Origin of the sequence: uncultured Psychroserpens sp. (assembly GCF_947494225.1) — a bacterium.
Taxonomy (GTDB): Bacteria; Bacteroidota; Bacteroidia; order Flavobacteriales; family Flavobacteriaceae; genus Psychroserpens.
In genome coordinates this window covers 1-57,671 of the sequence record NZ_CANLUG010000001.1, presented here as the reverse complement: position 1 = coordinate 57,671, position 57,671 = coordinate 1, and the positions used below count along the sequence as shown (strand labels likewise).

Sequence of the window (57,671 nt, the reverse complement as noted above, 5' to 3'; positions counted from 1 at the left end):
TGGAGCAGTAGAAATTAATTTAATTGATAAAGCGCATTAATTGATAAAGATGAAAAGCTTATTTAAAATAGTAGTAGTACTCATGGTATTTGCAAGTGTTGTTGCCTGTAAAAAGGATACAAGACCTAATTACCAGTTTATGCCAAATATGTATGAGCCTGTAGGTTATGAAACTTACCAAGAGGCTAAAGTTATGGTTGATGGCAAAGAGATATTAAAGAATGATATGGAAGCGCTAATACCTGCTGAAGGTTCAATTCCAAGAGGAGGACATATGCCGTTTGAAATTGAAAACACCAACGAAGGTTATATCCTTGCAAAAGAAACATTGACGAGTCCTTTAGATTCTACTCAAATTGATAGCCCAAGAGCAGGAGAATTATATGATATCTACTGTGGAATTTGTCATGGTAAAAAAGGTAACGGACAAGGAAACTTAGTGAAGCGAGAAAAAATATTAGGGGTTCCTAGTTACGATGATGCAGGAAGAGCAATTACCGCTGGTAGTATTTACCATACTATTTATTATGGGAAAAATACAATGGGTTCGTATGCTAACCAATTAAATGAAGAGGAACGCTGGCAAGTTGTTGATTACGTATTGAAACTTAAAGCAGACTTAGAAAAATAAGATAGATAAAGATTATATATAGATATGTATACATTTTCAAGTAAATTAAAATCAGCTGCAATCGGCCTAATGATAATAGGTGCAATTGGCGTTGCTTATGGTTTTTTCACATCTAACAAAACTTTCGAACAAGTAGAAACTATGTTGGCTAATGAATCTCATCATGGCGGTGGTCATGGAGAAGATGCAGGTCACCATGAGGCAGCGGATAGCGATGCTCATGCTACAGAAGGATCACATGCTGTGTCTGAAGCAACAGAAGGAGGGCATGCTGAAGTTGACGAACACACAAAACATGTGAATCATGTGATGCACGGAATGCATAACAGACCTTGGTCTGCATTATATGTTGCTGCATTCTTTTTCTTTATGATTGCACTTGGTGTATTAGCATTTTATGCGGTTCAGTACGCAGCTCAAGCAGGTTGGTCTCCACTACTTTTAAGAGTCATGGAAGGCATAACTGCTTATATGTTACCAGGAGCATTAATTGTTTTATTGATTGCTTCTCTTTCTCATTTTATTGGACATGATGCTATATTTAACTGGATGAATCCTGATATGGTCGATCCTGATAGTGATAAATTTGATAAACTAGTTCATGGTAAGAAAGGATGGTTGAACTATTGGGGATTCCTAATTAGAGGTTTAATCTTTGTTGGTGGTTGGTACTTATATAGACATTTCTCTCGTAAATTTTCAATTGCTCAAGATAAAGCAGATGATAATAAAAACTTTAAGAAAACATTCCGTATCTCTGCTGCATTTTTAGTGTTCTTCCTATACACAGAATCTATGATGTCATGGGATTGGATAATGAGTGTAGATCCTCACTGGTTCTCAACATTATTTGGATGGTACGTACTTGCAGGAATGATGGTTTGTGGTATTACAGTAATCGCAATGATTACAATTTACTTGAAATCTAAAGGACTTTTACCAAAGGTTAATGATAGCCATATACATGATTTAGCTAAATTCATGTTTGCGTTTAGTATTTTCTGGACATATCTATGGTTCTCTCAGTTTATGCTTATCTGGTATTCAAATATTCCAGAAGAGGTAACTTATTTTGTGACGAGGTTCCAAGACTACCAATTACCATTTATAGGTATGGTAGCAATGAACTTTGTATTCCCATTACTTGTATTAATGAATAGTGATTACAAACGTATTCCATGGTTTGTTATTATGGCAGGGATTGTAATCTTAGTTGGTCACTATATAGATATATTTAACATGATTATGCCTGCTACAGTTGGAGATCAATGGTCTATCGGTATTCCAGAAATTAGTTCAATACTTCTTTTCGCTGGATTATTTATATTCATTGTGTTTACAGCATTGACCAAGGCGTCTTTAGAACCAAAACGAAATCCTTTCATTAAGGAAAGTGAACATTTCCATTATTAATAAAATTTATAAAGAACAGAAACGACAATGACTGCTTTTTTAACAATTATAATAGTACTTTTCATAGCTGTTGCCATTTGGCAAATGGTTAAGATATTTGATTTAGCTCAAGTAGGCACTTCAAATGATCAAGTAGCTACAGATAAAGACAATAGAATTAACGGGTATTTAATGATGGGATTTTTAATCTTCATCTATGCCATAACTATTGCTAGTTTTTGGTATTTGGGAGACCAACCTTTAATGTCTAATGCTGCGTCAGAGCATGGTGTTCAAATTGACAATTTGATGATCATATCAATGGTTATCATTTTTATTGTTCAAACTTTTACTCAGTTTTTACTGCATTATTTTGCTTTTAAATATAAAGGAGAAAAAGGGCGTAAAGCCTTATTCTATGCCGATAATAATACATTAGAGGCTATCTGGACATTTATTCCTGTTATTGTGTTAGCTGGTTTAATCATCTATGGTTTATTTACATGGACAAGCATTATGAATGTTGATGAAAGTGATGATCCATTAGTTGTTGAGTTGTATGCGCAGCAATTTAACTGGAAAGCGCGTTATGCAGGAGAAGATAATGTATTAGGAATGGCTAATGTAAGACTTATTGATAATAATCGTGCTAATATTTTAGGACTAGATGAGTCTGATCCAAATGGACAAGATGATGTGATTGTAACAGAATTACATTTACCTGTAGGACGACCTGTGTTATTTAAAATGCGTTCTCAGGATGTATTACACTCGGCTTATATGCCTCATTTTAGAGCCCAAATGAATTGCGTACCTGGTATGATTACACAATTTGGTTTTACACCAACAGTGACTACTGCAGAGATGCGTAAGAATCCTGATATCGTTGAAAAAGTTGAAAACATTAACGCGATTAGAGCAAAGAATAGAGCAGCTATTGAGGCTGTAGGAACGCAGGATGTTATATATGAGTTCGACTACTTATTGCTATGTAATAAGATTTGTGGAAAATCACATTACAATATGCAAATGAAAATTATTGTAGAAACTCAAGAAGAGTATGACGCTTGGATGAAAGAGCAAAAAACATTCAAAAATTCCTTAACTAACTAAAAAGATTTAAAAGAAAATAGATTATGTCAGCACACGCAGATACTCACGAACACGACGATCACGGACATCATCATAAAGAGACTTTTGTTACTAAATATATATTTAGTCAAGATCATAAAATGATTGCTAAGCAGTACCTTATTACAGGTACTATTATGGGAGTTATTGGAGTTTTGATGTCAATAATGTTCCGTATGCAAATTGCATGGCCAGAGCAACCTAATGTATTGTTTGAAGCATTACTAGGTAAATGGGCTCCTGGAGGTGTTATGGATGCAGATATTTATTTAGCATTAGTGACCATACATGGTACTATCATGGTATTCTTTGTATTAACTGCAGGGTTAAGTGGTACGTTTAGTAACCTCCTTATTCCATTGCAAATTGGAGCACGTGATATGGCTTCAGGATTCTTAAACATGATTTCATACTGGTTATTTTTCCTTTCTAGTGTGGTTATGGTTATCTCATTATTTGTAGAAGCAGGACCTGCAGCGGCTGGATGGACAATTTATCCTCCTCTAAGTGCATTACCAATGGCTCAAGGTGGATCTGGTGCAGGGATGACTTTATGGCTAGTTTCAATGGCAATATTTATTGCTTCGTCTTTGTTAGGATCGTTAAACTATATTGTAACGGTTATCAATTTACGTACTAAAGGTATGTCTATGACAAGACTACCGTTAACAATTTGGGCATTCTTTGTAACTGCTATTATTGGTGTAGTATCGTTCCCTGTTTTATTATCAGCGGCTTTATTATTAATTATGGATAGAAGTTTTGGAACATCATTCTTCTTATCTGATATATTTATTCAAGGTGAAGTTTTACATTACCAAGGTGGTTCTCCGGTATTGTTTGAACACTTATTTTGGTTCTTGGGTCACCCAGAAGTATACATTGTATTATTACCAGCCTTAGGAATCACTTCCGAAATTATAGCAACAAACTCACGTAAGCCAATCTTTGGTTATCGCGCCATGGTTATGTCCATATTAGCCATTGCCTTTTTATCAACGATTGTTTGGGGTCACCATATGTTTATTTCAGGAATGAATCCATTCTTAGGTTCAGTATTTACATTTACAACCTTGTTAATTGCAATTCCTTCCGCAGTAAAAGCATTTAATTATATTACCACGCTCTGGAAAGGTAACCTTCAAATGAATCCAGCTATGCTATTCTCTATCGGTTTAGTATCAACATTCATTACAGGTGGTCTTACTGGTATTATTTTAGGTGATAGTGCATTAGATATAAATGTACATGATACGTATTTTGTTGTGGCACACTTCCACTTAGTAATGGGTATCTCAGCACTTTATGGAATGTTTGCAGGAATCTATCATTGGTTCCCTAAAATGTTTGGTAGAATGCTAAACAAAAATCTTGGATATTTACATTTCTGGGTAACTGCAATCTGTGCTTATGGGGTATTTTTCCCAATGCACTTTATAGGAATGGCAGGTTTACCAAGACGTTATTATACGAATTCTAATTTCCCATTATTTGATGATACTGCAAATGCGAATGTTGTGATTACAATGTTTGCTATAGTAGGTGGAGTCTTCCAGTTAGTATTCTTATGGAATTTCTTCTACTCTATTTTCTACGGAAAGAAAGCAGTACAGAATCCATGGAGATCAAATACATTAGAATGGACAGCGCCAGTAGAGCATATGCACGGAAACTGGCCAGGTGAGATTCCTCATGTACATCGTTGGGCTTATGATTATAGTAAACCAGGTCACGATGATGATTTCGTACCTCAAAATGTACCATTGTATGATGGCGAAGAAGAATTACAACATTAATTAAAGACCTTTTAAGTAAGGTATATTATAAATAAACAAAGACCTTTAGTGTACATACATTAAAGGTCTTTTTCATTATATTTGAGTATGCCTAGGTTTAAATTTTGTGTTTTTCTTTTTGTATTCTGTTTATCATGTCAAAACAAGATTAAGCATAGCGAAGACAACAGAATCATTTATGAATTAAAAGAAGAGTATTCGGAATATTTTATTAATTATTTCGAAACCGCATACAAGAATACGAATGACGAAAGGTATAATCTTAAAAAGCAATTTGTTGAGATTAATGGAATAAAACAAGACTTTACCATTCACTTTGACATTTGCGATGAGTATAACAAATATGAACGCTATGTGCGATTAACGAATAGATTTCTAAAACTTTCGGATGATTATCTTATTCCAATAGTTCCTGGCGAGGATGATGCGTTCTCAATAAAAGAAAATAAAACTGAAAGCAATGTCATAAAATCAAGAGTTGGTTCGAGCGCTATATCTTTTATTGTAATTGAAGGGAGTTCAATTCAAAAACTATCCATAATGTAATTTGTTATTATTAAATTTGATTTGATAATCCTTAAAAGGGATGTCCTTACTAGCAAGCTGTAAACATGAATGAAAACTTAGATCCAACAAACGATAATTTTTCTCCAGAAGAACTAGATGTAGAAAAAAAATTAAGACCCTTATCATTTGATGATTTTACAGGTCAAGATCAGGTTTTAGAAAATCTTCAAATTTTTGTTCAAGCAGCTAATGGTCGAGACGAAGCCCTAGATCATACTTTGTTTCATGGCCCTCCTGGTCTTGGTAAAACAACTTTAGCACATATCTTGGCAAGCGAACTTAATGTTGGTATCAAAGTAACCTCTGGCCCTGTTTTAGATAAACCAGGAGACCTCGCAGGCTTACTTACTAACCTTGATGATCGCGATGTCTTGTTTATTGATGAAATACATCGTTTAAGCCCAATTGTTGAAGAGTATTTATATTCAGCAATGGAAGATTATAAAATTGATATTATGATCGAGTCTGGACCAAATGCTAGGACGGTTCAGATCAATTTAAATCCGTTTACTCTCGTTGGAGCTACAACGCGATCGGGACTATTAACGTCTCCAATGCGAGCACGTTTCGGAATTCAAAGTAGACTTCAATATTATAACACAGAATTATTGACAACAATTGTTCAGCGTAGTGCTTCTATTTTAAATGTGCCTATCTCAATGGAAGCTGCAGTTGAAATTGCTGGACGAAGCAGAGGAACGCCAAGAATTGCAAATGCTTTATTAAGAAGAGTACGCGACTTTGCCCAAATAAAAGGAAATGGAAGTATCGATATTAAAATTGCAAAATTTGCTCTAGAGGCACTTAATGTAGATGCACATGGTTTAGATGAAATGGACAATAAAATTTTGGAAACAATTATCGATAAGTTTAAAGGAGGTCCTGTGGGGATTACAACCTTAGCAACCGCTGTAAGTGAGAGCGCCGAAACTATTGAAGAGGTATATGAGCCTTTTTTAATTCAACAAGGGTTTATTATGCGAACACCTCGAGGACGAGAAGTAACCGAGCTTGCGTATAAGCATCTGGGTAAGATTAAAGGGCCAATTCAAGGAGGGTTATTCTAAATACCTTATAGTGGAGTAGTAAAGCATATTTTTAAATCTGTAAATTATGAGTAAAAAAATAGGATTAAAAGAAGCCATGTCTATCGGAATAGGTGGTATGGTTGGCGGTGGAATTTTTGCCGTGCTTGGCCTTGCTGCTGCACTCGCTAAAGGAGGAACTCCTGTCTCATTTTTAATTGCTGGTTTAATTGCGCTAATTACATCATATAGCTATGTGAAATTATCCTTGAAATACCCAGACAGGGGAGGTACAGTTAAATTTGTAAACCAAGGTTTTGGTATTGGGTTATTTAGTGGAGGGATTAATAATTTACTTTGGTTTAGCTACATTATTATGTTGGCATTATATGCTTCGGCCTTTGGGTCTTATGCTCCAAACTTATTACAACTTACGGGAGACAAGGTCGTTGATTCACACATATATGCTACGGCAATTGTACTCATAGCTGCATTTATCAACTATTACAGTATTGTTGTTGTTGGAAAAATAGAGTCTTATGCTGTTGTCATAAAATTAATTATTTTACTGTCTTTTGTTGGCTTTGGACTCTACGGCTTATTTGGAAACCCACATTTAGAACAATTGTCTCCAGAACATTGGGAATCACCTTTTAAATTACTCACAGCCGGAATGGTAATTTTTGTCGCTTATGAAGGTTTTGAATTAATTGCAAATGCTGCACCAGATATAGAAAACCCTAAAAAGAACATACCAAGAGCATATTTTTGGTCTGTTATTTTTGTAATATTCTTGTATATAATTATTGCAGCAATAACCGTTGGATCTTTAGCGTTTAGTGAAATTGCTACAGCACAAGATTACGTCTTGGCCGAAGCGGCAAAACCTATGCTAGGTAAAGTAGGTTTTACGATTATTACAATTGCAGCATTGATTTCTACATTTTCGGCAATCAACGCATCATTATATGGTGGAAGTAAGGTTAATTACGAAATTGCAGAAGATGACGAATTACCAAAACAGTTTACGTGCCAACTTTGGAATCAACCAATTGGATTATTAGTAACAACTATAGCTACAATAATTCTGGTAAATACCTTAAAACTTGAAAGTATTTCAACGGCTGGAAGCGTCGGGTTTCTGCTTATTTTCTCAATTGTGAATTTTACAGGATTTAAGTTATCAAAAGAAATAAATGGAAAAAAGAGCATTCCTATAATTGGTGCTGTCTTATGTTTTTTAGCTATGATAGCTTTATTAGTTCAGCACTATTCTGTAAGTAAAGTTGACGTTTTTATTGCTTTAGGAATAATCGCATTTAGTTTTTTAGTTGAATTTATTTATAAAAAGACAGAACGAAAGAAAGGATAGTGCATTATGGATGATATTAAAAATATTAATCAATTACTAGATAAATGGGGAGATTCGTTTGTAGGCTATTTACCTAAAGTTGCCTTGGCGATATTAATTGTTGTTGTTTTTTATTTTATCGCCAAAGGCTTTAAAATATTAGGATTGCGGTTTTATTCTAGAGTATTTAAAAAACAGTCGGATGTTGCGAAACTTATTTCTGTAATTATCTACTTTTTCTTTTTACTATCAGGGATGTTTATAGCACTCGAAGTCCTAGGTCTTGAAAGTGTTTTAACAAAATTATTGGCTGGTGCAGGTATTGTTGGTATCGTAGCAGGTTTTGCGTTTAAAGATATTGCGTCCAATGCATTTGCTGGGTTTTTACTTAACATGCAAAGACCATTTAAAAAAGGAGATTGGGTCGATATAGATGGCACTTTTGGTACGATAGAAGATATTGGTGGGATTACTACATCTATTAAAACCATTTCAGGTCAAGAAGTTTTTGTGCCTAATCAGCTCATTTATAATAATACATTTACAAACTACTCGACCTTTGGTAAGCGCCGGGTTATTTTTAAAAGTGGCGTCTCTTATGGTGATGATTTAGATTTAGTAAGGCGCGCTTCTTTGGAAGAAGTAGATAAGATTAATGCTGTTTTGAAAAATGAAGTGATCGATTTCTATTTCACTGAAATAGGAAGTTATTCTTATAATTTTGAGCTTCGTTTTTGGATTAAGTTTACCCATCAAAAAGATTATTTAAACGCCATGAATGAGATTGTTATGAGAATTAAAAAACGTTTCGAAGAAGAAGACATCTCGTTGGCTTATGCTGTAACAACCCTCGACTTTGGAGTAAAAGGAGGGGTTAATATCTTTGATAAACCGATTCACTTTGAAGCTAATAAAAATAACGTCTAAATGATAAAGTTTCTAAAAGAGGTTTTTAATCATTTCTTTAATAGTAATACGTTTCAAAAAGGTGCGGCTTTAGCCTACTATGCCGTGTTTTCAATATTTCCAATAATCATAATTGTTGTATCAATAATGGGTATTGTATTTGGAAAGCAGGCTGTGTCTGGAGAAGTATTTACCCAACTCAAAGATACATTAGGGAGTACAGCAGCATTACAAATTCAAGATATAATAAAGCATCAACATATTAATAATAACTCTATTCTAACGAGTATTTTAGGTGTTGTAACCCTAGTTTTAAGTGCTTCAGGAATATTTAGTCAAATTCATAATGCGTTTAATAATATCTGGAATATTAAGGCTAAGCCTAAAAATAGTATTCTCAGATATTTCACGAAGCACATGTATTCGTTTATACTCTTAATGGTTTTGTTTTTTATTTTGATTGTAAGCACATTTGCCAATGCTTACTTAGTAAAATACATGTCGTTTTTAAGTAAAGAGTATAAGTTGTATATCTTCTATGAACATGTATCGTCGTTTCTAATTATTTCGATACTTTTTGCCATTATGTTTAAGTTTTTAGGTGATGCAAAAGTCCATTGGAAACCAGCCCTTATTAGTGGCGTTTTTACTGGACTTCTATTTGTCCTTGGGAAGTTGGGAATTACGGCATATCTAGGCAAAAGCCATTTGTCTTCTACATTTGGCTCGGCAAGTATATTGGCCTTAATTATGCTTTGGGTCTATTATACGTCACAAATTATTTTTTTAGGAGCCTCATTTTTAAAAATATTGAGTCAAAAGTTACATTTAGATATAAAACCTAACGCCAATGCAGTAGCTTTTGTTAGGCAAGAAATTGAAAACGAAAAATAGCGATTAATAATAAGCCAATTTTATTTTGGTCAATCTTTTATGATGTCAGATAAACGAGAAATACTAACAGTACCTTTAATACGATTCTTAAAGCATTCGTTTGATATTTTAAAAAACCCTCTACCGTTTCATCATCATAACTTTGTCAGCTTAGGAGATGTATTTCGCTTAAAAATAGGACTTAATACGAGTGTTTATTTTTGTAGAGATGCAGGTCTTGCCGAGTACGTGCTTCAAAAGAATCAACGTAACTACGTTAAGTCTAAAATCCAAACTGAAGATTTAGTCAAATACGTTGGCAAAGGCCTATTAACCTCTGAAGGAGATCATTGGCGCAAGCAAAGAAAACTTATTCAACCTGCCTTTCATAAAAAGCAGTTAGAGAATTTATTACAGTCTATACACAGTGCCATTTTATTAGAATATAGGCGTATTGAAGCGAACAGTACGATTGATATATTTCCTGTTTTAAATGATTTAGCTTTCCAAACGGTTGTCAAATCTCTATTTAGTAGCGCTGTGAGTCAAGAGGACATCAATCGCCTGCAGTACATTACGGAGACGGCTCAAAGAATGCTGGTAAAAGAATTAAGACAACCCTATTTAGGTTGGTGGTTTAAAACCAGTGGTGAAATTAAAAAGCACATTAATTTAACGCGCGAAGCTCGTGATATTTTGAAACGTATTGTTAATGAAAGACGTTTATCTGATACTAAAGAAAATGATCTGCTAGACATGCTTCTTGATGCTAAATATGAAGATGGAGCATCTATGAGTGAAGAGCAACTTATTGATGAGATTTTAATTTTATTTACGGCAGGACACGAAACGACATCTAACGCACTTACCTTCACATGTCAGCTTTTAGCATTGCATCCAGAATGGCAAGACAGGATTTTTAATGAACTTGTTGAAATACAAGAAGAATCCAGTGATTTAATGACTATCATTAGTAAGTCCAAACAATGCCAACAGGTTTTAGAGGAAGCCATGAGATTATATCCTCCTGCCTATTTTATTGATCGCGTAAACATTGCGAAAGACGAATACAACGGAATGCACTTTAAAGCGGGATCGAGTTTGCTGTTCTCGGTTTACGAAATACATCGTCATCCTAAATTATGGGAACAACCAAATGAGTTCTTGCCAGAAAGATTTGCCGAAGGAGGACGAAAATTCTCATCGCAATACTTCCCTTTTGGAGCAGGACCAAGAAAATGTATTGGTAACAATTTTGCCATGTTTGAAATGATTATGGCAATTTCAGAATTAGTAAAAACGTTTAAAATATACCCAGATTTTGACACTATAGATATAACACCATTAATTACGCTAAAACCTAAAAATGCTATTTTGCGTTTTGAAAAGCGAGCTTAATGACGTCTAATGCATCCACATATAGCCAATTTATAAAGGCAGAAGCTAAACGCTTAGGGTTTTTATCTTGCGGGATAAGTAAAGCAGGGTTTTTAGAAGCAGAAGGACCTCGTTTAGAGAAATGGCTTAAGTCTAACGCTCATGGTGAAATGCATTATATGGAAAACCACTTTGATAAACGTCTTGACCCTACGAAATTGGTAGAAGGATCAAAAAGTGTGGTCTCTTTATTACTAAATTATTTTCCTTCGGAAACGCAAACCTCAGAAAGTTATAAGTTATCTAAGTACGCTTATGGAACCGATTATCATTTTGTAATTAAAGCGAAATTAAAAGAACTATTACAGTCTATCCAGGATGAAATAGGACAAGTTCATGGTCGGGCTTTTGTAGACTCGGCACCTGTGTTAGATAAGGCATGGGCGGCAAAATCGGGTTTGGGATGGATTGGAAAGCATAGTAATTTATTAACCCAACAAGTAGGGTCGTTCTATTTTATTGCGGAGCTGATAATTGACTTAGAATTAGAGTACGATTCTATTGTTTCAGATCATTGTGGTACATGTACCGCATGTATAGATGCATGTCCAACACAAGCCATCACAGAGCCATATGTAGTAGATGGGAGCAAATGTATTTCCTATTTCACGATCGAATTAAAGGATAATATACCTTCAGAATTTAAAGGACAATTTGATGATTGGATGTTTGGTTGCGATGTTTGTCAAGATGTTTGTCCGTGGAATCGTTTTTCAAAAGCACACGACGAACCATTGTTTAATCCTCATCCCGAATTATTAACAATGACTAAAAAAGATTGGGAAGAAATTACTAAGGACACGTTTAATAAAGTCTTCAAAAAATCTGCCGTAAAACGAACTAAATTTGATGGATTACAAAGGAATATTAGCTTTATAAGAAAGTAATTTGTTTGTTTAAATAGTGGTATCTTAAACATCTTAAAAAGGGAAAAATGCTAAAACAATTTTATGTCATTCTTATCTTGTTATTGGTTGGTTGCGGCAAAGAAAACACACAGGAACAACTTAAAGCTGATATTACTAAAATAAACAGGCTGCATAAGCTATCGGCCGAAGAAACTAGCGATTCTACACTTTTATACTTAAAAGAAGCAGAACAGATTATTAGTAATACTACTGAAATTCCAGACACAATTCGTATTGAGAACAGCTTTTTAAAAGGGTATTATTATAAACGCATAAATACTATAGATTCGGCATCTTATTATTTTCACAGAACTATTGATTTGATTAAAGGTCCAAACACAAGAGACAGGAATTTAGTATACTTTAGGGTGGCATGGGAAACAGATGAAAATAGTAATAAAATGGCCAATGCTGTAAGCATAGCACATAAATTTATAGAAATTTCAGATGAAGATGAGCATTCAAAAGGCTTGACATATGCCTATAATTTTCTAGAGCGTATTAATTTTGATCTTGGCAATCACGAAAAATCATTGTTTTATAATGCCAAAACATTGGAAGCTGCTAAAAAATCTTCCGACACGTCAATGTTTGTTATAACTCTAAATTCTAGGGCAGAAAAACTGTATGGATTAGGCAAGAAAGAAGAGGCTTATAAACTTCAAGACAGTGCAGATCAATTTAAAAACGTTCCTAAAGATGTTAGGAGACAAGTATATCGAAATTACGGCGTACTGTATTTTTATGATAAAGACTACAAAAAGGCTATAGAAAAATATTTACCTGCCTTAGCACTTTCAAAAGAAATAGAAGGGAATAAAAATTATAACTTAATAGAGTCCTACAATAATATTTCTGAGGCATATATTAAACTTGGAGAATTTAATTTAGCTAAGGCTTATTTAGATTCTACGCAGCACATAATTCGCCCCGATTCATTTCAGGAGTATGTGAATTTCTATAAGGAATTAAGATTTTTGTTGAATTTTAAAACGAGTAAGAATATAGAAGAGATTAGTCTTGAGTATAATAAATTGGTCGATGATTATGAAAGACAACATGAAGAAAAAATAAATGAAGAACTTGTAGCGTTAAAATTAGCTAATGAAAAAGAACAGGAAGCATTAACGCAAAAGAAAGAGGCAGAGATTACTAACGTTAAACTAATGTCTTTGTTAGGGTTTTCTGTACTAGTATTAATTATAGGATACTTGTATTATAGACAGCGACGATTTAAATTTGAAAAACAAGATATGCAAATGCAACAGCGTTTGTTACGATCTCAAATGAGCCCTCATTTTATGTTTAATACCTTGTCTGCAATTCAAAATCAAATTAGAGATAATCAAAAAGATGCAACGGATTATCTAATTAAGTTTTCGAGGTTATTGAGGTTAATATTAGAAAATTCAATAAATAACTATGTCGAAGTAGATAGTGAATTAGAGTCACTTCGGAAATATATAGATTTACAACTGTTACGATTTCCTAACCAGTTTGAATATACAATTACGCTAGAGAATTTTGAGGAAGATGAAGGGGTTTGTATTCCTCCTATGTTGCTTCAGCCTTTTGTTGAAAATAGTATAGAGCATGGCTTTTTAGGAATTGATTACAAAGGGCAAATAGATATTACATTGGCATTACAAGACAAATACATAGCTTGTACAATAGAGGATAACGGAATTGGGTTAAAAACATTAAACAAGGATTATCAAAAATCTGTTTCGACACAATTAATTTCAAAATTCGTTTATAAAGTAACAAAACAAAGCGTAATTACTTTAGATAAAAAAACAAAGGATTTATCCAATTCAGGGGTTATAGTTAAATTTTTAATTCCATATAAATTTTCAGAACATGATTAAAGCAATATTAGTAGATGATGAGGCTTATATTAGACAAAATGTTAGTAGCAAACTAGAGGCATACTTTAATAATGACATAGAAGTTGTAGGCGAGGCCGAAAGCGTAAAAGAAGCTGTGGCGTTAATTAAAGAAAAAAAACCTAATCTGCTTTTTTTGGATGTTCAGTTAAAAGACGGAACCAGTTTCGATATTCTTAACAAAATTGAAGATAAAAATTTTGATATCATATTTATAACTGGCTTTGATAATCATGCTATAAAAGCCATAAAGGTTGGTGCCCTAGACTATATTTTGAAACCTATAGATGATGAAGAATTTAAAGCAGCCGTACTTAAGGCGATTCAAAATGTTAAGGAAGAAAATGATATCGATAAATTAGTTGAAATATCTAGTGAATATTTTCTTGGCGTTAAGAAAAAAAGAATCATTTTAAAAACGATGGAAAACGTTTATGCGGTCTATGAAGACGATATTTTATACTGCAAATCTGAAGGAAATTATACAACATTTTACACCAAACAATCTGAACGAATATTAGTATCTAAGTCGATAAAAAAGGTAGTAGAATTATTATCTGAAGACGTTTTTATTAGATGTCATCAATCGTATTTGGTTAATAAAAAACATGTTGTTAGGTACAATAAACAAGGTGTGTTGGTCATCATAAATGAAGTTAAAGTACCTGTTTCAAGCAGAAGAAAAGACTATGTTATAGAGAAGATATTTTGATTTACGAATTTGAAATTTAAACCAACGCATTTGAATTTATGACGCACGAATATGAAACCCCCAATTTTAAAAACGATTATTCATTAAATTGGGTAAAAAAATCAGTTGTCTTATGAAAAATTTCCATAAACTAGCTTTTGTATTGCTAGTAATAATCAATGCTCAGTCTTGTGAAAAAGAAAATGTAAGTGACGAAACGAACGGTCAAAACATACAAGAGACAGAAATGTATGCTAGAGGCAAAGCACAATCTCAGGCTCAAATTAGCGCTGCCGAAGCACTAGAAAACAATATGCAATGGGTTGCCTTTATGACTGCTCAAATATTAATTAAGGAAGTCGATGGTGCAAATCAATTTGTGAATCTATATAATTCAGGTATGCTTAACAATGACCACGCAATTGTTAAGTTATCAGATTTATTAAACATTCAGCAAACAAACCAATCGTTTCGGGATGCCTTTGAACATGAGTTCAATATTTTTAATGGTTATGCGCATAATCCATGTGAGAATCAAGGAAAACCAAAATTGCGGCCAACGCCTCCGCCTTGCGATCCAATGCCATGCGCTTTGCCAAATCAAACATTTGATGCTTACGTAGATTATCTAATAGAGGAGCATTGCTTAGAGATATATGTAACGGCAGGTCTCGACTTATCTCAAAATATCTTGTCTTCTGCTCATCCAATGAATACGACGCATATGAATATAGGATTTGAGCATTTTGATTCTAATGAATGTAATGTCAATCAAATTTCAATACATGGTAGTGCGATAGGTAATATTTATGACAATTTAATTGTTGTAAGACCTTATAGAGCGGCAGATGAATGTGATTATGATGAATTTTCTGAAATTGTAGACTTTACACTGTTTCCTATATAATTTTAAAATACCTCTTGATACAAACCTCTTAATTTAAGAGGTTTTTTTAGTTCATATTGGCGTTGTATTACGAATATGAAATAATTACTAGCGCTTTTGAATTAGCTATAGTAAACTAATTTTTTTTTGATGAATTTCAGCATAACAAATGAAAAACCGCTCGTATTGTTATGCAAAATCACTTATATGAAATTCTGAAAAAACTCCTTGTAAACAATAATATTAAAATCAATAATGAGGAGCTAAAACTGCAATTGTCAAGTCATCCGTCTTATCCAAGTTTACATGCACTCACAGGCGTTTTAGATCATTTTAATATACCAAATTTAGCATTACAGCTAGCTGTCAACAATGACATATTCGAACAACTGCCAATAAGTTTTATTGCTAATGTTTCTATAGACAAAGGAGATCACCTAGCTTTAATCGAGAAGAAGAAAAATAGGATTAAAATTTTAACTGACACCAATAAAAATAGATTCGTTACAAAAGAAGAATTTTTGGAGCAATGGAATGGAATAATAGTAGCTATCGAGAAAGATGAAACTGTAAAGGAAGCTATTAACAATCCAATAACAAAAGTCACTAAACAGATATTGATAGTTTTAGGAATTCTTTTCACAGGATATTTAATGTATTCATACAATATCCTTTTTGCTCAAGTGCATTTTCTTTTAAGTGGTCTTGGTCTTATGGTAAGTGTATTTGTGTTAAGACACGAGTTAGGCACGCAATCAAGTACAGCAAACAGTTTTTGCAACTTATCTCAAAAAACAAGTTGTGACGCCGTATTAAATTCGAAAGGAGCTACTATTTTGGGAGCAATCAAATTAAATGACATTAGCATCGTGGTGTTTTCGTGTTATAGTTTATGTTGGTTTTTACTATTTGTTAGTAAAAACCCTAATTTCTCAATAATGTCAATAGTTACGCTATTGGCATTTCCTTTTGTATTATACTCGATATACTATCAATATAACGTTGTTAAGAAATGGTGCCCGTTGTGTCTTGTAATTGCATCTGTATTCATGTTTCAAATAGGGGCGTTATTTTTTACCAAAGCCTATGTAGAGTTAATAGCATTTGACGTCCAGAGTACAGTGTTGTTTTTTATAGCATTAATTACAGTAATTGGCTTTTGGAGCTTTTTCAAACCTTTATTAAAGAAAAAGACATCTTTAGAGAAAACAGAAATCGAGCATCATAAATTCAAGCGTAATTTTTCTTTATTTAATGTACTTCTTAATGAAGGAGATACTTTGGGAAATTTTACGCCAATAGAAGGAGAGCTGTCCTTTGGAAACCCAAAGGCCTCAATACATTTAGTATTAGTTACAAGCCCATTATGTTATTACTGTAAAAAAGCTCATAACGATATTGAACAGTTAATACATAAAGTTGGAAATAAAATAAATCTAACAATACGGTTTAATTCAGATGTCACTAATCAAAACAGTCAACTATATAAGATTGCGTCAAGACTCCTTGAAGTGTATAATTCAAAAGGAGAAACAGAAACTTTAAAGGTTTTGGCAGACGTCTATAGTGATGATGTTAACCTTGAAAATTGGTTATGGAATCAACCTCAAAACGTGTCGACAGGTTATGATTCTATTTTAGAAAAACAAAGTAATTGGTGTGAAGCTAATGCTGTCAATTTTACTCCTGCTTTATATATAAATAACAAGCTATTCCCTTATGAGTACGACAGATTAGACCTTGTCTATTTTATAGATGATTTAATACAATTTCAAAACGCATCTTCAATACTATCAAATACTAAGGCAATAGCGTCTTAAAAATATTCTCTCGCGAAGAATAGACTCAAGCAGTGAGTGTCTTTAAATGTTTACTGTAATTATAATCTTTAAAATTTTAATTATGAAAAAATTATTAAATCTTGAAGGAGCTCATCAATTAGATAAAAATGAGCAATTGCAAATTAAGGGTGGTTACGATTACATTCCTTGTTCAGGAACGACTTGTAGCGGCTGTCCAACAGAACGGTTCTGTAATGGAAACCATTGTGTGCCATGTAAGTATGACACCAAGAACAGACCTTGTTGTAATCCTTAATTAGAGCAAGCCATTATCCTCAAATAGAATTAATTTTTATTTGGGGATAATGTGTTAACTCATGAAGTAGACATAATCAGTGAGTGTCTTTAAATGTTTCACTATAATTCTTAAATATTTAATTATGAAAAATTTATTAAACATAGATGGTGCTCAAAAATTGAGCAAAACAGAACAAGAATCAATAAACGGTGGAGGATTTGATATTATTTACCAAAGATGTGGTCCATTTGGAGAATGTCCAGGAGACTACTTTTGCAAAAATGGACTTTGTGTAGATTATCATATCTTATAAGATTCATCATTGGTCAGGATTATTGTTAAGTAATCCTGGCCTTTTTTTAGTCTTTATTATTCGCTTTTAATTGAATTATAAATCTAGTACCAATAGAATAAATTTGAAAAAGTTCCCAACATATAGACAAACAGAAGCTAAAGATTGTGGTCCAACATGTATTAAAATAATTGCTAAACATTATGGTAAAACAATCAATACACAACAATTAAGACAGCTAAGTGAAACTACCAGAGAAGGAAGTAGTTTGTTAGGCTTAAGTGAAGCTGCCGAATCTATTGGTTTTCGTTCATTGGGAGTTAAATTGTCATTTAATAAATTAAAGGAAGCACCACTACCTTGTATTGTGCATTGGAATAAAAAACATTATGTTGTTATATATCGAGTAAAAAAAGACAAAATTCATATCTCCGATCCGGCTCAAGGCTTACTAACCTACACAAAAAAAGAGTTTATTAAATTTTGGATTGGTAACAATGCCAACGATATAACAGAAGAAGGCATAGCCTTAATGCTTGACCCAACACCTCAGTTTTATAAATCTGAATTTGATGATGATGAAAAATTTGGCTTTAACTTCATTTTTAAGTACCTCTTTCGGTACAAAAAGTTCATTATTCAATTAATTATTGGGCTATTGGCTGGGAGCTTATTACAATTAATTCTTCCGTTTTTAACCCAAAGTATTGTAGATATAGGCATTAATAATCGAGATTTAAATTTCATCTATCTCATACTTTTTGCCCAAATAGCACTCTTTATTGGTAAAGCTAGTTTAGAAATTATAAGAAGTTGGATTCTACTTCATCTAAGTACACGTATTAATATTTCATTGATTTCAGACTTTTTTATCAAGCTTATGAAGTTACCTATTTCATATTTTGATGTACGAATGACTGGAGATTTGCTACAAAGAATAAATGATCACAAACGTATTGAACGTATACTTACCACCTCCTCTTTAACCATGCTTTTTTCATTTTTTAATCTCATAATATTTGGTCTTGTTTTAGGCTATTACAGCCTTCAAATATTTGCTGTATTTATTATCGGAAGTGTGTTTTACTTCGGATGGGTTTTGTTCTTTTTTAAAAAGAGAGCGGTTTTAGATTATAAGAGATTTTCAGAAATAAGTGATGAGCAAAGTAAAGTGATTGAGTTAATTGGCGGAATGCAAGAAATTAAATTGCATAACGCCGAAAGACGTATGCGATGGAATTGGGAATATGTCCAAGCCCGTTTATTTAAAATCGCTTCAAAGAGTTTAGCCCTAGAACAAACACAGAGTGTGGGCTCAAACTTTATCAATGAAATTAAAAACATGTCTATTACTGTACTGTCTGCAAAACTAGTTATCGATGGAGATATTACCTTAGGTATGATGTTAGCAATTAGTTATATCGTAGGTCAGTTAAATGGGCCTATTGCTCAACTCATTGATTTCATGAGAGATATTCAGGATGCAAAAATATCTATTGATCGATTAGGAGAAATACACAATATGGAAGAAGAGGAAAACGATGAAGAAAAGATAAATTCAATTCCTGTAAATGCAACTATAGCATTACATGAAATTTCATTTAGATACACAGGAGCCTTAGAACCTGTACTAAAAAATTTATCGCTTACAATACCTGCTAATAAAACAACAGCTATTGTTGGGGTAAGTGGTTCTGGAAAAACAACACTTATGAAAATGTTGTTGCGTTTTTACCAACCAGATCAAGGAGAAATCAACGTTGATAAATTTAACTTAAATACAGTATCTCAACAAACTTGGAGAGCGCATTGTGGAGTAGTAATGCAAGAAGGCTATGTGTTTAATGATACGATTGCTAATAACATTGCTGTAGGGCAAGATCATATTGATAAAGACAAGTTAGCACACGCTATTGATGTTGCTAACATCTCAGATTATATAGACAGCTTGCCTTTAGGTTACAATACTAAAATTGGAGCAGAAGGATCTGGTCTTAGCACAGGACAAAAACAACGGTTGTTTATTGCTCGGGCGGTTTATAAAGACCCAAAGTTCTTGTTTTTTGATGAAGCCACTTCGGCCTTAGACGCTAATAATGAAAAAGTAATCATGAAAAAATTAGACACATTTTTTAAAGATAAAACGGCTGTGGTTATTGCGCATAGATTGAGTACTGTGAAAAATGCACATCAAATTGTCGTACTAAATAATGGTAACATTTCAGAAATAGGAACCCATAAAGAATTAATCGCCTTAAAAGGAGGGTATTACAATTTGGTGAAAAACCAATTAGAACTAGGGCAGTAAAGATATTTTAGCGAGAGATAGACATAAACTGTAAATGTCTTAAAATGGTTACAGACAATTAATATTAAAATTTTTTAATTATGAAAAATCTTTTAAAACTGGGAACAGTTATAACAAAAATAGAGCAAATGCAAATTCATGGAGGCGGGTTAGGTTTCTGCTGTGAATGGTGCTCTGACGGATCATGTAATGGATGGGTTGGAGACCCAAGAACACCATGCCCATTTGCTGCATCATGTAGCTAAATTATAACAAACATAAGGGCATTTGCATTAATGCTCTTATGTTTTAAATCATATACGTATGCCAGACAATAATATAGAACTTCGCAGCGAACAAGTTCAAGACATTCTAGATGCCATACCTAATTGGATGATTCTTTGGGGAAACACATTAATCATGTTACTTATAATTATGCTTTTGTGTATATCTTGGTTCGTGAAATACCCTGATATCATAAATGCAAAAGCAGTAGTTACCACAGAAATCCCATCTCAAAAAATATATGGAAAGGTAACAGGAAAACTAAATGCATTATTGGTTTCTGATAATCAAGAGGTTGGAAAATCTCAACCTTTAGCTATTATAGAAAACTCGGCAAATTATCAAGACGTATTCATGCTTAAAGAAGTTTTAGATACAATAACTATCAATAAAAAAACGGTCAACTTTCCTATTGATAGCATGCCAATATTGTTTTTAGGTGACATTGATACCCAATATGCACTGTTTGAAAATAGTTATATTCAATATAAACTGAATAAGGAGTTACAGCCGTTTTCAAATGAAGCACTTGCCAATCAATATTCGATTTCAGAATTAAACCAAAGATTTCAAAGTTTAAATGCTCAAAAACGCATTAATAAAAAGGAACTTGAATTTAAAAATAAAGAGTTACAACGTCATAAGTCGTTGTTTGATAAAGGTGTTATTTCTGCACAAAGCTATGAAAGTAAGCAGCTTGAGTATGCGCAAACAGAACGAAACTATAAAAATTTTGAAACTTCAATTTCTCAAATAAAAGAGAGAATTAGTAATGCTCACAAAACATCTAAAGGTTCCAAAATTAATCAGATTAAGGAAGAAATGGGACTGCTAAAAAACGTCATTCAATCATTTAATCAGTTAAAAAATGCAATTAAAGCCTGGGAGCAAATGTATGTACTTCAATCTGCCATTAATGGACAAGTATCATTTTTAAATTATTATAATACAAACCAAACAGTGAATCAAGGTGATTTGGTGTTTACAATTATCCCCAATGAAAGTTCAACATTCATAGCTAAATTAAAAACACCTGCTCAAAATTCGGGTAAGATAAAAATAGATCAAACAGTAAACGTCAAAGTGGATAACTTTCCAAAATCGGAGTTTGGAGTTTTAAATGGTAAGGTCATGTACATTTCGGCAATTCCTGATAAAGATGGATTGTATCTAGTCAATGTAAAATTGCCTAAAGAACTTGTAACATCTTACAATAAAAAAATAGAATTTAAACAAGAGATGTTGGGTTCTGCTGAAATTATAACAGAAGACCTGCGTTTAATTGAACGGTTCTTTTATCAACTAAGAGAAGTTTTAGGTAGTTAGTGCACGAAAGTGTCTTTATATCTCTCTTGCTTTTATATTTCATTTCTCATAAAACACTTACATTTGTAATTCGGTTTGTCCGAAGCGATAATTATTGATTAATTCACATAACATATATGAGCAAGCAAAGTAAACGTAGAGAAGCCTTAGTTTATCATGCAAAACCAACCCCTGGAAAGATTCAGGTTGTTCCAACCAAAAAATACGCCACTCAAAGAGATTTATCTTTGGCTTATTCTCCTGGAGTTGCAGAGCCTTGTCTAGAAATAGAAAAAGATAAAAATAATGCCTATAAATATACTGCCAAAGGAAATTTGGTTGCCGTAATTTCTAACGGAACTGCAGTTTTAGGCTTAGGGAATATTGGTCCGGAAGCATCTAAACCCGTTATGGAAGGTAAAGGTTTACTCTTTAAAATCTTTGCAGATATTGATGTGTTTGACATCGAAGTTGACACTGAAAATATTGACGAATTCGTAGAAACGGTAAAACATATTGCACCAACATTTGGGGGAATTAACCTTGAGGACATTAAAGCACCAGAAGCCTTTGAAATAGAACGTAGGTTAAAAGAAGAACTGGATATTCCAGTAATGCATGACGATCAACATGGAACAGCTATTATTTCTGCGGCAGCTTTACTAAACGCTTTAGAATTAGCGGAAAAAAGTATTCAAGATGTGAAAATTGTTATAAGTGGCGCTGGAGCGGCTGCTATTTCGTGTTCTAGATTATATCAAGCCTGTGGAGCAAAGCGCGAAAACATGGTGATGTTAGATAGTAAAGGCGTGATTAGAGATGATCGAGAAAACCTTACAAAGGAAAAAGCCGAATTTGCTACACATCGGAAAATAGATACACTAGACGAGGCTATGAAAGATGCCGATGTTTTTATAGGCTTATCAAAAGCTGATATAGTATCGCAAGACATGTTGAAAATGATGGCTCAAAACCCTGTGGTTTTTGCCATGGCTAATCCAGATCCCGAAATAAAGTATCAATTAGCAATAGATACTCGCGACGACATTATTATGGCTACAGGTAGAAGTGATCATCCAAATCAAGTAAATAATGTACTTGGGTTTCCTTTTATTTTTAGAGGCGCATTAGATGTGCGTGCTACCAAAATTAATGAAGCAATGAAAATGGCAGCAGTATATGCCTTAGCTAAACTGGCTAAAGAGCCTGTGCCAGAACAAGTAAATATTGCCTACGGTGAAACCCGTTTAACTTTTGGAAAAGATTATATCATTCCTAAGCCTTTCGACCCAAGATTAATTGCTGAAGTACCGCCTGCTGTTGCAAAAGCAGCGATGGAAAGCGGAGTGGCCCAAGAGCCAATTGAAGATTGGGAAAAATATAAGGATGAACTTTTAGAACGATTAGGTTCAGATAATAAAATTGTTAGGCTCCTATTAAATAGAGCAAAACTAAACCCTAAGCGTGTTGTTTTTGCCGAAGCAGATCAGTTAGATGTATTGAAAGCGGCTCAAATTGTTTATGATGAAGGTATTGCCATACCAATATTATTGGGAAGAAGGGATAAGATTCTTATGCTCATGGAAGAGATTGAATTTGAAGGCGATTTAGAGATTATTGATCCAAAATCTGATGAAGAAGAAGCACGCAAAAATGAATATGCTAAAGTATATTGGGAGCAACGTAAACGTAAAGGTGTGACCTTGTTTTCTGCTGAAAAATTAATGCGTGAGCGTAATTATTTTGCAGCAATGATGGTTAACGAAGGTGATGCCGATGCTTTAATATCAGGTTACTCTAGAAGTTATCCATCTGTTGTAAAGCCTATGTTAGAGCTTATTGGTTTGGCATCTGGATCTACCAGAATAGCAACTACTAACGTGATGATGACTCAACGTGGCCCGATGTTTTTAAGTGATACATCCATTAACATCAACCCATCAGCGAATGACCTTACAAGAATTGCTCAAATGACAGCTGGTGTTGTTAAAATGTTTGGTATGGAGCCCGTAATGGCAATGATTTCATATTCAAACTTTGGTTCTTCTAAAAACCAAACAGCTACTAAGGTTAGGGAAGCCGTAGAATATCTGCATAAGAGACATCCAAACTTGGTTGTAGATGGTGAATTACAAACTGATTTTGCACTTAATAAAGAAATGCTTCAAGATATATTTCCGTTTTCAAAGCTAGCTGGGAAAAAAGTAAATACACTTATTTTTCCAAATTTAGAGTCGGCAAATATTACCTATAAATTACTTAAAGAACTCAATAAAGCAGACTCTATCGGTCCAATTATGATGGGCATGAAAAAACCAGCCCATATCCTACAATTGGATGCTAGTGTAGACGAAATAGTCAATATGACTGCTATTGCTGTTATTGATGCACAACAAAAAAGTAAAAAAAGAAGCTAATAATCATAGCGTTTTAGCCAAATAATCACCTTTGAAATGTAAATAATTTTATTACATTTGAGTTTTTAACGAAAGCGAGTAAATGATAACACACATTCAAGGTAAATTGGTGGAGAAAAATCCAACAGATGTCGTTATAGATTGCAATGGTGTTGGTTACCTTTTAAATATATCATTACACACGTTTTCTCAAATTCCAGATAGGGAAGCGCTTAAACTATATGCACATTTAATTGTTAGAGAAGATTCTCATACGTTATATGGTTTTTCTTCTGTTGCAGAGCGCGAAATTTTCAAGCTTTTAATTTCGGTAAGCGGTATTGGAGCCAACACAGCTAGAACTATGTTGTCGTCATTATCCCCGCAACAGGTAAAAGAAGGTATTGCTCATGGTGACGTGGCCCTAATACAATCTATTAAAGGTATAGGTGCCAAGACAGCAGCCCGTGTAATACTAGATTTAAAGGATAAAGTGCTAAAAGTTTACGATATTGACGAAGTTTCTGTTAATAAAAACAATACCAACAAAGATGAAGCGTTATCAGCTTTAGAAGTTTTAGGATTTGCTAAAAAGCAGTCCGAACGTGTCGTGGATAAAATTGTGTCTCTTCAACCAGATGCAAGTGTTGAAACTATTATTAAAGAAGCTTTAAAAAATTTATAAAATTTGATTACAACTAACTTTACTATATCAAAATCATCGCGTTACCTTTTGTTTGCTCTAGCATGTATGTTGGTTAGCAATTTTGGCTATTCACAGACAACACCAGCAACTCAAGATTCGACAAAAACAGGTTTCTCTCTTGGCGTTTTAAAATTTCCTAATCCACAAAGTATTGTTTCTAAATACACTTATGACCCAATAACAGATAGGTACATTTATACTGAAAAAGTTGGAAGTTTTAATATTAATTATCCAATCATTCTTACACCAGCCGAGTTTCAAAAACTGGTGTTAATGGAACAACAACGGTTATACTATAAACAAAAAATTGACGCTAAGGAAGGAAAGAAAGAAGGAGCCGAAGATCAACAAAAAAACTTAATACCAGAATTATACGTTAACTCAAGTTTCTTTGAATCTATTTTTGGAGGAAATACTATAGAAGTAATTCCACAAGGTTCTGCCGAGGTTGATTTAGGTGTGTTATTTACAAAACAAGATAATCCAACATTCTCACCAAGAAATAGAAGTAATTTTACCTTTGATTTTGATCAACGTATTAGCTTAAGTTTATTAGGAAAAGTAGGTACACGTTTACAAGTAACTGTAAATTACGACACAGAGTCTACTTTTGATTTTCAGCAACTTACTAAGTTAGAATATACACCTACAGAAGACGATATTGTTAGAAAGATAGAAGTTGGTAATGTGAGCATGCCAATTAATAGCTCATTAATTACAGGTGCTCAAAGTTTATTTGGAGTAAAAACCGAATTACAATTTGGAAAAACGAGAGTGACAGCTATTTTTTCTGAACAAAAATCGCAATCGCAATCGGTTGTTGCTCAAGGAGGAGGGACAGTAGAAGAGTTTGAGTTTTTTGCTAGAGATTATGACGAAAACAGGCACTATTTCTTAGCACAATACTTTAGAAATTCTTATGACGATGCTATTCGTCGCTACCCGTTTATCAATAATAATATTCAAATTACCAGAATTGAGGTTTGGGTAACGAATAGAAGTAACCAAACAGAAAACGTAAGAAATATTGTAGCGCTACAAGATATTGGTGAATTTGAAACCATAGGACTTAACGGAGGAGTGCCTCCTGGTGGTTTTTTGAACCCTGGAGGTTCGCAATTTCCAGATAACGGAAACAATGCCTTCGATCCAACTAATATTGGTGGAGCTGGTTCGTTCTTATCGCCAAGTGTTAGAGATATCACTACTGCAGAGCAAGGGATTTTAACACCAGCCAATGAAGGGTTTGATTTTGGTAAATTAGAAAATGCAAGAAAATTAGAGCAAGGGAGAGACTATACACTTAACACACAATTGGGATATATTTCATTAAATCAGAGATTATTAAATGATGAAATTGTAGCAGTAGCATTCCAATATACTATTGGAGGTGAAGTGTTTCAAGTTGGTGAATTTGCCAACGATGGTGTGAATTCTACAGCAACTGCCGACGATCAAGATGGTGATGGCATTCCTAATGTTGCCGATGTTGATCAAGATGGTGATGGTACGGCCGATAATGGTGTAGATACCGATGGCGATGGTATTAACGATGCAACAGATTCTGATGTCGATGGTGATGGGCTTATAGATAATGGACCAGATACCAATGCAGATGGAATTAATGATAGTTTTGTAATTGCGGTTGGATCTACGCAAAGTTTAATTGTTAAAATGCTTAAGAGTCCAATCACAGATGTGAATCAACCTATATGGGATTTAATGATGAAGAACATCTATGATACTGGTGCATTTCAGCTAGATCAAGAAGATTTTAGATTAAATATATTCTATACAGAAGCATCACCACTTAATTATATTGCTCCTGTTGAAGGGACGTCATTCCCTATTTTTGATAACAACACACCATTTGATAATACTGATGATGGTGAAATAATTGACACACCTTTAATTAGATTATTTCATTTAGACCAATTAAATTTCAACAGAGATCCGCAAATAAATGGTGATGGATTTTTTGACTTTGTTCCAGGACTTACCGTGTTAACCGAAAACGGCAAAATTATCTTTACCAAAGTAGAGCCTTTTGGTCGCTACCTTTTTGATATTCTTGATGATGATGGTAACCCCAATAACAATGAGGTGGATTATGAACAAGACACGTATGCCAATCTCAATCAAGAAAAGTATGTTTATGATATTCTATATAAACAAACAAAAACAGCGGCTTTAGATGAAGCTGAAAAAAATAAGTTCCAAATTAAAGGTCGTTTTAAATCTTCTGGAGGCGATGGGATTCCTTTAGGTGCTTTCAATGTGCCAAGAGGATCTGTTATTGTTACCGCTGGAGGTAGAACGCTTGTTGAAGGACAAGACTATACTGTAAACTATCAAATAGGTCGTGTTTACATCATTGATGAAGCCTTAAAATCGTCTAATATTCCTATTAATGTTTCCGTAGAAAATAACGCTGTATTTGGACAGCAAACAAGACGTTTTACAGGGGTTAACGTAGAGCATCAATTTAATGAAAGTTTTGTGCTAGGTGCAACCTTATTAAACCTTAATGAACGTCCTATCACACAGAAAGCAAATTATAACACAGAGCCAATTAACAACACTATTTTTGGATTCAACGGAAACTACTCTACAGAAGTACCGTTCTTTACAAGATTGGTGAACAAGTTGCCTAATATTGATACAGATGCGCCTTCAAATCTTTCGGTAAGAGGTGAATTTGCCTATTTGGCGCCAGGCGCTCCAAAAGGCACCGATTTTAATAGTGAAGCTACGGCGTATGTAGATGATTTTGAAGGAACACAAGGCGCTATCGATTTATTATCACCACAATCTTGGTTCTTATCTAGTAGACCTCGTACAGTTAACGGTGTGCCAGAAAATGACGCGATAAATAACCCAGGAATTGAAAATGGATATGGAAGAGCATTCTTAAACTGGTATACAATCGACCCAATTTTCTATAGCAACCAAAGACCGGATGATATTAGTGACGATGATGTTTCTGATTTATATACAAGGCGTGTTTTTATAGATGAAGTTTTTCCTGAAATTGATATTGCTCAAGGGCAAAGTACTGTGATTAACACCTTAGATTTGGTGTATTACCCAACAGAAAGAGGGCCATATAACTTTGATCCAGGTGCTGTAAATGACAATTTAGATCCTGCAACTAGTTGGGCAGGGATTACAAGACAGATAACCTCTACAGATTTTGAACAAGCCAACGTTGAGTATATAGAATTTTGGTTACAAGACCCTTTCCTTAATGCACCACCAGCGAGTGGTTTGTCAGGAAAGTTATTTGTCAATCTTGGTAATATTTCAGAAGATATATTAAAAGATGGGAAAAAGCAATATGAAAACGGATTGCCAGAAAATGGAGATATAACACCATTATTACCTCAAACCGCATATGAAAGCGTAGTACCACGAAACCAATCTTTAATTTATACATTTTCTACAGGTGGAGAACAACGTACTAATCAAGATGTAGGTTATGATGGTTATGACGATACAGAAGAAGCATTACAATTTACTAATGGTGCATTGTTTGGACCGGATCCGGCAAAAGATAACTATACATATTATCTAAATACTACAGGAAATATCTTTGAACGTTACAAGCAATATAACGGTCAGCAAGGGAACTCCCCAGATGTGTTTACAGATACAAATAGAGGGTCAACGCCTCAACCAGATGTTGAAGATATCAATAGGGATAATACAATGAATACAATTGATAGTTACTATCAATATGAAATTGAGATTAATCAAAATACACTCGATATTAATAACCCTCAAATAAACGATGTAAAAGATAGAGATGTAACTTTGCCAAACGGACAAACAGCATCAGTGCGATGGTATCAATTTAGAGTTCCAATAGGAGAAAGCCCATTTAGAACGGCTGTAGGAGGTATATCAGATATTAGATCTGTACGTTTTGCGCGTTTGTTTTTAGAAGATTTTACAGAGACTACAGTATTACGTTTTGCAACTTTAGACCTCGTTAGAAGTGATTGGAGACGTTACACATTAACCTTAGATGATGAGCCAAATAATGATAATGACAACACAGAGTTTACTGTTGGTGTTGTTGGGCTTCAAGAGAATGATGGTAATTATGTATTACCTCCAGGTGTTGTTTTAGAACAGTTGAATAACAACAACAACATTATTAGACAAAATGAACAGTCATTACAAGTTGAGGTTTGTGATTTAGAACCAGAAGATTCTAGAGGAGTCTTTAAAAATATAAATGTAGACATGCGCCAGTATAATAAACTGCGAATGTTTATTCATGCTGAAGAAGGAGATACAGGAACACTTAATGATGGCGACCTTGTTGGGTTTATTAGAATGGGTAATGATTTCACCCAGAATTTCTATCAAATAGAAGTTCCTTTACAAGTGTCTTCAGGAATGTCTACTCCAGAAAGTATCTGGCCAGAAGTTAATGAGATTAATGTAGAATTGGATGTTTTAGAACAAATGAAATCTCTCGGTATTGCCAACGGAACATTGGCTAATATCGATCCTACATTCTACGATTTGGTAAATGGAGAACTTACCCAAGTGGCCGAGTTCGACCCATACACTATTGGTCAGCAAAGAGTCGCTATAAAAGGTAATCCTAACTTTGGGGACGTTCGTGTACTTATGGTTGGTGTAAAAAACTCTGGTCAAAGTGGTACAGATGCGTGCGGAGAAATTTGGTTTAATGAATTGCGTTTAGCCGATTTAGATAATGAAGGTGGATGGGCTGCAGTTGGAGCCTTGGATGCTAACTTTGCAGATTTTGCAAATATAAGTGCAACAGGACGAAAAAGTACAATTGGCTTTGGCTCAGTAGAACAAAGACCAAATGAAAGAAGCCGTGAAGATGTTGAGCAGTATGATATTGTTACCAATTTAAACCTTGGACAACTATTACCTAAAAAATGGGGCATTCAGTTGCCATTTAATTATGCGGTTGGAGAACAAATTATAACGCCAGAATATGACGAATTCTATAGAGATATTAAACTGCAAACACAATTAGATAATACAACCAATAGAGATTCAATTTTAAATGTTAATGAGAATTATACCAAGCGAAAAAGTATCAATTTTATTGGTGTTAGAAAAAATAGAACTACAGATAAGAAACCGAGATTTTATGATGTAGAAAACTTAACATTTAATTATTCCTATAACAAAGAAGAGCGACGAGACTTTGAAATTGAAAATTCTCTAAGTCAAAATGTAAGAGCTGGTGTAAATTATAACTACACTTTTGAGCCAAAAAGTATAGAACCTTTTAAAAAGAATGATTCGCTGTTTACAGGAAAATATTGGAAAATATTAAAGGACTTTAATTTTAACCCAATTCCTACCAGTTTTTCTGTCAATACAGATATTATTAGGCAGTTTAATAAGCAGAAATTTAGAGAAGTTGACTTAACTGGTGATAATATTGGTTTACAAGAACTGTTTAGACGAAATTATAATTTCAACACGCAATATGCCATTAATTATAATTTAACAAGAGCCTTGAGTTTAAACTTTACAGCTGCTAATACTAACATTGTAAGAAATTATTTTGTTGGAGGTATTATAAATGGCAGACAAGACCCAAGCCTAGACGTTTGGGATGGCTTCTTTGATCTTGGTGATCCTAATATTCAAAACCAACAATTACAGGTTAATTACGAATTGCCGTTAAATAAGATTCCTACGTTGAGTTTTATCCGCGCTACGTATTCTTATACTGGAGATTTCCAATGGCAAAAAGGATCTGATTTGAATAGTAATTTACCAATTCAAAATGAAGACGGAACATTTACAACCTATAACTTGGGTAATTCAATCCAAAATGCCAACACACATAATATTAACTCAACATTTAATCTAGAGACATTATATAAACATGTTGGGTTAACCAAAAAGAAAACCAGAACATCAAGATCTAGAGCAGCTACTCCAGGAGCCTTAACTAAGGATGGTAATGCTACAACTGCAAATAATGCCACTCAGCAGTCAAAGAAAGGCGCAGGTTCTAAAATATTAGATGGTGCCATTGATTTATTAACTGCAGTAAAACGTGTTCAAATAAATTACACCGAAAACAATGGGTCTTATCTTCCTGGTTATCTCAGAACACCTGGTTTCATAGGAACATTTAAACCTACATTAGGTTATACTTTTGGAAGTCAACGTGATATTAGAGATTTAGCGGCACGTAATGGATGGCTTACAGTATTCCCTGATTTTAATCAACAATATAGTGAAACCAGAAATCGTATTTTAGATATTTCAGCAGATGTAGAATTAATCAAAGATTTAAATATCGACCTTACAGGAGGACGCGTATACTCTGAAAACACAACACAAAATTTCAATACGACAGATACAAATGGTGATGGTTTTAGTAATACCTACAATAGGTTGATTACAAACTCCTTCGGAAACTTTAATATTTCAACAGCTTTAATAAAGACAGCATTTAGTAAAAGTGATGAAAACCAATCTGCCGCTTTTGAAGATTTTAGAAATAATAGATTAACAGTTGCTAGACGATTGGCAAGAAATTTCTACGGCAACAATAACTTCGGTGTTGATGGTGAAGGTTATCCTCTTGGATTCGGAAAAAACAGTCAAGCCGTATTATTGCCTGCATTTTTAGCAGCCTATAAAGGAACAAATCCAGATAAGATTAGTTTATCGGCGTTTAGAGATATACCAATTCCAAATTGGCAATTAAAGTATACAGGCTTCATGAAAATGAAATGGTTTAAAAAGAATTTTAAGCGTTTCTCTATCACTCATGGTTATCGCTCTAGCTATACAATTAATCAGTTTAGAACAAACTTAGATTTAGATCCTACATTGTTACAACCAGGTGTACCTTATGAAAATCAAAACCAGGATGTTTTAGATCAATCAGGTAACTTCAAAAACGGAACAATCTATAGTAATATTAACTTAGAAGAGCAATTTAGCCCATTGTTTAGATTAGATTTTGAAATGAAAAACTCGATTAAAATCTTAGCCGAGATGAAAAAAGATAGAATCTTATCGTTGAGTTTTGATAATAATCTACTTACCGAAATTCAAGGTAATGAATACATTTTAGGATTAGGATATCGTATAAAAGATCTTCGTATACGATCTAAGTTAGCAGGTCCGAGACAAGTGATTAAGAGTGATCTTAATATGAAAGCAGATATTTCAGTAAGAAATAATAAAACGATCATTAGGTATTTGGATATTGAGAATAATCAAATTACTCAAGGTCAAACAATTTGGGGACTTAAGTATACCGCAGATTATGCGTTTACTAAAAACCTCACAGCTATTTTCTACTTCGATTATACATTTTCAGAATATGAAATCTCTACGGCATTTCCACAAACAACCATTAGATCTGGATTTACCTTACGATACAATTTTGGAAATTAAGTAGTAATTAAAGTCTAAAAAAATTACATTTGTAGTCATACATTAATTTCAATTTATAAGATGAATATACCATCAGATTTAAAATACACCAAAGACCACGAGTGGGTTAAAATAGAAGGTGATACAGCTACAGTTGGCATTACAGATTTTGCTCAAGGCGAACTTGGAGATATTGTTTATGTTGAAGTAGAAACAGTTGACGAAACATTAGAGATCGAAGAAATTTTTGGTACTGTTGAAGCTGTTAAAACAGTTTCAGATTTGTTTTTACCATTATCGGGTGAAATTACAGAATTTAACGAAACTCTTGAAGATGAACCTGAAAAAGTGAATTCTGACCCCTATGGAGATGGTTGGATGATAAAAATTAAGTTTTCTGATGCCTCTCAAATAGATAACTTGTTATCAGCCGATGATTACAAAGCTATTGTTGGCGCTTAAAAAATGGGCATTGCCTGTTGTCATTTTATATGCACTGGCATTAACAATAGGTAGTTTAGCAACTATTGGAGATTTCCCAAGTTTAGGCTCTTCTTTTGATGATAAAATTTATCACTTTTTAGCCTATTTTGTATTTGCGTTGCTGGTTTTTAATTATTGCAATACAAAGCAAATGCGTAATGCAATAGTAATATCTGCAATTGTTGTAATCCTTTATGGCATTATTATTGAGGTTTTACAAAACCTAATAACATCTTACAGAACATTGGATGTTTATGACGCACTTGCAAATAGTCTAGGAGTCTTATTTGCAACTGTTGTGTTGAAATTTAGAAATAAACTAAAGTTAAAATGAAATAATAGCTTGCTTTTTTAACAAATAATTGGTTAATTTAGCATTCTTAAAACCTTTTAAGCACATGGAACCTAAAAAGAATATAAAATCAGATGTAAGCAGAAATAGCTCGCTTTATTTTGCAGTAGGTATGGTATTGATGCTAGCTTTAACGTATATGACTATCAATTATAAGTCTTACGAAAAAGAAGCCATCGATATAGGACAACTAGATTTGGATGCTCTTGAAGATGAAGAAATTCCAATTACAAACCAAGAAATTATTCCACCACCTCCACCGCCTCCACCACCAGTGGTACCTGAGGAAATAGAGATTGTGGAAGATGAAAAAGAAATTGAAGAAACCGTAATTGAATCTACAGAAACAGATCAAGAAGAAGAAATTGTTGAAGTTGAAGAAGTAGAAGTAGAAGAGGTTGAAGAAGATATTGAAGTTCCTTTTGCAGTAATTGAAAACGTACCTGTATTTCCAGGTTGCGAAAAAGAAAAAGGTAACAATGCGAAAAAGCAGTGTATGTCTGACAAGATTAGCAAGTTTGTAAATAAGAAATTTAACACAGACTTAGCTAGTGATCTAGGATTATCTGGAAGACAGCGTATCAATGTGATTTTCAAAATAGATAAAACAGGAAACATAATTGGTGTTCAGGCCAGAGCTCCGCATCCAGGTCTTGAAAAAGAGGCTAAGCGTGTCATTGGACTTTTACCTAAAATGAAACCTGGTAAGCAAAGAGGTAAGGCGGTTACAGTACCTTACTCTTTACCAATCCTATTCCAAGTGCAAGACTAGATATTATAAGATATATCATAAAATTTCAAAATCCCATCTAATTAATTAGATGGGATTTTTACTTTGGTATGCTTATTGTGTTTTTATCATAATATTAACATTATAAATTAAGTATTATGAAAGATTTTGACAAATCGCACAACATTGCTGGTCAGAGCAATAAAACAGTGCAAAAACCACACAAGCACGATGCAAATTTACAAAAAAACTCGTCGCTTTATTTTCAAATTGGTTTGATTCTTTGCCTCTTAGGGACCTATGCCATGTTTGAAATGCAATTTGAACACAAGGCTACAACCGATGGAATTGTTTATTTAGAGCCTGATGAGGACATGTATTTTACCACCCAAGTTATTCCAGAACCAGATACGCCAAAACAAGATCCTGCTAAACAGCAGAAAAAGAAAATTGTATTAACACAGCCGCCAAAAGTTGTAGACAATACTGATTCAACACCAGAAACTCCAGAATTTTTAACAGCTCCAGATCCAACTCCTGGACCAATAGTTGACCCTGATAGCGTTGTTGATCCAGGGGAAGTAGATACTATTCCAGAGGTTTTCACATTGGTAGGTGTGGAAGTTGTACCTATTTACCCAGGTTGTGAAAAAAAGAAAACCAATAAGGAACGCGTAAAATGTATGTCGGATAAGTTAGGACGATTGGTGCAAAAGAAATTCAATACAGATTTGGCTGCAGAACATGGCTTAAGTGGTGTTCAAAAAATTCAAGTACAGTTTAAAATAGGTCCTAATGGAAATATTACCGAAGTACTTACAAGAGCACCTCACCCAAGCTTAGAAAAAGAGGCAGAACGATTAACCAAAAAGATTCCGCAAATGAAACCAGGATTGCAAAGAGATAAGCCTGTTTCAGTAATATACAACCTTCCAATTGTATTTAAGGTAGATAATTAATATCACTTTAGTTGCAAAATAAAAAAGACAGCCTAAAACCATCTAGACTGTCTTTTTTTTATTGCTTGCTTTTTGAAAAAAATAGTATCTTTCGACAACTAATGTGATGCGCTCGCTCTATGAAGAATAGCTTCTTATTCATTGTTTTATTTTCTTTTGGTTTATTAACTGCACAAAATGTATCAACTTTTGAGAAATCACCTATTTATCCAGGCTGCGAATCACAACCCATAGAAGCATTAAAAGCCTGTTTTAATACTAAATTGAATACAGAGATTTACACCTCATTTAAGATGCCCCAAATAGTTTCTGATGACAACTATACAGGTGAGGTTAATGTGCTTTTTGAAGTTGATAAAGAAGGACAGATTACCATACTTTATGTGGATGCCGTTTATAAAGAACTAATGGATGAAACCAAACGCATTTTTGAAGCCTTACCAAAAGTAACACCAGGAACCTATAATGGTAGACCTACATTTTTTCAATATTCACTCAGTATTAAAATCCCGTTAGAAGACCCTTCAGAAATTAAAACTCAAGAAGAAGACACCTCAAGTCTAGACATTAGAAAGGTAGAAAACCTCAATGCTGATGTGAGTAATGAATTTGATAATGTAAATGACAGCATCGTTAAGTATGAAAAATTAGAATATAGTAGCCAGTTAAATATTCCTTTTACACATAATTATTATGCACGTTTTGATCAACAAATGAACGGATTGGGAACTAATAGTCATACAGCCTCAAAACCTTTTATTTATGAAGATGTGGCCAAATATTATGACTTTAAAGCCGAAAAAGAAGCGCTAGTTAAAGGGAGTGATGCGTGGTGGAGCAGAAAGTTGTGGAATGAGCATTTAGTACAGGTACAAGGTAAGGATTATTGGTTTACAGTTGATCCTGTGTTTGATTTGCAACTGGGAAAAGACACTGAAGCCGATTTTAGTACAACCTATAACAATACAAGAGGGATATTTATTCAAGGTGGACTTGGGAAAAAATTTAATTTTTCGGCATCTATTTATGAGAGTCAAGGTCGTTTTGCTCAATATTTTAACGAATATGCAAATGCACTTACAGCGGCTGGTGGAGAACCAATTGTTCCCGGAAGAGGTTTAGCAAAAATATTTAAAGATGATGGTTTTGATTACCCTGTAGCAGAAGCATATTTGTCTTATACACCTGCTAGTTTTATAAATATTCAATTTGGACACGGTAAGAATTTTATTGGAGATGGCTATAGATCACTATTACAAAGTGATGCCACGAGTCCATATCCATTTTTGAAATTAAACACTAAGTTTTGGAAAATAAAATATACCAATACTTGGATGTGGCTTAGAGATGTTAGAGCAGAAGTAAGGGAAGATGGCGCTTTTTTAACAAAATATATGGCCAATCACTATTTAAGTTGGAATGTTTCAAAACGTTTAAATATTGGCTTATTTGAATCTGTACTTTGGAGCAATGACAATAATAGAGGTTTCGATATTAATTATTTAAACCCAGTTATTTTTTATCGAGCAATAGAATTTTCTACTGGTCAAGATGCAGGAAACGCTATATTGGGAGCTTCGGCAAAATATAAATGGAATAATAAAGTAAATCTTTACGGACAATTTATTCTTGATGAGTTTTCAATAAGTGATATTACAGGAGGTGAAAAAAGTTGGAAAAATAAATTTGGCTATCAACTAGGTATTAAATATTTCAATGCCTTCAAGGTTGATAATTTATTACTTCAGTTAGAATACAATAGAGTGAGACCTTATACATATTCTCACAATTCTATTGTATTAAATTATGCCCATAACAATCAACCTATGGCTCATCTTTGGGGAGCAAATTTTAGTGAAGCTATTGCCATTGGACGCTATCATTATAAACGTTGGTTTGCAGATGCTAAATTTATCTTCGGAAAACGTGGTTTTGATTTCAATGATGGCAATGATGATTTCAACTATGGAAGTAATATCTACAGAAGTGAAATTGATAGAAATGCAGATACTGGAATTACTGTAGGACAGGGAAATACTACAACAGTTTTTCAGGCCGATTTAGGCGGAGGGTATGTTGTTAACCCAGTTACGAACCTCAGATTATTTACCAATATTACCTTCAGAAATTATAATCCGCAAACCAATACCGCTGCAGCATTAAATACAGATACCGTTTGGTTCACTGTTGGGTTAAGAACCGATTTATTTAATTGGTATAATGATTTTTAAGACGTTTAGTTCTTCAGACTTCTGTAAAATGTACGACGTATCGTTTCAGAGTTAATATAACCCGTTCCATAGTTTAAGTCATCATACTTTTTTGTAACACTTGCATTTTTTGCTACTTCGTCCTCAGTTTTACCAGCCTTTATTTCTTTAAGCACAGCTGTTCTTAAATCTTCCAGCATGCTCAAAAACGATTGATACTCGTCTTTAGTTGATAGTGTACCATGACCTGGAATAACTTTGGTGTCGTCGTCAATAAGTTTTAAGCCCAATTTGGCAGCTTCAATATAGCCATTAACACTTCCTCCAGATTTTAAATCGATATAAGGATAGCGTCCTTTAAAATAAGTGTCTCCTGTATGTAGCACATTACTTTTTGTAAAATACAATAAGGCATCACCATCTGTATGCGCATTATCAACGTGAAAAACACCAATTTTTTCACCATTGGCATGAATACTCATCTTGTCATTAAAAGTAATTACAGGCAATGCAGCCTTAGGTTGAGAAGACCCATCGCGCTTTGGGGTTGTCTCTAAACGTTCTCTTACATTATCGTGAGCAATAATTGTAGCACCCAATTTTTGCATATTCTCATTTCCGCCTGTATGGTCGCCATGATAATGGGTATTTACTAAAAAGTTAATGGGTTTATCACTAAGTGCTTTAATAGCTGTATGTATTTTTTCGGTGAGAGGTGCAAATTGATCATCAATAACAAACACACCATCATCGCCTACAGAAACACCAATATTTCCGCCGGCACCTATAAGCATATAAACATGGTCAGAAACCTTTACTGTTTCTATTTTAACATTGTCAAAGCGTTGTGCATAGATGGCATTTCCAAAGAAAAAGGAAGCCAAAAGGATAAGAGTAGAGATACGTTTCATAGTGTAAAGATTTTAATCTAAAGTCTCCTAAAGATACGGAAACTTACAATCATTAAATTCAGATTTAAAACTTAGCGTTATTTTAGTACTGAAAGTATTATACGTCTATGTTGATTTTAATTATGTTTAGAATTGCCCAAAAGCTTTTTTCAGAGTATCTTTGCAAACGCAATAAAAGGACGAGTATTGAGTACTACAAAATCATCTGTTAAACAGGCTTCAATAATTTCAGATTTTAAAGAAATCACTAAGATAAGACTTTCTGTAAGTGTTGTATTTTCTGCACTCGCTGGATATTTACTTGGTGCAATAGAAGTAGACCTTTACACACTGGTATTACTTGCCTTTGGAGGCTATTTTATGGTAGGAGCATCTAATGCCTTTAATCAAATTATTGAAAAAGATTTAGATGCCTTGATGGATCGCACTAAAAACAGACCTATTCCGGCAGGTCGAATGAGTGTACGTTCGGCATTTATTATTGCTAGCTTATTCACGATTCTTGGGATTGTTGTGTTGTATATAATTAATGAAAGAACGGCTATGTATGGAGCTATTTCAATCTTTTTATATACTTGTGTATATACACCATTAAAAACAAGAACGCCCTTAGCCGTATTTGTTGGCGCTATTCCTGGAGCTATTCCATTTATGCTAGGTTGGGTCGCAGCAAGAAATGATTTTGGAATCGAACCGGGAACATTATTTGCGTTGCAGTTTTTTTGGCAATTTCCTCACTTTTGGGCTATTGGCTGGTTTTTATTTGAAGATTATAAGAAAGGTGGATTTTATATGCTACCCACAGGAAAAAGAGATAAAGGTACCGCTGTACAAACTATTATGTATACGATTTGGACCATATTAGTATCTATTGTCCCTGTATTTGGTGTAACTGGAGATTTGAAATTATCAATCGTTGCGGCGATAATTGTTTTTGCTCTTGGGCTATTTATGTTGTACTATGCTTTCGAATTATTTAAAAAACGAACCTCTAAGGCAGCAAGACAACTAATGCTGGCAAGCGTCTCGTATATCACCTTATTGCAAATTGTATATGTTGCAGATAAATTTATAAGATAAAATGGATTTAACAGAAGGAACTATAGAAGAAAAGACTAATAGAGCTAAACGCATGATGCTTTGGTTTGGAATAGGCTCACTAATTATGTCATTTGCTGGTTTAACGAGTGCCGTTTTGGTGAGCAGAAAAAGAGAAGATTGGCTTCATGACTTTACAATGCCAAAATCCTTTTTGATTAGTTGTGCATTAATTGTTATTAGTAGCATAACTTTTATTGCGGCTAAAAAAGCCTTAAAAAACAACAATAGAAGCCTTACAACAATTATGTTGTTACTTACTTTCGGACTTGGAGTTGGATTTATAATAAGTCAGTTTCAAGGCTTCGAAGAAATCGTAAATTCAGGTTATCATTTTACAGGAAAGACGTCTAATGTGACCATGAGTTTTATTTACATCATTGCAGCGGTACATATTTTACATGTCGTTGCTGGATTGATTTCAATAATCGTCGTAATTTATAATCATTTTAAACAAAAATATTCAGCGACACATATGCTAGGTATGGAGCTCTCTGCTACCTTTTGGCATTTTGTAGATATACTGTGGCTATTCTTGTTTTTATTTTTAACATATTTGGTTTAATTTTTTAATCATTTTTATAAGCTTAAACAAGTGATTTTGACTAGTAAGGATGTATGTTTTTAAATTTTAGAAACGGATGTTTTTTTAGATAGATAAAATGATTATTTTTGTGCAACTTTTAACAACTAAATGCTTTATATGGATACTACAGTAGGAAATACTGGAACAGAAGGCAAAACTTGGGGCGGAGGAAATAAACCTCTAAAGGCAAGTTATGGTAAAATGATGATGTGGTTTTTTATCGTGTCTGATGCGTTAACGTTTTCTGGATTTTTAGCAGCTTACGGATTTTCAAGATTTAAATTTATTGGTTCATGGCCAATAGCAGATGAGGTGTTTACTCACGTTCCGTTTTTTCATGGGAATTACCCAATGATTTATGTGGCTTTTATGACATTTATCTTAATTATGTCATCTGTAACAATGGTATTAGCTGTAGATGCTGGACATCACATGAACAAGGCTAAAGTAACATTGTATATGTTCTTAACCATTATTGGAGGTCTTATTTTCGTTGGATCTCAAGCATGGGAATGGGGAACATTTATTAAAGGTGATTATGGTGCTGTACAAACCAAAGGAGGAAATATTTTACAATTTGGTGAGTATGTAACTGTTGAAGGTGAACAAAAATTTAAGCGTGTTGCTCTTGGTGACTTCGCAGTAGCAGAAGAAAAGTATAGGTCAGAGCACAACCGTAAAAATGGACTCTGGTTTGTTCAAGAAGGAACATTACCAACATTTACAGTTGGAGAAATTTATAAAGGACTAGAGTCGCACCCGAACGTTTTAGTTAGGACGCAAACCATTAATGAAGAGGGCGAAAAAACCGTATTGAGTAGGGAAGAATCTCTTATGCAAATAAAGAATAATGGTAAACTTGTTGTAGAAGGAGCTAACCTTCATGTTAATGAGTACGGAACATCATTATTTGCCGATTTCTTTTTCTTTATTACAGGTTTTCACGGTTTCCACGTATTCTCGGGAGTTGTGATAAATATTATCATCTTTTTTAATGTGATTTTAGGTACTTACGAACGAAGAGGAAGTTATGAAATGGTTGAAAAAGTTGGTCTCTACTGGCACTTTGTCGATTTAGTATGGGTATTTGTATTTACATTCTTCTACCTAGTTTAATTACAATAAAAATTTAAAATGGCACACGAACATAAATTAGCAATTTTTCAAGGTTTAGTTAAGTTTAAATCCAATACTCAAAAGATTTGGGGCGTATTAATATTCTTAACAATTATTACAGCTATAGAAGTAGTTTTAGGTATTTATAAACCAGAATCTTTGATGACCAAGGTTATTGGGATGAAACTTCTAAATTGGATCTTCATTATTTTAACCATTGTAAAAGCCTATTATATTACATGGGATTTTATGCACATGAGAGATGAAACAAAGGCATTAAGACGAATGGTAGTATGGACTGCTGTGTTTTTAATATGCTATTTAGTATTTATCCTTTTGCAAGAAGGAGGTTATGTTGAAGGTGTCTGGGAAACCGGATATACAAAAAAAGATTTTTAACACCTTATGGGTAATATAAAATAAAGTAAAGACGGTTTTTTTAAACCGTCTTTTTTATTTTTGCACAACCAAATGTGTTTGAAAGAAAACAGATTATAATTTGTGTTTTTTGACTGTGCGAACCGCATTTAATAATAAAAATTAGTACCATTTGTTATATGGAAACAATCAAGATAAGACGGAATGTAATACTAGGAATACTGTTCTTTTTACCCGTTGGTTTTTTATTAATGCTGTATCCTTCCACTCATAATTATGATCCGTTAGAAATTGTAGATGAAGATGTGTCTGATTTACAATTGTTCTCATCTAACACTGAAGATGATGTTTTACTCGAAGACCATATTACTATTCTAGGTTTCTTTGGAAATGATCCTGTTAAAAATGTCATTGCGGCTTCTAATTTGAAAGAGTTAGTCTACGATAAGTTTAAAGGGTTTAAAAAATTTCAAATTGTTATCGTATTACCTAAAGGAACTGAAGCACAAGCAAAAGCCTTACAAAAGGAAATTAATAATTATGATGACATGCGATTTTGGCATTATGTGTTTGGACAACCAAACGATATAAAAACCCTATTTAATAGTCTTAAAACAGAAGAGAGCCTAGACGATAAACTCTTTACAGATCATGTCTTTATTGTAGATAAAGATGTAAAACAAAGAGGAAGACTAGACGATAGAGAAGAAAGAGAAATAAAAAAGGAAATACCTGCTTACCCATTATATTCTTACGACTGTATAGAAGTAGCTGAAGTTAAAAATAAAATGAGTGATGACCTAAGAATCTTGTTTACCGAATATCGTCAAAAACGAAAGGGTAAATTTGATTCATCGGCAAGACGAAAAGAAGATATAAAAACAGACAAAAAATAACATTGGTATATGAGCTCTAAAAAAACAAATTACTCGTTCATTGGTATTGCCTTTATATTATTGGTTTTCGGAATTATATTTATTCCTAAAATCGTAAATCGAATAAAAGGTGGAGATGTTACTAGAACTGAGAGCAGAACAAAAGATGTGTCCAAAGATGCTAAGGGTTTTGTTTCAGATTTGATGTTCCTGGAAATTAACGGAGAACCGAAAAAGGTACCCGCCTTTTCGTTTGTTAACCAAAATGGTAAAACCGTTACAAATAAAGATTACGAAGGTAAGGTTTATGTTGTTGAGTTTTTCTTTACAACCTGTCCTACTATATGTCCTAGAATGAATAGAAACCTAGTTGAGATACAAAACACGTTTTCAGATTTTGAAAATTTTGGCGTAGCTTCATTTACCATAAACCCTGAGTTTGATACACAAGAGGTATTAAAATCATATGCTGATAACTACGGAGTTACCAACCCAAATTGGCACTTAATGACAGGAGAACAACAGGCTATATATGACTTGGCAAATGTAGGTTTCAATATTTACGCTGGCGAGAATCCAAATGTAGAAGGTGGATTTGAGCACTCTGGAAATTTTGCTCTAATTGATAAAAATGGGTATATGCGTTCTAGACAAGATAATTTTGGAAACCCTAAAATTTTCTATAAAGGTATTATTAGTGAAGAAGAAAAAGAAGATGACGATGGAGAAACAGAAGAAATAAGCATGCTTAAAGCTGATATTGCTAAATTATTAAAAGAAGATTGAAGCTATGAGTACTAATGAAAACCTTTCTAACGAAAAGAAATATAATAAGTGGATTCTTATTTTGTCAATTGCTATTCCATTGGTAGTGGCAGGCTTATTTGGTGTTAATTTACGTAAACTTGGATTTGACGTTGAACCACTAAGTTTTTTGCCTCCAATTTATGCAGCCGTAAATGCTGTTACGGCTTTAGTACTAAGTTTGGCACTATGGGCGATTAAAAGTGGAAAACGGAAATTACACGAAAGTTTAATGAAATTTGCAATATTGTTGTCTGTGGCATTTTTAGCCATGTATGTTGCTTATCATATGACGAGTGATTCTACCAAATTTGGGGGAGAAGATGCTATTAGGTATGTATATTATGTTATTTTAATAACACATATTATCTTGTCAATTGTAGTGATTCCATTTGTGCTTATAACCTATGTAAGAGCAATTACAAGTAATTTTGAACGCCATAAAAAAATTGCTCGAATCACATTTCCTATTTGGTTGTATGTAGCTGTATCTGGAGTTATAGTATATATTATGATTTCACCCTATTATGCCTAAGTTATGAAACGACACTATGTTCTTATGCTTTTTGCATTCCTTTTTTCGGGATATTTAAATGCACAATGTGCTATGTGCCGCGCTGTTTTAGAGAGTGAGGAAGGTCAAACCACTGCAGAAGGTGTCAATGATGGTATCATGTATTTAATGGCTATTCCATACCTGTTAATGGCAGGTATAGGCTTTTTAATATATTGGAACTTTTTCCGAAGAAAAAAAGAAACAGAATAAAATACCTGTTTTACTGTAACATTTTTAAGGCTTAGTCGTCTTTTATATATCAATCAAAATATATTTCTTAACAAATACTTAGCATAAACCCTATCGGGATTTACTTAGTTTTGTGAGAATTAACCATCCATGCTATGATTCAAATCAAAGATTTGCACAAATCTTACCATATGGGGAGTAATTCACTCCACGTTTTAAAAGGCATTAACTTTGATGTTAAAGAAGGTGAACTTGTATCCATTATGGGCTCGTCGGGATCTGGAAAATCTACATTGCTTAATATTTTAGGAATGCTAGATGAAGCAGATCAAGGGCAATACATTCTTGACAATGTCCCTATTAAAGATCTAAACGAAAAAGTAGCGGCTAAATATAGAAATGAATTTCTTGGATTCATTTTTCAATCCTTTAACCTTATCACCTATAAAAGTGCACTAGATAATGTGTCTATGCCATTGTATTATAAAGGTATTAAGCGTAAAGAACGCACAGAACGTGCAATGCATTATCTTGAAAAAGTTGGACTAGCAGATTGGTCTCATCATTTACCTAGTGAATTATCTGGTGGACAAAAACAACGTGTGGCAATTGCCAGAGCATTGGCTAGTGACCCAAAAGTACTTATGGCCGATGAACCTACTGGTGCATTAGATACTAAAACGTCATATGAAGTTATGGAATTAATTCAAGGCATTAATGACGAAGGAAAAACCATTTTAGTGGTAACACATGAACACGATATTGCTCAAATGACAAAGCGTATCGTTAATCTTAAAGATGGGTTAATTATAGATGATAAAGAAATAAAACAAGTAAGAGCGTCACAACATGTTTGATATAGAACGTTGGCAAGAAATATTTGAAACGTTGAGCAAGAATAAATTGCGAACGTTTTTAACAGGGCTTTCAGTAGCTTCTGGAATATTTATATTGGTTGTACTCCTTGGTTTTAGTAAAGGTATCGAAAATGGTGTGAAATCACAATTTGAACGTGATGCCACTAATTTGATTACGGTTTGGACTGGAGTGACTACAAAAGGTTACAAAGGCTTAAATCCAGGACGTTATATTCAAATGAAAAATGACAATTTCGATATAATTTCTCAAAAATATGAGGATCATATTGAATACGAAACGTCTTTGTATCCTATTTGGGGAGCTCAGGTTGCTTATAAAAATGAAACAGGGAATTATCGTGTGAGAGGAGCAATGCCTGATCATCAGTTTATCGAAAATGCCGACATGGAATCAGGACGATTTGTAAACCCTTCAGATATTGAAGATAACAGAAAGGTAGCCGTGTTGGGGCGTCGATTAAAACAAGATTTGTTTAAAGATGAAGATCCAATTGATAAGAACATCCAAATTTTTGGAATGAACTTTAAGGTTATAGGCGTATTTATTGATCCAGGAGGAGATCGGGAAGAACAACAAATTTATATCCCATTATCTACCGCACAACAGGTGTTTAATGCAGGTGATAATATTAGAAATATGTTATTTACGGTAAAAATGTCTGATAGCTTTGATGAAGCCGTAGAACTTTCTAATGGAATGGCCAATGCCATTGAGAACGAATTGAAGTTAATGCACACTGTATCTCCTGAAGACACTAGCGCTATTAGAGTGTTTAATACATTGGAGGAAGCTAAACAAATTTATGGACTAATAGGAACAATTCAAGCCGTTTTCTGGTTTATTGGTATTGGTACGATAGTAGCAGGAATAGTGGGCGTAGGCAATATTATGCTCATAATCGTTAAAGAACGTACTAAAGAGATTGGTATTAGAAAAGCATTAGGAGCATTGCCAATGTCTATTGTCGGAATGATTTTGCAAGAGGCTATTTTTGTAACCTTGATAGCAGGATTGTTTGGTTTAATTGCAGGATTGGCTCTAGTAGAAATTGCAGGACCATATATAGAAATGGATTTTATAAAGCATCCTAATGTTAATTTTAATATTGCCTTAACTACCGTGTTTTTATTAGTTTTTGCAGGAGCCATTGCTGGATTTATTCCGGCATATCGCGCAGCAAAAATTAAACCTATTGTAGCACTAAGAGACGAATAATATGTTTAGTAGAGATCGCTGGGACGAAATATTAGAAGCATTAAACGCAAACAAAGTTAGAACATTTCTAACCGCATTTGGTGTTTTTTGGGGAATTGCAATTCTCGTGTTATTGTTGGCTTTAACTAACGGTCTTAAAAATGGAGCAACGGCAGGTTTTAGTGATTTTGCTACAAATTCCATGTTTATGTGGACTCAAGGAACTTCAAAACCATACAAAGGTTTACCTAAAGGCCGATTCTTTAATTATAAAATTGGAGATGTGGCCGCAATCAAAGAGCAAATACCGAATATAAAATATGTGTCACCACGAAATCAATTGGGAGGCTTTAGAGGGAATAATAATGTAATTAGAGGAACAAAGACAGGTGCTTTTGAAATCTATGGCGATTATCCAGAGTATATAAAACAACAACCTATGGATATTATCCAAGGTCGTTTCATTAGTTATTCTGATATTGAATCCAAACGTAAGATATGCGTTATTGGAACTGGAGTTGTGAAAGGACTATATGACAAGAATGAAGAAACTTTAGGATCTTATATCAAGATTAATGGTGTCAATTTTTTGGTTGTTGGTACCTTTAAAATGAGTAATAGTCAAGGTAATAATGAAGAGGAAGCTAGTACAATTTATATCCCATTTACCACATTTGGTCAAGCCTTTAATAGGGGCGAAAGTGTAGGTTGGATGGCGATAACAGCAGAAGATGATGTCCCAGTAACCTCAATCAAAGAGCAGGTTTTTGAGTTAATGAAGTTTAGACATAAAGTACATCCTGAAGATGATCGCGCTATTGGTCATTTCGACTTATCTGAACGATTTGCTAGAATCACAGGCTTATTTACAATTTTTACACTTGTAGGATATTTTGTTGGAGCTTTAGTATTAATGTCTGGAATTATTGGAATTAATAATATCATGCTTATCGTTGTAAAAGAACGCACAAAAGAAATTGGTGTTAGACGCGCATTAGGAGCTACACCATGGATGGTTAAGGGACAAATATTACAAGAAAGTTTGGTGTTGACTATTTTATCAGGAATGGTTGGTGTATCCTTTGCCGCTTTGGTAATTTGGGTGATGAACACTATTTTAGATAGTGTTGGGCCAGTTGAAAATTTTGCAAATCCAAGCGTTAGTATGCAAGTTGTATTTACAGCCTTAATCATATTAGTGGTTTCAGGTTTACTGGCTGGTTTGATTCCTGCAAATAGAGCGACAAAAATGAAGCCTGTAGACGCATTAAGAATAGAATAAAATTATATAATCATCAACTTATGGCCTTATGTGTCGTAATCATAAAACAATAACTATCAGTCATGAAAAGAACTAGAACCATAATTATATTAGTATTAATTGTTGTCATATTTGGAGGCGCATTGTATTATTTATGGATGAAAAACCAAGAAGACCCTGTGACGTATACGTCAGAAGCTCCATCAGAACAAACAATTGTTGTTAAAACTGTTGCAACGGGAAGTATTGTTCCTAAAGAAGAAATATTAATTAAACCAAACATCTCTGGGGTTGTTGAGGAAGTTTTTGTTGAAGCAGGCGAGTATGTGAAACAAGGCGATTTAATTGCCCAAATTAGAGTTATCCCGAATGTCTCGAATTTAACAAGCGCAAAAAATAATATTGCTTCAAATAGAAATGCTTTGCAAACGGCCGAAATTAACTATAAAACTCAAAAGACCATTTATGACAGACAAAAGGAGCTGTTTGAAAAAGGGGTTATTGCAGCGAATGAATTTGACCAAGTTAACAATACATATTTGCAAGCTAAACAACGTGTGGAGCAAGCTAGAATTGATGTGAATCAATCACGACAAAATTATGATATTATCAAGACGGGAACAACCTCTGGCTTAGGTAATGTTGCTCAAACTCAGGTAAGAGCAACCGTGTCTGGAATGGTGTTAGATGTTCCAGTAAAAGCAGGAAATCAAGTTATTGAAGCTAATAACTTTAACGAAGGTACTTCTATCGCATCATTGGCCGATGTAAGGCAAATGATTTTTGAAGGTAAAGTTGATGAGAGTGAAGTTGGAAAAATAAAAGAAGGTCTACCATTAGAAATTACTGTTGGTGCAATTGAAGACGAGAAGTTTGATGCAGTATTAGATTATATCGCACCTAAAGGTGTTGCAGAGAATGGGGCTATACAATTTGAAATTAAAGGCTCATTAAAAAGTATAGATTCTACATTTATTAGAGCAGGTTTAAGTGCGAACGCTTCTATTATTTTAGAAAAGGCTGAGAAAGTATTAGCGGTTAAAGAAGCATTGATTCAATATGATAAAGACACTAAAAAGCCTTTTGTTGAAATCGAAATAGGAAACCAACAATACGAAAGAAAAGATGTCGAATTAGGTATAAGTGATGGTATTTATGTGGAGATAAAAAGTGGAATATCTCAAGACGATAAAATAAAGGTTTGGAACCAAGTACAAGGCTTACCTCAATTTGCCCAACAATAATTTTAACATTTAATGTAACACTTTAATATTTATAGAGACATATAGATAATTATGAAAAAAATAGTCAGCATATTTATTGTTTTAATAACAATTAGCCTTCAGGCTCAAACGAAAAAATGGACCTTAATTGAATGCGTTGAACATGCGTTGGTAAATAATATTTCGGTTAAACAAAGTGAATTAGATTTAGAATCTGCAGACATTGAAATGCTCACAGCGAAAGGAAACTTTTTACCAAGTATAAATGCTGGAGCTGGCGTATCAGAAAATACAGGACTTAGTTTTAACCCTGTAACAAACAATGCCCAAACAACTACATTTTTATCAGCAAATGGAAGTATTAATTTAGGATATACCATATTTGATGGCCTTAGAAATATAAGAGCCGTACAGCGTGCCGAAATATCAAAATTGGCTAGTCAATATCGCTTAGATAAAATGAAGGATGATATTTCCCTTTTTGTAGCCAATGGTTATCTTCAAGTTATATTAAATAAGGCTAATTTGGAAGTTCTGAAATCTCAAAACGAAGTCACAAATGAGCAAATCGAAAGAACAGAACAACTCGTAGAAGCTGGTTCATTACCTCGTGGTGATTTATTAGAGATCCAAGCTACAGATGCTAGCGAAAAACAGTCTATTATTAATGCTGAAAACAGTGTTAAAATATCACTTATAAGTTTAGCACAACTATTATTAGTAAAAGACTACGAGAACTTCGATATTGAAGATGGAGGATATGATATTATAGATGCAGGCATCTCAAATAAAGATGTGTCTGAAATTTTAGCACAAGCCAAAGAAACACGATCAGAAATAAAAATAGCTGAGCAAAATGTTGCCTTAGCTGAAAAGGATTTGCAGATCGCTAAAGGCGCTAACCTGCCAACTGTTTCTGCGTTTTTTGGTTATAATACACGTTATGCTAATACGACTTCTTTTACGCAAATTGTAGATCCTGATAACCCGACTACCACGCAACAAATTGGTGTCGTACAGGCTACAGGTCAATCTGTAGTATCGGAGTTTCCGAATACAATAGTTCAGGAAGTATCGGCAGATCCATTCGTAGACCAACTTTATCAAAATGATGGTATTGGCTATGGTCTCAATTTAAATATTCCAATTTTCAATGGATTTGCTACAAAGGCTAATGTGAAAAGAAATAAAATTAATTTAGAACGTACTAAATTTCAATTAGAACAAGCCGAATTAGATTTAGAATCTACAGTATATCAAGCCTATGTTGATGCTAAGGGATCTTTAAAATCTTATGAGGCTGCACAATCGGCATTAGAGTCGCAACAATTGGCGTATGACTATGCTAAAGAACGTTATGACGTAGGATTAACCAATGCATTTGATTTTAGTCAGTCTAAACTAAGATATGATAATGCAAGAATTGAATTGAATCGTGCAAAATATGATTATATATTTAAGTTAAAGGTTCTCGAATTATATTTCGGAATTCCTGCAACAGAATTAAAGTTTTAAAACCATGACCAAAAAGACAAAAATTATTATCGGTGTTCTTGTACTGCTTATTATTTTATTAATGGCAGCAGCAAAAATGGGAGCGTTTGGTAAAAAAGGTAATTTTAAAGAAGTTAGTGTTAAAAAAGTAGCTCTTGTAGATATTGTAGAAACTGTTTCGGCCACTGGAAAAATACAGCCTGAAGTTGAAGTTAAAATTTCAAGTGAGGTTTCAGGTGAAATTTTGGATTTACCATTTAAAGAGGGACAACAAGTTAAAAAGGGAGATCTTTTGGTTCGTGTAAACCCAGATTTAATTCAATCTGCAGTAAGTAGATCACAAGCCTCGTATCAAAATGTAAGATCTGGATTAGATCAGGCAGAAGCATCACTTAGGGAAGCGAAAGCAAATTATGATAGAAATAAAGCACTTTTTGATAGAGGTGTTATTTCAAAAGCTGATTGGGATAGATCAGTGGCTGCTTTTGAAACTGCTCAGGCTGCAAGAGGTTCTGCATATTATAACGTGCAAAGTGCTGCTGCCTCTGTAAACGAAGCAAAAGACAATTTAAGTAGAACAACAATTTACGCGCCAATGAGTGGTACAATTTCTTTGCTTAATGTAGAATTGGGTGAACGTGTTGTAGGAACTCAGCAAATGGCTGGTACCGAAATTTTAAGGGTTGCTAACCTTAATAATATGGAGGTTGAAGTTGATGTAAACGAGAATGATATTGTAAAAGTTCAAATTGGTGACTCTACAATTGTTGAGGTGGATGCTTATTTAAAGAAAGAGTTCAAAGGAATCGTTACTGAAATAGCAAACTCTGCTGCAGGAACCTTAACAGCAGATCAAGTCACTAACTTTAGAGTGAAAGTTCGAATTTTGGAAGAATCATATCAAGATTTAATTGAAGGAAAACCTGAAAATTATTCACCGTTTAGACCTGGAATGACAGCAACAGTTGATGTTATTACAGATGAAAGAGATAAAACAGTTGCAGTTCCAATTAGTTCAATCGTAATTAAAACAGATACATCTTCAGTTAAGAAAGATTTTAAAGCTGTTGAAGGATCTGAAGAAATTAAACCTGAAAATGAAGAGAAATTCGAATGTGTATTTGTAAATAATAATGGCATTGCTAAATTAAGAGTAGTGAAAACAGGTATACAGGATGATACAAATATTGAAATTATTTCGGGATTAGAAGAAGGTGATGAAATCATTACAGGGCCTTATAATGTTGTTTCTAAAACATTGAAATCTGGGGACAAAATAGAAAAGAAAGGCGCCAGTCAAAAAAAGGAAGTCGCCACAAGTGAAGACTAAAATAATATAGTTTAATGTCTGTCATACTTAATATAGAAACATCCACGACAAACTGCTCAGTCTCTCTTTCTAAACAAGGAGAGACTTTGGTTTTAAAGGAGGATAACAACGTTAATTATTCTCACGCAGAATCGTTACACATATTTATAGATAGTGTCCTTAAATCTGCTCAAATGAAAAGAAGTGATATCAATGCCGTTGCTGTGAGTAAAGGGCCTGGATCTTACACAGGACTGCGTATTGGTGTTTCTGCTGCTAAAGGATTGAGCTATGCTCTTGATGTTCCTCTTATTTCTGTATCAACTTTACAAGCATTAGCGTATCAAGTAAAGGCCGTTGATGCCTTTATTGTACCAATGTTAGACGCTAGGCGTTTAGAAGTTTATTCGGCGGTATTTGATAGTTCGTACAATGCAATTAGATCTATTGAAGCACAAATTTTAAATGAGCAATCTTTTTCAGACTACTTATCAAAAGGAAAGGTTTATTTTATAGGTAATGGTGTTGAAAAAACAAAGAAGCTTATATCTCATCCAAACGCAATTTTTATTGAAGGAAAACTTCCATCGGCTGGCGAAATGAGCGCTTTATCATATGAAAAATATAAAAAAAGCGACATCGAAGATGTCGCCTATTTTGAACCTTTTTATTTAAAAGATTTTATAGCTTTAAAACCAAAATCTTAGCCTTCTTTCTGAATTTCAACAGCGTGAGGATATGGTATTTCAATACCAGCAGCGTCAAGAGCTATTTTTACTTTTTCGTGTGTGCTAAAATGAACATCCCAGTAATCTTCAATTTTCACCCATGGTCTTACAGCAAAATTAACAGAGCTATCTGCCAATTCAGTTACGTTTACTAATGGAGAAGGGTCTTTTAATACTTGGGGATTAGATTCTAAAACAGACATCAGGATATCCTTTGTCTCCTTTATGTCAGCATCATAACTTACACCAAAAACCATGTCAAGACGTAGAATACCTTCTGTAGAATAATTTACGATATTACCATTAGACAACGCTCCATTAGGAATAATAACCTCTTTATTTGTTGGAGTCAATAGTTTTGTTGTGAAAATTTCAATCTCTTTAACAACACCTAACTCACCTTGAGCTTCTATGAGATCACCTATTTTTATAGGCTTGAAAATCATAATTAAAACACCTCCAGCAAAATTAGCAAGAGAACCTTGTAGTGCTAAGCCAACTGCTAAACCAGCTGCAGCTAAAATTGCAGCAAAGGATGTCGTTTCAATACCAACTGTTCCCAAAACAACAACGATAAGAACTACTTTTAATACCCAACCTAAAAGATTTAAGAGAAATTTTTTGAGACTTTCGTCATAATCTCTTTTCTCCATAACCTTTCTAACGCCTCTCAGTAAACTCTTAATTATTAGAGAACCAATAATCCATATCGCAATAGCCGCTAATACTTTCGGGCCAAAATCTACTATAAGTTCATACCCTTTATCTATCCATTTTTGTACATCCATAATATAGTTTTTAATTAGACTATAATATTAATAAAAAAACCCGAACATTTTTATTTAAAACGTTCGGGTTTTTTTAATAGTTAATTGTATTAGAGTGTATTAATATAATCAACTAATTTCATTAAATCTTCTTTTTTTGAAGTCTTAATTTTATTCGATTTTATAAAATCTAATATCGCTTTTGAATGTTTTGGAAAAGCCTTAGCAATATCTTTTTTCTTGCTAGGTATTTTAATAGCTATTCCTTTATCATTTAAAGTATAGTATACATCGTCTTTTCTTTTATATTGAGCAGGCTTCGTTTTTGCATAACTACTAGATGCTTTTTTCTTTTCGGTAAACTTAATCACTTCTTTTGCTAGAAGTGGCTTTTTACTCGATGCATCCGATAATACTACAAAGTAACCTCTTTTTCCATTTTTAGTGTCAGAATCTACATAGTTATAAGCTCGATATGCTTTATTACCTTTAGAAAACGTGATAGTAACATTTAATAAGTCTTTATTAAGAGCTTCAATATCATTGTTATCCTTTTTTATCTCCATAACATCACTAAAGGCATTATACCTTAAGCTGAATAATTTTCCATCTTTATCAGCAGAAATCTTACCAGGCATAAAGTCATTCTCTATGTAAGGTGTTCCAATAATCGAATTGTCATTCAAATCGAAAGCATAGATCAATCCAGGAGATGTTAGATTTTGTCGTGCTGGATCTTGCGCAGTTGCACTTAACGACAACATCAAAGCCATTGTCGTTAAAAAAATTGATTTTATCATAATTAGTGTTTTTTCTTTATTATAACAATAAATATGCCATGAAATATATGGCATTAACTGATGTGAATTATTTTACTTCAAAAGTCAATTTTAAATTTACTCGAAATTCTGTGACGTCATCCCCTTTAACAATGGCGCTCTGATCTTGAACATAAACAGATTTGATGTTTTTTACACTTTTAGATGCCTGTTTTACCGCTTTCCTTGTAGCATCTTCCCAACTTTTATCCGAGTTAGATAACACTTCAATTACTTTTAATACTGCCATTCTTTTTATTTTTTTTGTTAAAAATTGAATGTTAAAGATACTAAATAATAATTGAAATTAACCGTTGATAGCCTCTACAGTTTCTACTCTTCCTTTCATCATTTCCCTTAGCATATTCTCAATTCCATTTTTTAAAGTAAACGTTGAAGAAGGACACCCACTGCACGCACCTTGCAATATAACCTTGACCTTTTTTTCTTGAGGATCATAAGATTGAAACTCAATATTTCCACCATCGCTGGCTACAGCAGGTTTAACATATTCTTCAAGGATATTAATAATCTCTTTAGAAACATCATCCTGTTCCTCATATTTTGCGTCCAGGTGTGCATCACTTTTTTGTTTGGTTTCTGGAGCATTGGGATTAATAATTTCCTCACCATTTTCAATATATGACCTAATAAACTCTCGAAGTTCCATCGTAATATCATTCCAATCGGCCACGTCAAATTTAGTTATAGACACAAAGTTCTCTTCAATAAATACACTTTTCACAAAAGGGAAATGAAATAATTTGGCTGCTAAAGGAGCATACGCTGTATCATCAATAGATGTAAATTCGTGATATCTAGTTACTAGTTTTTTATTGGCTACAAATTTTAAGACACTCGGATTTGGTGTGCTTTCTGCGTAAACGGTAACAGGTACTTTCTTTTTAGTCTCACTAGCTGTAATAACAGCTTCTCCAGAATTTAAGTAGCTCTCTATTTGAGTCGCTACCTCGTTTTGAACGTCGGACCATTCAACAATGTTAAAACGCTCAATGGCAATAAAGTTTCCAGAAATGTAAACTTTCTTTACAAATGGTAGGTAGAACAATTGTTGAGCAAGAGGCGATGATTTTGCCTCATCAATATTGTTAAATTCGAAACTTTCATGTTGTGTAATAAATTGGTTAGTTTCAAATTTTATTATGGTTGGATTGGTCGTTTCTTTTATTGAAATTGAATAGTTTTTCATAGGACAAATTTTTGCAAAAATACGCAACAAAAACTTCAAAAAATAGATTTTAAGAATAACATAACGATAGAAATTAAATAATTCTAATGAAATAAAAATCTTTACAGCGAGTTATTTTAGAATAAGAGTTAGGGTTTTTTAGTGTTAAACTGTTATTTTTAAAATGAATTAGAAGAAGTAATTACTTAATTTTTACTAAATTTCGCTCTTATTATTAAAAACCTCTACCTAATAACTTGACTTCTGTTTACTTTTTTTTGAGTAAAGTTCATTCATAGTTATAGTCTTCACCTGTATTTTGAAGTGAAGCGCGTAAGTTTTGTAATAAAGGTAAAACTATTTAAATCGCTATGAAAAAGCTTTACATACTCTTTATCTTTTTATCATATTTTTCGTTTGGACAAGATCTAAACATGCAAGACGGTACATTTAATAGATGTGCTCCTGATTTGTTTTTTGATTCTGGAGGTCCTGGCGGAGCTTATTCGAGTGATGAGAATCTAGTGACAACAATTTGTCCGGAAAATGCGGGCGAATTTATGATTATAAATTTCACGTCTTTTAGTACCCAGTTAAATGTCGATGTTTTAACAGTCTATGATGGAGATAGTACATCTGCTCCAGTTATAGGAACGTATTCAGGAGTTGCCGGCCCAGGTAATATTGTAGCAAGTTTACTAAATATGAGCGGCTGTATTACTTTTGAGTTTGTTTCTGATGGTACAGGCACAACAACAGGATGGGAAGCCGAGCTTATTTGTACAGTACCCTGTCAAACAATTACACCTTCAATAGATTCTACAACTCCAGAAGCAAATGGAGGAGGAGTTATCCTTATTAATGCAGGAGATCAAGTAGATTTTGTTGGTAGTGCAACGTTTTCAGATGATGGTACAGGTGCAACTTATGAATGGGATTTTGATGATACTAATACAGCAACAGGAACCAACGTTTCAAATATATTTGCAGCTCCCGGATCATATGATGTTACTCTTACAGTTACCGATACTAACCCTTTAGGGTGTTCTGTTTCTAGAGATATAAATGTATTTGTTCTTGGCGAAAATATCGTTGTAGACCAAACCACGTTTACCGTAGAGGAATTGGTTCAAGATGTTTTAATTGATAGTCCTTGCGCTCAAGTAAGTAATATTACTTGGTCAACAGGTACGAATTTTAGTGACGATAATGGAATAGGATACTTTGCAAATGATGGTAGTATCTTTCCATTTACTGATGGACTTTTAATGACTTCAGGTGATGCTAGCCGAGTTAGAGGTCCTAATAATAATGCCTTAAGTGACGGTGGAGGCGGTTGGCCTGGAGATGCCGAATTAGATGCGGCAGTTGGTATAAATTCAAATAACGCGTCTATAATTCAATTCGATTTTGTGCCATTAGCAGATAGCATAAGTTTTGACTTTTTAATGGCTTCTGAAGAATATAATGGTAGTACTGGTGGAACTTTTGAATGTACTTTTTCTGATGCATTCGCTTTCCTATTAACCGATTTAGCTACTGGAGTAACAACAAATTTGGCTGTTTTACCAGGAACTAACACACCAATATTAGTAACAAATATTCACCCGCAAAATCCAGGTTGCCCCGCAATTAATGAACAGTTTTTCGGTGGCTACACAGGAAATAATGCGCCTCCAATGAGTTTCGATGGTAGAACTGCAGTTTTTACGGCGCAGTCGCCAGTAACTCCTGGAAATAATTATACTATTAAATTAGTTGTTGCTGATGCATCCGATACAGCATTAGACTCAGGGGTTTTTATAGAAGCAGGAAGTTTTAATTTAGGTGGTGATTTAGGTGACGATATTACAATTGCAGCGGGTACAGCAGAATGTGGAGGAGCAACAATTACTTTAGATACTCAAGCACCTACTGCAACACACGTTTGGTATCTAGATGCCGTTGAAATCCCTGGAGAAACATCTTCAACTTTAGATGTTACCGAACCAGGAATTTATACGGTAGATGTTATTTTCTCAGGGTCATGTCAGGCAACAGATTCAGTTGTTGTAGAGTTTAAACCAAATGCTGTTGCTAATACACCTCCAGATTTATCCATTTGTAGTTTTTCTGGAACAGGGGAATTTATGCTAACAGATAATGATGATGATGTATTGGGAACTCAAGATCCAAATGATTATGTCATTACCTACCATTTAACAGCGCAGGAAGCAATGGACAATGTCAACCCATTGCCAAGTCCTTATACTAATATTTCTAATCCTCAACCTATTCACGTTCGTATTGCTGAAAATACTCAGGAATGTTTTGATTTAACCTCTTTTAATTTAGTCTTTAGTGATTTAACAATCAATGATGCTGTTACCCCAATTGACGAGTGTGATGATAATAATGATGGGTTCGCAATGTTTACGTTAACAGAAAGAGATGGGGAAGTTATTGGTGCATTAGATGCAACAACAGTAACGGTGTCTTATCATTTAACTCAAGATGATGCTAATAACGACGTAAATCCTTTACCAGTTCCTTATACAAATGTGGTTGTAGATAATCAAATTGTATTTGTAAGAGTTGAGGCTAATATAGATGCGGGTTGTTTTAATACGACGACACTGGAGTTAAGAGTTAATCCTATTCCAGTTCCTATCGTTCCTACCGTTTATGAAATTTGCGACGATAACAACGATGGTTTCGCAATGTTTGATTTAACCACTAAAGACGCTGAAATTTTAGGAGGACAAACAGGTGTGACCGTGACATATCACGAAACTCAAATGGATGCCACAGACGGTGTTAATCCGCAGGCAAGTCCGTATACTAATACAGCAGCCAATACCCAAACAATGTATGTGCGATTAGAAGATGATATTTCAGGGTGCTTCGATACGGTAGAACTGGTATTATTGATTAATCCGATTCCTGCGGTTGGTGCAATATCTAATTATGAATTGTGCGATTATAATCTGCCAGGAGATGAAGTTGAAGTATTTGATTTATCTACCAAAGATATTGAAGCCATAAATGGACAAGTAGGCGTAACAGTGTCTTATCATGAATTATTAGCAGATGCTGAAAATGGTATTAATGCTATACCAAACCCTACATTTTATTCAAACACTAGTACGCCACAAACAATATTTGTTAATATTACCAATACATCGACAGGTTGTAGCAATGTTGGTAGTTTTGACTTAATAGTGAACCCTCTCCCTGCACTTGTTGTTCCTACAGCATTAGAAGTTTGTGACGATGGTACACCAGATGGTCTAACGAGTATAGATTTAACGTTAAAAAACACAGAGATTACAGGTAATAATGCGAACTATTC

50 protein-coding genes (1 of these 50 running past the window's edge) are annotated in these 57,671 nt (G+C 33.9%); 45 read left to right on the top strand and 5 right to left on the bottom strand.

Annotated elements, in window-relative coordinates; all coding sequences use genetic code 11:
* From Q0893_RS00250 to Q0893_RS00110, 29 genes are all read left to right on the top strand, one after another.
* Window positions 1-40, top strand: partial view of a DUF3341 domain-containing protein gene (locus Q0893_RS00250; RefSeq protein ID WP_298904433.1) — the 3' end only. It extends 491 nt beyond the left edge of the window; only the last 40 of its 531 coding nucleotides appear in the window; the start codon falls outside the window, past its left edge; it ends in the stop codon at window positions 38-40.
* Between the two features lie 9 nt (window positions 41-49).
* Complete coding sequence (locus tag Q0893_RS00245) at window positions 50-631, top strand: cytochrome c (RefSeq protein WP_298904434.1); 582 nt, start codon at window positions 50-52, stop codon at window positions 629-631.
* 24 nt (window positions 632-655) lie between these two features.
* Window positions 656-2,044: a quinol:cytochrome C oxidoreductase gene (locus tag Q0893_RS00240; protein WP_298904436.1), complete on the top strand. Its 1,389-nt coding sequence runs from the start codon at window positions 656-658 to the stop codon at window positions 2,042-2,044.
* A 27-nt stretch (window positions 2,045-2,071) separates the two neighbouring features.
* Window positions 2,072-3,136: a cytochrome c oxidase subunit II gene (locus tag Q0893_RS00235; RefSeq protein ID WP_298904438.1), complete on the top strand. Its 1,065-nt coding sequence runs from the start codon at window positions 2,072-2,074 to the stop codon at window positions 3,134-3,136.
* A 23-nt stretch (window positions 3,137-3,159) separates the two neighbouring features.
* Window positions 3,160-4,950 (top strand): cbb3-type cytochrome c oxidase subunit I, encoded by a 1,791-nt coding sequence (locus Q0893_RS00230; RefSeq protein ID WP_298904440.1) that lies wholly within the window; start codon window positions 3,160-3,162, stop codon window positions 4,948-4,950.
* 87 nt (window positions 4,951-5,037) lie between these two features.
* Window positions 5,038-5,496 (top strand): hypothetical protein, encoded by a 459-nt coding sequence (locus tag Q0893_RS00225; RefSeq protein ID WP_298904441.1) that lies wholly within the window; start codon window positions 5,038-5,040, stop codon window positions 5,494-5,496.
* A 65-nt stretch (window positions 5,497-5,561) separates the two neighbouring features.
* Window positions 5,562-6,584: a Holliday junction branch migration DNA helicase RuvB gene (gene ruvB, locus Q0893_RS00220; RefSeq protein ID WP_298904443.1), complete on the top strand. Its 1,023-nt coding sequence runs from the start codon at window positions 5,562-5,564 to the stop codon at window positions 6,582-6,584.
* 46 nt (window positions 6,585-6,630) lie between these two features.
* Window positions 6,631-7,914 carry an APC family permease gene (locus Q0893_RS00215; protein ID WP_298904445.1) on the top strand — a complete coding sequence of 428 codons (1,284 nt, stop codon included), beginning with the start codon at window positions 6,631-6,633 and terminating at the stop codon, window positions 7,912-7,914.
* Between the two features lie 6 nt (window positions 7,915-7,920).
* Window positions 7,921-8,820, top strand: coding sequence for a mechanosensitive ion channel family protein (locus tag Q0893_RS00210; RefSeq protein WP_299271761.1), 900 nt, complete (start codon window positions 7,921-7,923; stop codon window positions 8,818-8,820).
* Complete coding sequence (locus tag Q0893_RS00205; protein ID WP_299271759.1) at window positions 8,821-9,693, top strand: YihY/virulence factor BrkB family protein; 873 nt, start codon at window positions 8,821-8,823, stop codon at window positions 9,691-9,693.
* 42 nt (window positions 9,694-9,735) lie between these two features.
* Window positions 9,736-11,070, top strand: coding sequence for a cytochrome P450 (locus Q0893_RS00200; protein WP_299271757.1), 1,335 nt, complete (start codon window positions 9,736-9,738; stop codon window positions 11,068-11,070).
* A complete protein-coding gene (gene queG / locus Q0893_RS00195; RefSeq protein WP_299271755.1) occupies window positions 11,070-11,996 on the top strand; it encodes a tRNA epoxyqueuosine(34) reductase QueG in 927 nt (308 codons plus the stop codon). Before Q0893_RS00200 ends, queG begins: the two co-directional genes overlap by 1 nt.
* 47 nt (window positions 11,997-12,043) lie before the next feature.
* Window positions 12,044-13,885 (top strand): histidine kinase, encoded by a 1,842-nt coding sequence (locus Q0893_RS00190; RefSeq protein WP_299271753.1) that lies wholly within the window; start codon window positions 12,044-12,046, stop codon window positions 13,883-13,885.
* Complete coding sequence (locus Q0893_RS00185) at window positions 13,878-14,615, top strand: LytTR family DNA-binding domain-containing protein (protein WP_298904455.1); 738 nt, start codon at window positions 13,878-13,880, stop codon at window positions 14,613-14,615. The genes Q0893_RS00190 and Q0893_RS00185 overlap by 8 nt, the downstream gene beginning before the upstream one ends.
* Window positions 14,616-14,727: 112 nt before the next feature.
* On the top strand, window positions 14,728-15,501 hold the full coding sequence (locus tag Q0893_RS00180) for a hypothetical protein (RefSeq protein WP_298904457.1): 774 nt from the start codon (window positions 14,728-14,730) through the stop codon (window positions 15,499-15,501).
* A gap of 170 nt (window positions 15,502-15,671) precedes the next feature.
* On the top strand, window positions 15,672-17,300 hold the full coding sequence (locus Q0893_RS00175) for a vitamin K epoxide reductase family protein (RefSeq protein ID WP_299271751.1): 1,629 nt from the start codon (window positions 15,672-15,674) through the stop codon (window positions 17,298-17,300).
* 82 nt (window positions 17,301-17,382) lie between these two features.
* On the top strand, window positions 17,383-17,577 hold the full coding sequence (locus tag Q0893_RS00170; RefSeq protein WP_298904459.1) for a hypothetical protein: 195 nt from the start codon (window positions 17,383-17,385) through the stop codon (window positions 17,575-17,577).
* 124 nt (window positions 17,578-17,701) lie between these two features.
* Entirely contained in the window at window positions 17,702-17,872 is a 171-nt protein-coding gene (locus tag Q0893_RS00165; protein WP_298904460.1) for a hypothetical protein, read from the top strand.
* Between the two features lie 103 nt (window positions 17,873-17,975).
* The gene (locus tag Q0893_RS00160) at window positions 17,976-20,159 is read left to right on the top strand and encodes a peptidase domain-containing ABC transporter (protein WP_299271748.1); all 2,184 of its coding nucleotides are present in this window, start codon (window positions 17,976-17,978) and stop codon (window positions 20,157-20,159) included.
* Between the two features lie 80 nt (window positions 20,160-20,239).
* The gene (locus tag Q0893_RS00155) at window positions 20,240-20,404 is read left to right on the top strand and encodes a hypothetical protein (protein WP_298904462.1); all 165 of its coding nucleotides are present in this window, start codon (window positions 20,240-20,242) and stop codon (window positions 20,402-20,404) included.
* A 58-nt stretch (window positions 20,405-20,462) separates the two neighbouring features.
* A complete protein-coding gene (locus Q0893_RS00150) occupies window positions 20,463-21,749 on the top strand; it encodes an HlyD family efflux transporter periplasmic adaptor subunit (protein ID WP_299271746.1) in 1,287 nt (428 codons plus the stop codon).
* 116 nt (window positions 21,750-21,865) lie between these two features.
* On the top strand, window positions 21,866-24,145 hold the full coding sequence (locus tag Q0893_RS00145; RefSeq protein ID WP_298904464.1) for an NADP-dependent malic enzyme: 2,280 nt from the start codon (window positions 21,866-21,868) through the stop codon (window positions 24,143-24,145).
* An 82-nt stretch (window positions 24,146-24,227) separates the two neighbouring features.
* Window positions 24,228-24,809 (top strand): Holliday junction branch migration protein RuvA, encoded by a 582-nt coding sequence (ruvA, locus tag Q0893_RS00140; RefSeq protein WP_298904465.1) that lies wholly within the window; start codon window positions 24,228-24,230, stop codon window positions 24,807-24,809.
* A gap of 6 nt (window positions 24,810-24,815) precedes the next feature.
* Window positions 24,816-32,252 carry a cell surface protein SprA gene (sprA, locus tag Q0893_RS00135; protein ID WP_299272629.1) on the top strand — a complete coding sequence of 2,479 codons (7,437 nt, stop codon included), beginning with the start codon at window positions 24,816-24,818 and terminating at the stop codon, window positions 32,250-32,252.
* A 60-nt stretch (window positions 32,253-32,312) separates the two neighbouring features.
* Entirely contained in the window at window positions 32,313-32,693 is a 381-nt protein-coding gene (gcvH, locus tag Q0893_RS00130) for a glycine cleavage system protein GcvH (RefSeq protein WP_298904466.1), read from the top strand.
* Window positions 32,665-33,048 (top strand): VanZ family protein, encoded by a 384-nt coding sequence (locus tag Q0893_RS00125; RefSeq protein ID WP_298904467.1) that lies wholly within the window; start codon window positions 32,665-32,667, stop codon window positions 33,046-33,048. Before gcvH ends, Q0893_RS00125 begins: the two co-directional genes overlap by 29 nt.
* A 64-nt stretch (window positions 33,049-33,112) precedes the next feature.
* Window positions 33,113-33,838, top strand: coding sequence for an energy transducer TonB (locus Q0893_RS00120; RefSeq protein WP_298904468.1), 726 nt, complete (start codon window positions 33,113-33,115; stop codon window positions 33,836-33,838).
* Window positions 33,839-33,954: 116 nt separating this feature from the next.
* A complete protein-coding gene (locus Q0893_RS00115; protein WP_299271741.1) occupies window positions 33,955-34,755 on the top strand; it encodes an energy transducer TonB in 801 nt (266 codons plus the stop codon).
* A 119-nt stretch (window positions 34,756-34,874) separates the two neighbouring features.
* Window positions 34,875-36,986: a gliding motility protein RemB gene (locus Q0893_RS00110; RefSeq protein ID WP_299271740.1), complete on the top strand. Its 2,112-nt coding sequence runs from the start codon at window positions 34,875-34,877 to the stop codon at window positions 36,984-36,986.
* Window positions 36,987-36,991: 5 nt separating this feature from the next.
* On the opposite strand, the gene Q0893_RS00105 is transcribed toward Q0893_RS00110, so the two are convergent.
* Window positions 36,992-37,876 (bottom strand): MBL fold metallo-hydrolase, encoded by an 885-nt coding sequence (locus Q0893_RS00105; protein ID WP_299271738.1) that lies wholly within the window; start codon window positions 37,874-37,876, stop codon window positions 36,992-36,994.
* A 186-nt stretch (window positions 37,877-38,062) separates the two neighbouring features.
* Between Q0893_RS00105 and cyoE the strand changes: the two genes are divergently transcribed.
* The 15 genes from cyoE (at window position 38,063) to tsaB (ending at window position 51,545) form a co-directional block, all read left to right on the top strand.
* Complete coding sequence (gene cyoE / locus Q0893_RS00100) at window positions 38,063-38,956, top strand: heme o synthase (RefSeq protein ID WP_299271736.1); 894 nt, start codon at window positions 38,063-38,065, stop codon at window positions 38,954-38,956.
* Window position 38,957: 1 nt separating this feature from the next.
* Window positions 38,958-39,539, top strand: coding sequence for a cytochrome c oxidase subunit 3 (locus Q0893_RS00095; protein WP_298904473.1), 582 nt, complete (start codon window positions 38,958-38,960; stop codon window positions 39,537-39,539).
* 138 nt (window positions 39,540-39,677) lie between these two features.
* Complete coding sequence (locus Q0893_RS00090; protein WP_298904474.1) at window positions 39,678-40,676, top strand: cytochrome c oxidase subunit 3; 999 nt, start codon at window positions 39,678-39,680, stop codon at window positions 40,674-40,676.
* 18 nt (window positions 40,677-40,694) lie between these two features.
* A complete protein-coding gene (locus tag Q0893_RS00085) occupies window positions 40,695-41,075 on the top strand; it encodes a cytochrome C oxidase subunit IV family protein (RefSeq protein WP_298904475.1) in 381 nt (126 codons plus the stop codon).
* A 158-nt stretch (window positions 41,076-41,233) separates the two neighbouring features.
* Window positions 41,234-41,950, top strand: coding sequence for a hypothetical protein (locus tag Q0893_RS00080; protein ID WP_299271732.1), 717 nt, complete (start codon window positions 41,234-41,236; stop codon window positions 41,948-41,950).
* A 9-nt stretch (window positions 41,951-41,959) separates the two neighbouring features.
* The gene (locus Q0893_RS00075) at window positions 41,960-42,715 is read left to right on the top strand and encodes an SCO family protein (RefSeq protein ID WP_298904478.1); all 756 of its coding nucleotides are present in this window, start codon (window positions 41,960-41,962) and stop codon (window positions 42,713-42,715) included.
* 4 nt (window positions 42,716-42,719) lie between these two features.
* Window positions 42,720-43,268, top strand: coding sequence for a DUF420 domain-containing protein (locus Q0893_RS00070; RefSeq protein WP_299271730.1), 549 nt, complete (start codon window positions 42,720-42,722; stop codon window positions 43,266-43,268).
* A 3-nt stretch (window positions 43,269-43,271) separates the two neighbouring features.
* On the top strand, window positions 43,272-43,499 hold the full coding sequence (locus Q0893_RS00065; RefSeq protein WP_298904480.1) for a hypothetical protein: 228 nt from the start codon (window positions 43,272-43,274) through the stop codon (window positions 43,497-43,499).
* A gap of 134 nt (window positions 43,500-43,633) precedes the next feature.
* A complete protein-coding gene (locus Q0893_RS00060) occupies window positions 43,634-44,335 on the top strand; it encodes an ABC transporter ATP-binding protein (protein WP_298904482.1) in 702 nt (233 codons plus the stop codon).
* Complete coding sequence (locus Q0893_RS00055) at window positions 44,328-45,572, top strand: ABC transporter permease (RefSeq protein WP_298904484.1); 1,245 nt, start codon at window positions 44,328-44,330, stop codon at window positions 45,570-45,572. The genes Q0893_RS00060 and Q0893_RS00055 overlap by 8 nt, the downstream gene beginning before the upstream one ends.
* A gap of 1 nt (window position 45,573) precedes the next feature.
* Window positions 45,574-46,833 carry an ABC transporter permease gene (locus tag Q0893_RS00050; protein ID WP_298904486.1) on the top strand — a complete coding sequence of 420 codons (1,260 nt, stop codon included), beginning with the start codon at window positions 45,574-45,576 and terminating at the stop codon, window positions 46,831-46,833.
* Between the two features lie 62 nt (window positions 46,834-46,895).
* On the top strand, window positions 46,896-48,056 hold the full coding sequence (locus Q0893_RS00045) for an efflux RND transporter periplasmic adaptor subunit (RefSeq protein WP_298904488.1): 1,161 nt from the start codon (window positions 46,896-46,898) through the stop codon (window positions 48,054-48,056).
* A gap of 51 nt (window positions 48,057-48,107) precedes the next feature.
* A complete protein-coding gene (locus tag Q0893_RS00040; RefSeq protein WP_298904490.1) occupies window positions 48,108-49,550 on the top strand; it encodes a TolC family protein in 1,443 nt (480 codons plus the stop codon).
* A 4-nt stretch (window positions 49,551-49,554) separates the two neighbouring features.
* The gene (locus Q0893_RS00035; RefSeq protein ID WP_298904492.1) at window positions 49,555-50,859 is read left to right on the top strand and encodes an efflux RND transporter periplasmic adaptor subunit; all 1,305 of its coding nucleotides are present in this window, start codon (window positions 49,555-49,557) and stop codon (window positions 50,857-50,859) included.
* A gap of 14 nt (window positions 50,860-50,873) precedes the next feature.
* Window positions 50,874-51,545 carry a tRNA (adenosine(37)-N6)-threonylcarbamoyltransferase complex dimerization subunit type 1 TsaB gene (gene tsaB / locus Q0893_RS00030; RefSeq protein WP_299271721.1) on the top strand — a complete coding sequence of 224 codons (672 nt, stop codon included), beginning with the start codon at window positions 50,874-50,876 and terminating at the stop codon, window positions 51,543-51,545.
* Here tsaB and Q0893_RS00025 read toward each other — a convergent pair.
* The 4 genes from Q0893_RS00025 to Q0893_RS00010 all read right to left on the bottom strand — a co-directional run bounded on the left by Q0893_RS00025 (window position 51,542) and on the right by Q0893_RS00010 (window position 54,361).
* A complete protein-coding gene (locus Q0893_RS00025; protein WP_298904495.1) occupies window positions 51,542-52,354 on the bottom strand; it encodes a mechanosensitive ion channel domain-containing protein in 813 nt (270 codons plus the stop codon). The two genes, tsaB and Q0893_RS00025, sit on opposite strands and share 4 nt — an antisense overlap.
* Before the next feature lie 89 nt (window positions 52,355-52,443).
* Window positions 52,444-53,133 (bottom strand): hypothetical protein, encoded by a 690-nt coding sequence (locus tag Q0893_RS00020; protein WP_298904497.1) that lies wholly within the window; start codon window positions 53,131-53,133, stop codon window positions 52,444-52,446.
* Window positions 53,134-53,200: 67 nt separating this feature from the next.
* Entirely contained in the window at window positions 53,201-53,401 is a 201-nt protein-coding gene (locus Q0893_RS00015) for a dodecin family protein (protein ID WP_298904499.1), read from the bottom strand.
* Between the two features lie 57 nt (window positions 53,402-53,458).
* Window positions 53,459-54,361, bottom strand: coding sequence for a NifU family protein (locus Q0893_RS00010; protein WP_298904501.1), 903 nt, complete (start codon window positions 54,359-54,361; stop codon window positions 53,459-53,461).
* Between the two features lie 350 nt (window positions 54,362-54,711).
* On the opposite strand from Q0893_RS00010, the gene Q0893_RS00005 reads away from it, so the two are divergent.
* The coding region (locus tag Q0893_RS00005) for a choice-of-anchor L domain-containing protein (protein WP_299271717.1) at window positions 54,712-57,671 on the top strand (2,960 nt) is incomplete at its 3' end.

Bases quoted from the DNA above. Each gene is read 5' to 3' on its own strand.
- Q0893_RS00245 (WP_298904434.1), top strand. From the start codon at position 50: ATGAAAAGCTTATTTAAAATAGTAGTAGTACTCATGGTATTTGCAAGT.
- Q0893_RS00240 (WP_298904436.1), top strand. From the start codon at position 656: ATGTATACATTTTCAAGTAAATTAAAATCAGCTGCAATCGGCCTAATG.
- Q0893_RS00235 (WP_298904438.1), top strand. From the start codon at position 2,072: ATGACTGCTTTTTTAACAATTATAATAGTACTTTTCATAGCTGTTGCC.
- Q0893_RS00230 (WP_298904440.1), top strand. From the start codon at position 3,160: ATGTCAGCACACGCAGATACTCACGAACACGACGATCACGGACATCAT.
- Q0893_RS00225 (WP_298904441.1), top strand. From the start codon at position 5,038: ATGCCTAGGTTTAAATTTTGTGTTTTTCTTTTTGTATTCTGTTTATCA.
- ruvB (WP_298904443.1), top strand. From the start codon at position 5,562: ATGAATGAAAACTTAGATCCAACAAACGATAATTTTTCTCCAGAAGAA.
- Q0893_RS00215 (WP_298904445.1), top strand. From the start codon at position 6,631: ATGAGTAAAAAAATAGGATTAAAAGAAGCCATGTCTATCGGAATAGGT.
- Q0893_RS00210 (WP_299271761.1), top strand. From the start codon at position 7,921: ATGGATGATATTAAAAATATTAATCAATTACTAGATAAATGGGGAGAT.
- Q0893_RS00205 (WP_299271759.1), top strand. From the start codon at position 8,821: ATGATAAAGTTTCTAAAAGAGGTTTTTAATCATTTCTTTAATAGTAAT.
- Q0893_RS00200 (WP_299271757.1), top strand. From the start codon at position 9,736: ATGTCAGATAAACGAGAAATACTAACAGTACCTTTAATACGATTCTTA.
- queG (WP_299271755.1), top strand. From the start codon at position 11,070: ATGACGTCTAATGCATCCACATATAGCCAATTTATAAAGGCAGAAGCT.
- Q0893_RS00190 (WP_299271753.1), top strand. From the start codon at position 12,044: ATGCTAAAACAATTTTATGTCATTCTTATCTTGTTATTGGTTGGTTGC.
- Q0893_RS00185 (WP_298904455.1), top strand. From the start codon at position 13,878: ATGATTAAAGCAATATTAGTAGATGATGAGGCTTATATTAGACAAAAT.
- Q0893_RS00180 (WP_298904457.1), top strand. From the start codon at position 14,728: ATGAAAAATTTCCATAAACTAGCTTTTGTATTGCTAGTAATAATCAAT.
- Q0893_RS00175 (WP_299271751.1), top strand. From the start codon at position 15,672: ATGCAAAATCACTTATATGAAATTCTGAAAAAACTCCTTGTAAACAAT.
- Q0893_RS00170 (WP_298904459.1), top strand. From the start codon at position 17,383: ATGAAAAAATTATTAAATCTTGAAGGAGCTCATCAATTAGATAAAAAT.
- Q0893_RS00165 (WP_298904460.1), top strand. From the start codon at position 17,702: ATGAAAAATTTATTAAACATAGATGGTGCTCAAAAATTGAGCAAAACA.
- Q0893_RS00155 (WP_298904462.1), top strand. From the start codon at position 20,240: ATGAAAAATCTTTTAAAACTGGGAACAGTTATAACAAAAATAGAGCAA.
- Q0893_RS00150 (WP_299271746.1), top strand. From the start codon at position 20,463: ATGCCAGACAATAATATAGAACTTCGCAGCGAACAAGTTCAAGACATT.
- Q0893_RS00145 (WP_298904464.1), top strand. From the start codon at position 21,866: ATGAGCAAGCAAAGTAAACGTAGAGAAGCCTTAGTTTATCATGCAAAA.
- ruvA (WP_298904465.1), top strand. From the start codon at position 24,228: ATGATAACACACATTCAAGGTAAATTGGTGGAGAAAAATCCAACAGAT.
- gcvH (WP_298904466.1), top strand. From the start codon at position 32,313: ATGAATATACCATCAGATTTAAAATACACCAAAGACCACGAGTGGGTT.
- Q0893_RS00125 (WP_298904467.1), top strand. From the start codon at position 32,665: ATGATTACAAAGCTATTGTTGGCGCTTAAAAAATGGGCATTGCCTGTT.
- Q0893_RS00120 (WP_298904468.1), top strand. From the start codon at position 33,113: ATGGAACCTAAAAAGAATATAAAATCAGATGTAAGCAGAAATAGCTCG.
- Q0893_RS00115 (WP_299271741.1), top strand. From the start codon at position 33,955: ATGAAAGATTTTGACAAATCGCACAACATTGCTGGTCAGAGCAATAAA.
- Q0893_RS00110 (WP_299271740.1), top strand. From the start codon at position 34,875: ATGAAGAATAGCTTCTTATTCATTGTTTTATTTTCTTTTGGTTTATTA.
- Q0893_RS00105 (WP_299271738.1), bottom strand. From the start codon at position 37,876: ATGAAACGTATCTCTACTCTTATCCTTTTGGCTTCCTTTTTCTTTGGA.
- Q0893_RS00095 (WP_298904473.1), top strand. From the start codon at position 38,958: ATGGATTTAACAGAAGGAACTATAGAAGAAAAGACTAATAGAGCTAAA.
- Q0893_RS00090 (WP_298904474.1), top strand. From the start codon at position 39,678: ATGGATACTACAGTAGGAAATACTGGAACAGAAGGCAAAACTTGGGGC.
- Q0893_RS00085 (WP_298904475.1), top strand. From the start codon at position 40,695: ATGGCACACGAACATAAATTAGCAATTTTTCAAGGTTTAGTTAAGTTT.
- Q0893_RS00080 (WP_299271732.1), top strand. From the start codon at position 41,234: ATGGAAACAATCAAGATAAGACGGAATGTAATACTAGGAATACTGTTC.
- Q0893_RS00075 (WP_298904478.1), top strand. From the start codon at position 41,960: ATGAGCTCTAAAAAAACAAATTACTCGTTCATTGGTATTGCCTTTATA.
- Q0893_RS00070 (WP_299271730.1), top strand. From the start codon at position 42,720: ATGAGTACTAATGAAAACCTTTCTAACGAAAAGAAATATAATAAGTGG.
- Q0893_RS00065 (WP_298904480.1), top strand. From the start codon at position 43,272: ATGAAACGACACTATGTTCTTATGCTTTTTGCATTCCTTTTTTCGGGA.
- Q0893_RS00060 (WP_298904482.1), top strand. From the start codon at position 43,634: ATGATTCAAATCAAAGATTTGCACAAATCTTACCATATGGGGAGTAAT.
- Q0893_RS00055 (WP_298904484.1), top strand. From the start codon at position 44,328: ATGTTTGATATAGAACGTTGGCAAGAAATATTTGAAACGTTGAGCAAG.
- Q0893_RS00050 (WP_298904486.1), top strand. From the start codon at position 45,574: ATGTTTAGTAGAGATCGCTGGGACGAAATATTAGAAGCATTAAACGCA.
- Q0893_RS00045 (WP_298904488.1), top strand. From the start codon at position 46,896: ATGAAAAGAACTAGAACCATAATTATATTAGTATTAATTGTTGTCATA.
- Q0893_RS00040 (WP_298904490.1), top strand. From the start codon at position 48,108: ATGAAAAAAATAGTCAGCATATTTATTGTTTTAATAACAATTAGCCTT.
- Q0893_RS00035 (WP_298904492.1), top strand. From the start codon at position 49,555: ATGACCAAAAAGACAAAAATTATTATCGGTGTTCTTGTACTGCTTATT.
- tsaB (WP_299271721.1), top strand. From the start codon at position 50,874: ATGTCTGTCATACTTAATATAGAAACATCCACGACAAACTGCTCAGTC.
- Q0893_RS00025 (WP_298904495.1), bottom strand. From the start codon at position 52,354: ATGGATGTACAAAAATGGATAGATAAAGGGTATGAACTTATAGTAGAT.
- Q0893_RS00020 (WP_298904497.1), bottom strand. From the start codon at position 53,133: ATGATAAAATCAATTTTTTTAACGACAATGGCTTTGATGTTGTCGTTA.
- Q0893_RS00015 (WP_298904499.1), bottom strand. From the start codon at position 53,401: ATGGCAGTATTAAAAGTAATTGAAGTGTTATCTAACTCGGATAAAAGT.
- Q0893_RS00010 (WP_298904501.1), bottom strand. From the start codon at position 54,361: ATGAAAAACTATTCAATTTCAATAAAAGAAACGACCAATCCAACCATA.